Here is a 57,671-nt window from a genome sequence, read left to right as displayed (position 1 = left end):
CCTCGCCGGCCCCAACCCGGCCGCCGAGGCCGCCGAGGCCGCCTACCGCACAGCCGTGGGAGCCCTCACCCGCCAGGAGGCCGCGCTCGACGCCGAGCACGCTGCCACCCGGCACCAACTCGCCTCGGTGGACGAGGAGATCGCCCGCCTAGAGTCCGGCGGTCACGACACCCCGCCACCGCCGCACACCCGCGATCCGCATGCCCGCTCCGACCGCGCCGGAGCGCCGCTGTGGCGGGCGGTCGACTTCGGCGAGACCGTACCGGCCGAGCAGCGGGCCGGGATCGAGGCCGCGCTGGAGGCCGCCGGACTGCTCGACGCCTGGCTCACCCCGGACGGCACCCTGCTCGACGCGGACGACGCCGTCCTGCTGTCCTCCGGCCCGTCCGCCCCCGGTGCCGGCCTCTCCTCAGTACTGCGCCCGGCCGTCGACCGGGCCGATCCACTGGCCGCCGCCCTGGCCGACACCGCCGTCCACGCCGCCCTGGGTGCGATCGGCCTCGGCGCGACCGGCCTTGACGCGGAGGGCGATCACCACACCTGGGTGGCCACCGACGGCCGCTACCGGATCGGCGCGCTGACCGGCCGCTGGACCAAGCCCGCCGCCCACTACATCGGCGAGGGTGCCCGGGAGGCCGCCCGCCGCGCCAGGCTTGCCGAACTCGCCGTCCGGAGCGGCGAGTTCACCGACCAGATCGCCGAGTTGGACCGGCAGCGCGGCACCGTCCGGGCGCGCGCCACAACGCTGGCCGCCGAGCAGCAGAGCGCGCCCGCCGATCACGCGCTGCGGGAGGCGCATGCCCGCCACGGCCACGAGGCCGAGGCGGTACGCCGCCTGGCCGACCGGCTCGACGAGGCAGCACAGGAGGCCGCAGCCCGGCAGGAGGACGCGGAACGCGCCGATCAGGAGGCCGCCGACTACGCCCGGGACACCGACCTGCCCGCCGACCGCGAGCAACTCGACCGGGTACGCGACGCCGTGTCCGGCTACACCGCCGCCCTCGCCGCGCTACTCCCGGCCGCCACCGCCCGGGCACGGTCCGCCGCCCTCGCCGCCGAGGCGGAAGCGGAGACCGAGACCGCCGCCGGCGCGCTCGCCGAAGCCGAGGACGCCGAGACCGCCGCCCGCCGAACGGCCGATGCGGCCACCGAGCGCCACCGCGTGCTGGCCGAGACCGTCGGCGCGAGCGTCGAGGAACTGTTCCGCCGGCTGGCCGATACCGATGCCGCCATCGCCGCACGGGACTCCGAGGAGAAGACCACCCGGCGCGCCCGCGACGCCGCCATGACCGCCCGCGCCCGGGCCGAGGGCCGGCGCAGCGAGATCCGCGCCCGGATCGAGGAGGCTGCCGCCGAACGCGACCGCGCCGTGACCGCCCTGCGCTCCTTCGCCGCCACCGGCCTGCTCGCCGCCGCGCTGCCCGGGATCGCCGTCCCGGCGCCCGACGAGACCTGGGCGCCGACTCCGGCCGTGGCACTGGCCCGCACCATCAACCAGGAACTCGACGGCACGGACGACTCGGACCGCCGCTGGGAGCTGATCCAGCAGCGGATCTCCACCGAGCACAAGGTGCTCACCGACGCCCTCGGCCGCCACGGCCACTCGGTGGGCATGACCCTGCACGACGGCATCATGATCGTCGACGTGGTGTTCCAAGGCCGCCCCCACGACGTGCCCGCCCTCGCCGACTCGCTGCGCGAGGAGGTCGAGCAGCGCGGCCTGCTGCTCTCCGCCAAGGAACGCGAACTGCTGGAGAACCACCTGGTCGGCGAGGTCGCCGGAGCACTCCAGGAGCTGATCACCAGCGCCGAGGAGCAGATGGCGGCGATGAACGAGGACCTGGCGGCCCGCCCCACCTCGACCGGCATGGCCCTGCGCCTGCAGTGGCAGCCCGCCAAGGACGCGCCGGCCGGCCTCGAAGCCGTCCGCACCCGCCTGCTGCGCCAGTCCTCGGACGCCTGGACGCCTGCCGACCGCGCGCAGGTCGGCGAGTTCCTCCAGGCCCGGATCGCCCAGGACCGCGAGGACCACCCTGCCGACTCCTGGGCCGACCAGCTCACCCGCGCCCTGGACTACCGCGGCTGGCACTCCTTCACCATCCAGCGCCGCCAGGACGGCCAGTGGAAGCCCGCCACCGGTCCCGCGTCCGGCGGCGAACGGGTGCTCGCCGCCTCCGTACCGCTGTTCGCAGCCGCCTCCTCGCACTACTCCTCCGGCCATCCGCACGCCCCGCGCCTGATCGCGCTCGACGAGGCGTTCGCGGGAGTGGACGACGACTCCCGGGCCAAGTGCCTCGGACTGCTGGCCTCTTTCGACCTCGATGTCGTCATGACCAGCGAACGTGAGTGGGCCTGCTATCCCACCGTGCCCGGAATCGGCATCGCCCAGCTGAGCCGCCGCGAGGGGATCGACGCCGTCCTCGTCACCCCCTGGCGGTGGGACGGCACCGCACGCACCCGCGAGGAACGGCCGGTCCCGCACATCCCCGGCCCTCCCGCGCCGAAGGCCGCCGAAGACCGCGCGCAGCCGTCCCTCCTCGACGACTCGACGGTGTAGCCGGTGACCGATCTGCCGAGACTGCGCCGCCTGCTCGGCGGCCCCGAGACCGCCTGGCTGGTGGACCGGGTGCGCGAGCGGCTGTCGACCGGGCGTGCCCTGGACACCCCGGTCGCGCTCAGAACCGCAACCGTGGAGCAGCGCCGCGCGATCGAGCTTCTGCTGGGCCGCCGTCTGCGCTCCGGCACCTCACTGACCGTTCCCCTGGCCGAGGTCGACCGGGTGCTGCGCGAGTCCCTGGCCTGCCCGGACGGCCTCGCGGCGGCGGTAGTGGCACTGGCCGGCCCGGTCACGGACCGACGGGCCCAGGACGCCCGCCTCTCGGCGGCGTGGCAGCAGGCATGGGCCGTACTCGACCACCCGACCGTCACCGAGCGGCCCGAACTCGCTTCCTGGCGAGCCAAGGTGGAGGCGACCGGCCTGCTCAAACGGCTCTCCGGAGGCGATCCGGCGGCAGCCCGCCGCCTGGCCGCCGACGCGGTCCCCGTGCTCTCCCAACTCCCGGCAGACGGCCTCACCCTCCCCGCCTTCTCCGCCCGAACCCTCGGCGACGCCCACGCGCTGGACGAAGGCCGCCCGCTCGCCACCCTCGTCCACTCCGCCGTCCGGGCACTCGCCGGGCCGCCCGCCGACGCGATGTCCGGCGCCGCGGGCCGCCGCGCCGCCTGGGCCGCCGTCGGCGTGGCACTGGACGAACTCTCCTCCCGTGCCCTGACCCTCGGCCTGCCCGGCTCGACCGTCGGCACCACCGGCCGTATCCTCGCCGCCGCCCACGAAGGCGGCGAACCCTGCTTGCTGACCCTCCGCCAGCTGACCGGGCAACCACCTCGCCTCGGCCTCGCGGGTCGCCTCGTCCACGTCTGCGAGAACCCCGCAGTCCTCGCCGCCGCCGCCGACGAACTGGGACCGGACTGCCCACCACTGATCTGCGTCGAGGGCAACCTCTCCGTCGCCGCCCGCACCCTGCTCACCCGAATCGCCGACCAGGGCTGCCCGATCGCCTACCACGGAGACTTCGACTGGGGCGGCATCCGCATCGCCACCGGCGTCCTACGCCTCCCCGGCGCGACACCCTGGCGCTACGACGCCCCCTCCTACCTCGCCGCCGTCGACCGCGGCCTCGGCACCCCGCTCACCACCGGCACCCCGACCCCCACCCCCTGGGACCCGGCGCTCGCCGCAGCCGTCACCGGGCACGCCATCCGCATCGAGGAGGAGCACCTGCTCGACCAGCTGCTCGCCGACCTCCGCCGACAGACGGTGCAGCATTGACACCACACCTCCCGGCCCCGGCCGGCCCACAGGTCAGTTCGCGCCAAAGACTTCGATCTCACCCTTCGCGGCACCACTGCGCTTGATCCTCGCGTACTGGTGATCAGCGTCGCGCCCAGCACCTCGGCCCGGGCGACGTACTGCGCGTCGTAGGCGCTCGGGTTTCCGTGGAGCACCTGGACGCGATCCCAGAGGAAGAGCGTCTCGTACCGGACGAGCAGGAGCTGCCGGTAGGCCTCGACGGCTTCCGACTTCCCGTTCCGTGAGCTTGCTCGCCCTCGTCATGCCGAACAGGGCGGACTGGATCCAGTAGTCGATCAGCACGGGCACAGCGAGGGCATCAGCTGCGCCCACTCGCGTGCGGACAGCGACAATCCATCGTGCGAGCGGTCACTCCCCCGCGGCCGACTCCGCCCGTCCGACGTCGACTGCCTGCTCATTCGGCCGGCAGCTCGGCAGTGACGCCGAAGTCCCTGCCGACTTCGGCCGGGTGTGCACATGGCCGCCGACGGACCGGGCCGTGGATGCCGCAGCCGAGTGCGGTCGACCAGGTTTGCACGGGTCGGGCCGTCATTGCCCACAGTGATCCGCAGGCGGTTGCCCGCGTCGGCAAGTCACACCACGGCCTGCCCGGTGGCGGCACGCCTGGTGACGCTCGTCAGGGCCTCCTGGATGATCCGGCAGGTCGTGAGATCTGCGCCGGAGGGCAGCGGCCGAAGCCTCGCCCCCGATCTCGCCGCGGCCGCGACACGCAGACCTCCTGCGGCGAAGGCGTCCAGCAGCGGCGGAGCCGAGCCAGGCCGGGTGCTGGCTCCATCGGTGCGACAACGCGATCCCCGAGCTTCCACCACCGCAGCTGGCAGGCTCTCCGCCTTGTCGGAAATGGACAATCCCGGCCGCACTCCTGATGTCGCCCGGCGCCACCATCTGCACTACCAATGCACGCTTGTCCACCGGCCGTCCACCGAGGCGGTCCGACACTGAGTGGACCAACTCGCCATCATCGGCAAAACGGCAGGTCAAAGGGGCCACCCAGAAAATCAGTGACGCCAACGAACCGACGACCTACGCATTGCGATGCATAGAGTCCAAGTGCCCGATTTGCCCGACTCCCATGGTCATCCGAACAAGAAAACCCCAGGTCAGAGGCCCGACCTGGGGTTTGCTTTGGAGCCGCCTGCGGGATTCGAACCCGCGACCTACGCATTACGAGTGCGTTGCTCTGGCCAACTGAGCTAAGGCGGCGCTGCTGCCGCGTGTCGCGGCAACGCGGGCCAGTCTACACAGGTTCGCGGGTGATCCGTACCGGGATATCCGGCGGGGGTCAGGCCGAGGAGACGGCGAGCTTGGCGGCGAAGCCGGCGAAGAGGACGGCGACGCCGCTGGTGAGGGTGGCGGACAGGCGCTTGCGGCGGCGGAAGGCGGCGGCGAGGGTCGTGCCGGCGAAGATCAGCAGGGTCAGGTAGAGGACGCTGAAGGTCTGCAGGATGCCGCCGAGCAGCGCGAAGGACAGCGCGGGCTGCCCGTAGCTCGGGTCGACGAACTGGGTGAAGAACGACAGAAGGAACAAAATGGCCTTCGGGTTCAGGAGGCTGATCACGAGGGCGCGGCGGAACGGGTGCTCGACGGGCTCGGGGGCCTGCTCGGCGGCGGGGTCGGCCGCGGCACGGCGTTCGCGCCAGAGCTGGCGGGCGGCGCGGAGCATGCCGAAGCCGATCCAGAGCAGGTAGGCGGCGCCGCCCAGCTTGACCACGGCGAAGACGGCGGGGTTGGCCTTCAGGAGGGAGGCGGCGCCCAGTGAGGTGAGGCTGATGAGGGTGAAGTCGCCGACGAAGACCCCGGCGGCGGCCCGGTAGCCGGTCCGGATGCCCTTGCGGGCGGCGACGGACAGGACGTACAGGGAGTTGGGGCCGGGCAGCAGGACGATGACGAGGGCGCCGAGGACGTACGTCGCCAGGTCGTTGACTCCGAGCACGGTGCGCTCCGGGGAGAGGAAGGCGGCAGGGAGCGCTCATCCTAACGTCGTATCGATGATCGATTGAAGCTGAAACTATCCAGCTGCCTCCAGCTCCCCCGACCTACGGCCCGCAGCGCTTGCCCTGCTCGGGAGCCTCGCCCGTCAGCAGGAAGCGGTTGACCGCGCCGTCCACACACACGTTGTGCCGTCCGTACGCGGTGTGTCCGTCCCCGTCGTAGGTGAGCAGCCGGCCGGACTCCAGCTGCGCGGCGAGCGACCGCGCCCACGCGTACGGGGTGGCCGGGTCGCGGGTGGTGCCGATGACGACGATCGGGGCGGCCCCCGCGGCCCGGACGGTGTGCGCCGCGCCGGTGGCCCTGACCGGCCAGTAGGCGCAGGTCAGCGCCATCCAGGCCATGTCGCGGCCGAAGTGCGGCGAGGTCCGCTCGAAGTCCGGCACCGCCCGCTGGACGTCCTCCGGGCCGGCGAACGGGGCGGGCAGGTCGAGGCAGTTCACCGCGGTGTTCGCGAACATCAGGCTGGGGTACGAGCCGTCCGCCTCGCGCCCGTAGTAGGAGTCGGAGAGCTTCAGCAGGCCGGTGCCGTCCCCGGCCTTGGCGTCCGTGAACGCGGTGCGCAGCTTGGGCCACAGGAAGTCGGCGTACATGGCCTCGATGACGCCGGTGGTGGCCTGGGCCTCGGTGAGCCGGCGGCCGTTGCCGGTGGTCGGCAGTGGGTTAGCGCGGACGGCCTCGAACAGGGCGGTGAGCTGGTCGCCGACGGCCTGCTCGGTGCGGCCGAGCGGGCAGTCGTCGCGCCGGGCGCAGTCCTTGGCGAAGGCCGCCCAGGCGGTCTCGAAGCCGCCGGCCTGGGTGCGGTTCCCGGTGACCGAGTCGAGGGACGGGTCCATCGCGCCGTCGAGGACGAGCCGCCCGGCACGGGTGGGGAAGAGCCCGGCGTAGGTGGCGCCGAGGAAGGTGCCGTAGGACTTGCCGACGTAGGTGAGCTTCTCGTCGCCGAGCAGGGCGCGCAGCACGTCCATGTCGCGGGCGGCCTCGACGGTGCTGACATGCCCGAGCGCCGTGCCGGCCCGCTGGCGGCAGCCCTCGGCGAACTCCTTGTCGGCGGCGACCAGGGCGTCGATCTCGCGCTGGTCCGCGGGGGTGAGGCCGACGGACGTGAAGGCGTCCATCCGGGCGCCGCTCAGGCAAGTGACGGGGCTGCTGCGACCGACTCCGCGCGGGTCGAGGCCGACCAGGTCGTACCGGGCGCGCACGCCGAGGTCGTACGTTCGGGCGGCGGCCTCCACGTACTCGATCGCCGAGCCGCCGGGGCCGCCCGGGTTGAGCAGCAGCGAGCCGAGCCGGCCGGCCGCCGACGCGCCACCGGGGACGGCGGGGGCGCGGACGGCCGACAGGGTGAGGTCGCCGTCGGCGGGGTGGTCGTAGTCGAGCGGCACCCGGAAGGTGGTGCACTCGAACCCGCCGTCGCACGGCTGCCAGGCCGGCTTCTGCCCGTAGTACGGGCCGAGCGCGGCCGGCACGGCGGTGGGGAGCGGCTCCAGCGGCGTGACGCCGGGCGCCGCGGATCCACCGGGCCCGATCGCGTCGGACGAGGCCGCCCCCGGACCGCCGCCCGCAGCCGGGCCCGCAGAGCCGCCCGCACCGGACGTCCCGGAGCTGCACCCGCCCGCCAGCAACCCGGCGACGCCGAACGCCGCCGCCAGGATCCGCCCGGTGGCCTTCATCCAGATCCCTTCGATCGCCCGGCCAAGCGCCTGGTCAAATAAGAGCTGCCCGGTACCCGGGCCGGGTACCGGGCAGCGTAGTGCCCGCCGAGAGCGGTGCTGGGACGCCCCAGAAGTGGTACTAGGACGCCTTGGACAGGGTGTCGGCCAGATACTGCGCCGCCTGCCGGACCAGCCGCAGCCGCTCCCGGTCGGGCGTGTAGTCCTGCACGTTGTCCGAGATCTTCACGTCGGCCTTGGCCGCCGGTCCGGAGCCCGCGTGCAGCGCGGCCTGAAGCTTGCGGGCCGCGTCGAGCCCGGCGGCGTCGCCCTTGGCGGCGGCCAGCAGCAGCTTCGCCGCGGTACCTGCGGGGGCCTCCGCGCCGGCCTGGGTGAGCGCGGCGGCGTCGTACCGGCCGGAGACCGCGGCCGCCGCGCCGTACAGGTCGGGGCGGGTCAGCCCGGCCGCGGCGGCGCACGGCGCGCCGCCCTCGACGCCGAGCGTGCCCCAGGACGCCGGGCCGGGCGGCAGGGTGCGGAAGGAGGCCGCGATGGTGGTGCGCAGCGTCGCATCGTCGGCGACCGCCTGCGGGGCGGCGGCGACCAGGTCGCAGGGGTGCGCGGTGCCGTCCGGCGCCTCGGGGGCAACCAGGACGAACGGGCGGGCCTTGCCGCTCTGCAGGGCGGCACCGATGCCCTCGAAGACGTCCGGGACCTCGGCGTCGGCCGTCTGGCGCGGGGTGGCGGCCTGCATGACGACGACCGGGAAGCGGGCGTTCGGCTCCTTGGCGTACTGCGGCGGCAGCCAGACCCGAACGTTGCGTGGGCGGCCGTCGGGCCCGACCACGGCGGACTGCAGCAGTTCTCCGCCGCCGGGGTGACCGACACTGTCGAACCGGCTGGCCACGGCGGCGGGCGTCGCGGCCGGCGACTGGGCGGCTGCCGGTGCGACGGCGGCCGCGCCGGCAGTGGGCGGCGCCGCCTGCTGCCGGATGCTCGCCCCCTCCGCCCCAACCGCGCTCGCCGCGTCCACGGCAGGCTCGGCCTTCTCCACCGCCTCCTGGTCGGTCCGGCTGAGGCCACCGAAGGCGCCCAAGGCCGTCAGCAGCGTCAGCGCCGTGACGCACACCCCGCACACCATCGCCCCGGCCGCCCGCACCAGCATCGGCCACCGGTCTCCGGCCAGCTCGTAGGCCTCGGCGGAGCGCAGGTCGCGCCAGCGTTGGTGGGCGCCGCGCGCGAGCCAGAGGCCGCCCAGCGCAGCGGCCAGCAGGGGAATGACGAGGAGCGAACGGACCACGGGACGCACCACCTCGGGAGGAGGGCCGGACGACCGGGGCGGACCCGGCGCCGTACGGGACGCGACGGCCCCGGCGTCGGGGCGCAGTCGGCCACCAGCGTGCAAGACGACCCGACGGTCACACGCGGGTGTGCCCGGCGCGTATCGCCCGTTCACTCGAAGGTGGGACAGTCCGCTAGCGCGGGGAGACGTACGCCCCGGTGCGTCAGCCGGCCCGCAGCGCCACCGTCATCGCCTCGACCGCGAGCAGCGGGTCGACGTTGCGGTCCAGCGCCTGGCGGCAGGCGAGCACCGCCTCGATCCGGCGCAGCGTGCCCTCCGGCGGACCGGCCTGGGCGACCCGGTTCAGCACCTGCCGCTGGTCCTCGTTGGCCAGCACGCCGGTCGAGCCGAGCTGGAGCGCGAGCACGTCCCGGTAGAAGGCGAGCAGGTCGAGCAGGGCGACGCCGAGGGTCTCCCGCCGGGTGCGGGTGGCCCGGCTCTTCTGCCGCTTCTCCAGCTCCTTGACCGCCCCGGCCATGCCGCGCGGCGCCTTGCTGCCCTCGGCGGCGCCGTAGGCCGCCTTCAGGTCGTCGGTCTCCTTGGTGTCCTGGGTCTCGGCGAGCGCCTCGGCGTCGGCCTTGGCGGTGTCCACCAGGCGCTGGGCGGCGGCCAGACAACCGCCGATGTCGGCGACCTCCAGCGGGATCCGCAGCACCTCGGTGCGCCGGGTGCGGGCCTGCTCGTCGACGGCGAGACGACGCGAACGCTCGATGTCACCCTGCCCGGCCAGCGCGGCCAGCCGGGCCGTCTCCGGCTCGACGCCGTCGCGGCGGACCAGCATGTCGGCGACCGCCTCGGCGGCGGGCGTGCGCAGGACCAGCAGACGGCAGCGCGAACGGATGGTCGGCAGCACGTCCTGAACGGACGGGGCGCAGAGCAGCCAGACGGTACGCGGGGAGGGCTCCTCGACGCCCTTGAGCAGGGCGTTCGCGGCGGCCTCGGTGAGCCGGTGGGCGGCGTCCACGAGGATCACCGACCAGCGTCCGCCGGTCGGGTAGCTGGAGGCGCGCAGCACGAGGTCGCGCATGTCGCCGACGCCGATGGACAGGCCGTCGCTCCGGACGTACTTCACGTCGGCGTGGCTGCCGGCCAGCACGGTGTGGCAGCCGTCGCAGAACCCGCAGCCGGGCGTGCCGCCCAGCGCGAGATCCGGACTGGTGCACTGGAGCGCCGCCGCGAACGCCCGCGCGGCCGTCACCTGCCCGGCCCCGGGCGGACCGGTGAACAGCCAGGCATGCGTCATCAGGGAGGCATTCGCCCCCTCCGCCGGCCCGCTCCCCCGCCCGGCCGCCACCGTCGCCCCGGCCGCCCGGGCCGCGGCGGTCAGCTGCTCGACCACCCGCTCCTGGCCCACCAGGTCGTCCCAGACGGCCACTGCTGCTCCCAAGCTCCGTACGGCTGCGCTCCAGTGGCGCCTCTTCCCCGCCGTCGAGCATACGTGGCCCCTCCGACACCCACTGCGCCATCCGACCGACGCCCGCCCGGGCACACCCCGGCCGCCCGACGCCACGCGGGCGCCGTGCACCGGACAGCCGTCCTGCGCCACACGACCGACCACATCACACGGCCGCCCCGCGCCCCGCCGCCGGCCCGCGCCACCGCAGGCCCGCGCCACACCGCCACCCACAGTCGGCGCGCACCACCCGGCAGCACATGCGGGCGGCGCCGCCGGGACTTCTCAGCCCGGCAACACCGCCCGTCGTCCGTCGTGCGTTCCGCCCACCGGCGCGGGGCTCAGCCCCGCCGGCCCCAGCGGCGGCCCTTGCCCTTGCCGCCGTCGCCCGCGTCACCGCCACCGCCGCCACCGGCGCCCTGGCCGCCGTCGGCACCGCCGCGCGGGGCCTGCGGGGCCTGCGGGGCCTGGCCGGTGGGGCCGCCGTGCTCCCAGCGGGCCCACTCGTCGCGCGAGCCGAGCAGCGTGTCGGTGAGGCTCGGCAGGTCGTCCATCGGCGTCTCCTCGGCCCACTCGGGCCGCGGTCGCGGCTCAGCGCCGGCCGGCGCCGGAGCCGGGGCCGGAGCCGGGGCCGGGGCCGGAGCCGGGGCCGGGGCCTGGCCCTCCCCCACCACCGGCAGCTCCCGCGTGCTGTCCGCAGGCTCCTCGCGCCACAGACCCGGGGGCACCCGGCCCTCGGTACGGCCCGGCTCGACCCGCGGCAGCACCTCGGTCCGGGGGGCCTCGGCCGGCACCTTGGGCAGCACGGCCGTCTCGTCCGCAGCCACCGGGACGGGCGGCAGCACCGCCGTCTCGTCCACGGCCGAGGCCGGAACCACCGGAAGCTTCGCGGTCTCGTCCACGGCCCCCGCCGCCCGGGCAGCAGCCTGCCGGTCGCGCAGCGACAGCTCGCGCGTCGCCTCGTCCCCGACCTCACCCGGAGCGTCCTTGACCGCCCGCAGCTCGGTGGTCACCGCATCCCCCGGAGCCGGCCGCCCACGACCCGCGCCCGCATCCGCAGCACCCACGCCCGCATCCGCACCCTTGGCACGGCCAGCCGCCGTCTCGGCCGCCGCCGCAGCCGCGGCGAGCGCGGCGGCCTGCGCCAGCCGGGCCTCCTCCGCCCGCTGCAGCGCCTCCTCGGCCCTGCGGCGCTGCTCCTCGCGCTGGAGTTCCCGCTGCCGCTGGAGTTCGGCCTGAGCCGCCGCCTCGTCGGCGAGCCGCTTGCGCTCGGCCGCCTCCGCGGCCAGCCTCGCCTCCTCCTCGGCCCTGCGCCGGGCCTCTTCCTCAGCCCTGCGCCGCGCTGCTTCCTCGGCCTTCCGCCGGGCCTCTTCCTCAGCCTTGCGCCGGGCCTCGGCGGCGACCCGCTCGGCCTCCTCCTTGGCCAGCCGCTCCCTCTCGGCCTGCTCGGCCCGCAGCTGCTCCAGCAGTTCCTGCCGCTTGCGCTCGGCGGCCTCCGCCTCGGCCTTCTTCCGGGCCTCCTCGGCGGCGCGCCGCTCGGCCTCCTCACGGGCGAGCCGTTCCTGCTCGGCGCGGGCGGCCTTCTCCTGCTCGGAGAGCGGCAGCTCGCGGTCGAGCCGGTGCCGGATCGCGGTGGTGACGAAGCCGGGCGCCTGGCTGCCGTCGACGACCAGGTAGCGCGCCGGGTCGGCGGCCGCGAGGGCGAGGAAGCCGGCTCGTACGCGCTGGTGGAACTCGGTCGGCTCGGACTCCAGCCGGTCCAGCGCCTCGGTGAAGCGCTCGCGGGCCTTGCCCGGGTCGACGTCGAGGACGACGGTCAGGTCGGGCACCAGCCCGCCGGTCGCCCAGCGGGAGATCCGGGCGACCTCGGTCGCGGCGAGGTCGCGGCCGGCGCCCTGGTACGCGATGGAGGAGTCCATGTACCGGTCGGTGATGACGACGGCGCCGCGGGCGAGGGCCGGCCGAATGACGTTCTCGACGTGCTCGGCCCGGTCGGCCGCGTAGATCAGCGCCTCGGCGCGGTGCGACAGGCCGGTGTTGCCGACGTCCAGGACGAGACCGCGCAGCCGCTGTCCGACCGGGCTGCCGCCGGGCTCGCGGGTGAGCACGACCTCATGGCCCTTGCCGCGGATCCATTCGGCGAGCGCTTGGGCCTGGGTGGACTTGCCGGCGCCGTCGCCGCCCTCCAGGGCGATGAAGAAGCCAGTGCCGGTGGTGCGGTGCGCCGCCGGGCCGCTGTCGCCGCGCAGCGCGTCGATCAGGTCGCGGCCGAACGGGGCGGTGCCACGCCGGTCGTCCGTCTTGAGCAGGACGACGGCGGCGAGCGCCAGCGTGAGCAGGCCCGCGGTGGCGACGGCGAGGGCCGCGCCGCCGTGGATGAAGGTGAACGAGCCGGGCCTGACCGTGCCGTACTCGACGTCGCCGTAGGCGCCGGCGATCAGCGGGACGACGACCAGCGCACTGCCGACCACGGCCCGCAGCACCGCATACAGGTGCTCGGTGACCTTGGGCAGCCGGGCCTCCTCGACCTCCTGGGCGAGCAGGGTGCGTCCGGCCGAGACGACGATCCCGGCGGCGAGGCCGGCCAGCACGGTGAGCACCAGGACGAGCACGAAGTCGAGGACCAGCCCGGCCAGGATCAGCGTCACGCCCTCGGCGAGCAGCGCGAGCGCGAGCAGGCGGCGGCGGGAGAGCGAGGGCAGGGTGGCCCGGGTGAGCCGGGCGCCGGCCGCGGGCGCCCCGGCGGCGGCGAGCACGAGCAGGCCGTAGCCGATCGGCCCGGCCCGGTGCTCGGCGGCGGTGAGCAGCGCGAGCGCGGCGACGCCGGCCATCGACGCGTAGCCGGCCGCGACCGCGAAGGTGAAGTAGGGGGCGCTGCCGGTGCGGCCCTTGCTGAGCGCGGGCCCGGGGGTGGCGTCGGTGGGGGCGCGCAGGCCCTGCAGCGGCGAGTGCGGGGCGACGGCGACCGGGCCGCCGGGCAACTGCTGGAGGTAGCCGCGGACGGCGGCGGCGGTGAACAGGCCGGCCGCGCCGAGCGCGGCGAAGGTGACCTGGTGGGTCCGGAACCAGTCCGAGCCGAGCGCCGCGACGATGTTGTTGAGCAGCGTGAACGCGATCAGGCCGACGGCCGCGAGCGGCACGGTGGCCCAGCCGGTGAACCGGTCGATGCTCCGGACGGTGTCCAGGTTGGCGGCGGACGGCCGCTGCTCGGCGGCGGGCGCGTACGGGTCGGCGGGCGGCAGCAGGCCCGGGACGGCGGCGGCCTTGGCGATCCCCCAGACCCGTTCGGCGGCGCCGGTCACGAAGACCGTGGCCAGCAGGACATACGTGGCGCCGCCGGACGGCTTCGGGCCGGAGCCCAGCCAGATCGTCCACCAGGGCGCGATGCCGATCAGCACGGCGCGCAGCGCGTCGGCGCCGAACAGCGTCCAGCGCCGGTCGAGCTTTCCTGCGACCAACTGGTGCACCGGCCCGAGCAGCAGGACGCCGACCAGCACAGTGGCCGCCAGCCGGGCGGCGAGGACCGCGGCGACGGCGAAGGCCAGGCTGCGCGGCAGGTCGCCGAACTGGCCGCCGAGGGCGGCGGCGATCACGGTGAGCGCGAGCAGCACCAGCAGACCGAGCCGGTCCGCGGTGCCACCGATCAGCTGGGTGGTCCAGAGGCGCCGGTAGGGGCGCGTGCGCAGCAGGGCGCGCGCCCGCTCCACCGGGGTTCCGGCGGGCGCGACCTCGACCAGGTCGGGCATGGCGGCTCTGGCGGCCGGGGCGGCGCTGGGGGTGGGCTGCTCCTCGCTCGTCATACGGTCAGCGTAGCGGGCGGGGGTCGGCCGGAAAGAGACGAACGGGGTTCCGGATCCGGCTCATCACCGGGTTGTGACGATCCCCGCACAGACCTCGGGCCCGCGCCCCGGGGTGGGAGACGCGGGCCCGAGGCCACTGTCGGAGGATCAGCCCTCATCGGTGGCCGTGGTCTTGCTCGCGGCGGTCTTCTTGGCCGCCGTCTTCTTGGCGGTCGTCTTCTTCGCGGTCGTCGCCTTTGCCGCCGTCTTCTTGGCTGCCGTCTTCTTGGCTGCCGCCGTCTTGGTGGCGGTCGCCTTCTTCGCCGGCGCCTTCTTCGCCACCTTCTTCACCGGCCCGCGCGCCCGCTTCTCGGCGAGCAGCTCGTAGCCGCGCTCCGGCGTGATGGTCTCGACCTCGTCGTCCTTGCGCAGCGTGGCGTTGGTCTCGCCGTCGGTCACGTACGGCCCGAAGCGGCCGTCCTTGACCACCACCGGCCGCTCGCTGACCGGGTCGGTGCCCAGCTCCTTGAGCGGCGGGGCGGCGGCGGCCCGGCCGCGCTGCTTGGGCTGGGCGTAGATCACCAGCGCCTCGTCGAGGGTGATCGTGAAGAGCTGGTCCTCGCTGGTGAGCGAGCGCGAGTCGGTGCCGCGCTTGAGGTACGGGCCGTAGCGGCCGTTCTGCGCGGTGATCTCCACGCCCTCGGCGTCGGCGCCGACGACGCGCGGCAGCGAGAGCAGCCGCAGCGCGTCCTCCAGGGTGACGGTCTCCAGCGACATCGTCTTGAACAGCGAGGCCGTGCGCGGCTTGATCGCGTTCTTGCCGGTCTTGGGCGTGCCCTCGGGCAGGATCTCGGTCACGTACGGGCCGTAGCGGCCGTCCTTGGCGACCAGCATGTTGCCGCTGACCGGGTCCGGGCCGAGCTCGAAGTCGCCGCTGGGCCTGGCCAGCAGCTCCTCGGCCAGCTCGACGGTGAGCTCGTCCGGCGGCAGGTCGTCCGGGATGTCCGCGCGCTGACCGGGCTCGCCCTCGACGGCGGAGGGTCGCTCGACGTACGGGCCGTAGCGGCCGACCCGCAGGGTGATGTCGTCGCTGATCCGGAACGAGCTGATCTCCCGGGCGTCGATCGCGCCGAGGTCGGTGACCAGTTCCTTCAGGCCGCCCAGGTGGTCGCCGTCGCCGTTGCCGGCCTCGGCCGCACCGCCGACGGCGTGGCCGTCGCCCTCGCCGAAGTAGAAACGCTTCAGCCACGGCACGGACTGCGCCTCGCCGGCCGCGATCCGGTCGAGGTCGTCCTCCATCTTGGCGGTGAAGTCGTAGTCGACCAGCCGGCCGAAGTGCTTCTCCAGGAGGTTGACCACGGCGAAGGAGAGGAAGGACGGGACGAGCGCCGTCCCCTTCTTGAACACGTACCGGCGCTGGATGATCGTGTCGATGATCGAGGCGTACGTGGAGGGGCGGCCGATCTCCCGGTCCTCCAGCTCCTTGACCAGCGAGGCCTCGGTGTAGCGGGCCGGCGGCTTGGTGGCGTGGCCCTCGGGGGTGAGCTGCTCGGCGGCGAGCGGGTCACCCTCGGCGACCTGCGGCAGCCGGCGCTCGCGGTCGTCGAGCTCGGCGTTCGGGTCGTCGGCGCCCTCGACGTAGGCCTTGAGGAAGCCGTGGAAGGTGATGATCTTGCCGGAGGCGGAGAACTCGACGTCCCGGCCGTCCGCGGAGGCGCCGCCGACCCGGACGGTGACGGACTGGCCGACCGCGTCCTTCATCTGGGAGGCGACGGTGCGCATCCAGATCAGCTCGTACAGCCGGAACTCGTCGCCGCTCAGGCTCGTCTCGGCGGGGGTGCGGAAGCGGTCACCGGAGGGGCGGACGGCCTCGTGCGCCTCCTGCGCGTTCTTGACCTTGCTGGCGTAGGTGCGCGGTGCGTCCGGCAGGTAGTCGGCGCCGTAGAGCTGGGTGACCTGCGCACGGGCGGCGGCGACCGCGGTGTCCGACAAGGTGGTGGAGTCGGTACGCATATAGGTGATGAAGCCGTTCTCGTACAGCTTCTGGGCCACCTGCATGGTCCGCTTGGCGCCGAAGCCCAGCTTGCGGCTGGCCTCCTGCTGGAGCGTGGTGGTGCGGAACGGCGCGTACGGCGAGCGGCGGTAGGGCTTGGACTCGACGCTGCGGACGCTGAACGCGGTCTGCGTCAGGGCGGCGGCCAGCTGCCGGGCGGCCTGCTCGTCCAGGTGCAGGGTGTTGGAACTGGCGGCCTTGAGCCGCCCGTCCGAGCCGAAGTCGCGGCCGCTGGCGATCCGCTTGCCGTCGACCGCGGCGAGCCGGGCGCCGAAGGTCTCCGGGTTGGCGGCGTCGGCCGGAGTACGGCCGGTGCCGAAGGTGCCGACCAGGTCCCAGTAGGACGCGCTGCGGAACGCCATGCGCTCGCGCTCGCGCTCGACCACCAGGCGGGTCGCGACGGACTGCACGCGGCCGGCCGACAGCTTCGGCATGACCTTCTTCCACAGCACCGGCGAGACCTCGAAGCCGTAGAGGCGGTCGAGGATGCGGCGGGTCTCCTGGGCGTCGACCAGGCGCTGGTTCAGCTCGCGCGGGTTGGCCACGGCCTCCTGGATGGCGGTCTTGGTGATCTCGTGGAACACCATCCGGTGCACCGGCACCTTGGGCTTCAGGACCTGCTGGAGGTGCCACGCGATGGCCTCGCCCTCGCGGTCCTCATCGGTGGCGAGGAAGAGCTCGTCGGACTCCGCGAGCAGCGACTTCAACTTGCTGACCTGGGACTTCTTGTCCGCGTTGACCACGTAGATGGGAGCGAAGTCATGGTCGACGTCCACCCCGAGGCGGCGCACCTCGCCGGTGTACTTGTCCGGCACCTCGGCCGCGGTGCTGGGCAGGTCGCGGATGTGCCCGACGCTCGCCTCGACGATGTAGCCGGGGCCCAGGTAGCCCTTGATCGTCTTCGCCTTGGCCGGCGACTCGACAATGACGAGTCGCTGTCCGTGCGCGGTCTCGCTGCTCGGGGACACCTTCGCTCTTCTCTCCCGGTCGTTATGTGAGCTGGTCGGCGCTGGCAGCACGGGCTGCGCTCCGCCCGACCCCTCCACCGTCCCGGGGCTGCCGCTGAACGACTACCCCACCAGCGGAGTGTGACCGTACCCCGGCCACCCTTGTCAAACGGACGGATCCCGCTTTTTCACTTGCCAGGCCCACCGACGCCACTCGAACGGTAACCCGATGATGGAGGATCGCGCCCCGTGGAGGGGGGCTTCGGCGGGTTCCGGAGGATGGAATGACGGATTTCAAGATCTGTCAACGGATATTCGCCCGGGCCGATCGGGCCCGAACGGTGCGAATGGTGCGAACGGTGCGTACGGCCTTTCGGCCCCACCGGCTCTTTCAACCGACGACGGCCGCCAGCAGGCCGACGCCCGCCGCCAGGCAGCCCGTGCCGAGCGCGCTCCACAGCAGGTCGGCCACCGCGGGCCGGCTGATCTCGCCCGCCGCCAGCACGACCCGGCTCGGGCGGCGCGGGTCGTAACAGATCCGGACGGAGGCGCCGGGCGCGAAGCGGTCCGGACGGCGCAGCGGGGTGTGGCCGCGCGGACGGGTGAGCACCCGCTCGGCGACCCGCCCGGCTCCGGGGCCGCCGACCGACGGGAGGGCGGAGAAGGCGAGCAGCGGCGCGCTGTCGAGTTCGCCGTGCGCGTCGTCCTCGGCGACGACGACGGCCACGGCCGGCACGCCCCGGCGGCGTACCCGGCGGCGAAGGCGCAGTTCGGCGGCGCACCAGAGCAGCAGTGCGCCACCGAAGAGGGCGAGCACCAGCCCGCCCACGGCCGCCGTCGTCGTGTCCACCCCTCGCCCCCCGGCTCCCCAGCTCTGTCCACAGCCTGTGGACAGAGCTTCACAGTCGGGAGCCAACGGGGGAGAGCCGTCCGGCGACCGATGGGCGAACCGGGGGCCACGGGGAGATGAACCGGTGCTCCCTGCGGCCCGGTGAGCGTGCCAGCGAGGCTTGGTGAGCGCGCGTCGGTACGACCCGGCGAGCGCGTCAGGACAGCCCGGCGAGCGCGCCAGAACGGCCCGGCGAGCGCGTCAGCCGACCGGACGGATGAAGCCCTGCTCGGTCAGCAGCCGCAGCGACTCCGGCACCCGGTCCCGCAGCACCACCCGGTCCTCGCCGAGCAACTGCGCGATGGCGTCCACGATCTCGCCCGCCGACAGCGTCCCGTCGCAGACCCCGACGAAGCCGGCGCCCACCGTGTCCACCTTGGTGGCGCGCCGCATGCCGCGGTTGTGACGCAGGATCACGTGCTCCGGGTCCTCCGCCCCCGGCGCGCCGACCTGCTCCTGGACCACCTCGTCGGCCAGCACGTACCGGGCCGCGAGCAGGCCCGCGTCGTCGTGCGAGCGCAGGAAGTCCTGACGGTCGAACCACTCCTCGATGTGCGGGCCGAGCGGCTGCTCCACCGGGTGCGGCCACTCCTCCACCCGGACCGTCGGGCGCTCGGCGCCGCTCGCCCGCAGGGTGATCCAGCCCATGCCGATGCCCTCGACCCGGCCCGCCTCGAAGGCGTCCAGCCACTCGCCGTACCGGGCCTGGTAATCGCCGCCCGGGCCGCGGTGGTCGCCGCCGTCGCGCAGCCACAACTCGGCGTACTGGGCGACGTCCTGGACCTCGCGCTGGACGATCCAGGCGTCCAGCCCGGTGCCGGCGACCCAGCCGGTCAGCCGCTCGTGCCAGTCCTCGCCCTTGACGTGCTGCCAGTTGGCCAGCAACTGGCAGTAGCCGCCCGGCTCCAGGTGGGCAGCGGCCGAGCGGACCAAGCTGCGGCACAGGTCGTCGCCCGCCATGCCGCCGTCGCGGTAGGTGAACCGGCCGGCCGGCGAGATGACGAACGGCGGGTTGGAGACGATCAGGTCGAACTTCCGCTCCCCGACCGGCTCGAAGAGGCTGCCGGTGAGGGCCTCGGTGTTGTCGAAGCCGGACAGCGCCAGGGTCAGCTCGGAGAAGCGCAGCGCGCGGGGATTGAGGTCGGTGGCGGTGACCCGCTGGGCGTGCCGGGCCGCGTGCAGTGCCTGCACGCCGGAGCCCGAGCCGAGGTCCAGCGCGGCCCGGACCGGGCGGCGCACGGTGATGTTGGCCAGCGTCGTGGACGCGCCGCCGACGCCGAGCACCAGGTCCTTGCGGGCCACGCCGTGGGCGGTCTCGCCGGAGCCGATGCCGCCCGCGCCGCCCACCGCGCAGCCCAGGTCAGAGACCACCCAGGCGTCCGAACTGGGCATTCCGGAGACCTCGTTGGCGTACGGGCGGACGTCCACGGTGGCGCGCACCAGATCGCCGTCCGGGCGCAGCCAGCCGTCGGCCAGGCAGTCCTCGACCGGCAGCGCGGCGGCCGCTGCCTTGTACGGCACCGGCTGCTGGAGCAGGAACAGCCTGACCAGCGTCTCCAGCGGGCTGCCGCCGCGGGTCGCGCGCAGCGCCGGGACCGCCTCGCTGCGGGCCAGTGCCGCGTAGCCGGTGGGCCCGAGCAGGTCGAGACAGCCGTCGGCGGTGAACGAGGCGGCGAGCAGCGCCTCGCGCAGCTTGGCGAGGCGGGTGGGGTCGAGAACGGGGCTACTGATCACCCCGCCATTGTCCCCCGGGGCGGGGTGCGGACCCGCCGCGTCCGGGCCGGGCGCGGCGGGTCTGACGGGTGTGAGGGGTGTGACGGGTGGGTGAGTGCGACGAGTGCGGCGAGTGCCGCGAGGCGTGCGCCCGCTCAGCTCGCGCTGGGCGCGGGCGTGGACGGCGCGGCGGACGGGGTGGCCGCCGGGCTGCCGCTGCCCGTCACGGACGGGGCGGGGGTGCCGCCGGGGGTGCCAGTCGCACCGGCGGACGGGGTGCCACTCGGAGCACCGGTCGGGGTGCCGGTCGCGCCGGGCGCCGGGGTGCCGGTCGCGCTGCCACTCGTCCCGGCGCTCGCTCCGCCGCTCGGGGCGGTGGACGCGCCGGGCTTGCAGCCGTCCTGCTTGGCCATGGCCGCGCCGAGTTCACCGCGCTGGAGCTTGGCCTGCGCCTGGGTGGACAGCGACGCCAGCTGCTGCACCTGGTCGGCGACGCTGCGCAGCCCGTCGGCGAACTTCGCCTGGTCGGTGTTGGGCAGCGCGTCCAGCTTCTTCTGGACGTCCAGGTAGCCGTCGGCCGCCTTGTTCAGCTCGGCGACGGTGTCCTTCTGCAGGTTGGCGCCGTCGGTCACCTTGGGTGCCCCGGCCGCGTCGATGGCCTGTGCGATGTCCTGGTTGGTCTTGGCCAGCCGCCCGATGTCGGTGGAGAGCCGCTTCTGCAGGTCGGCCGGGGCCTCGCCGGTCTTCACCTGGCCGGTGTCGGCGAGCGCCGTCTGTGCCTGGGCGATCGGGTCCTTGGCCGAGCCGCAGACGTTCGACGCCCAGGACTCCAGCTGCTTGCTGTTGTCGTCGCCGCAGCCGACGGCGCCGAACGCGAGCAGCACGCCGAGAGCGGGTACGGCCAGCAGTCGCTTGTTCACCGGGAGAAGCCTTTCGGTTCGGTCGTCTTCGGTCGTCGAACCTACACGGCCGGGTCCCCGGCCCCGGTTCCCGCCCGCTCGGACCGGCTCAGGCCCGTTCGACCCGGATCGGATCGCCCGACCGGACCGTCCGCAGCACCTGGGCGTCGCCGTCCAGCGCGCCGAGGATGTTGCAGGGGCTGGCCAGCCGGCATTCGTCACCGCGCGAGATCGGCGTCGGCCCGTACGGCAGCGCGAGGCTGTCGCCGTCCGTCCAGAACGCGACCGTGCCCGGCTCGACGACCTGCTCGGCGTCGACCTCGCGTGGCACGCTGACCGGCGTCCCGAAGTAGACCTCCTCGCCCCAGGTGCTGGCCGACGAACTGATCGGCAGCTCGGCCCAGAGCGCCTCGGCAGTGGGCGTGGTCCGCAGGGTGGCGGTCGCCTGCCCGGCCGGCCAAAGAATGCGTATCCGCATGGTTGTCCTCTTCCGCGACAGGTCCGATCAGCGATCGGACCCGGTCGTGCCGGAAGCAGCGAACCGCCAGCCTCAACAATTTGTCAACGGGATCCCGGGGAATGGACGCCGGACGAGCGGACGCCGGGCACTGTTGCGCGCGGGACTTCAGACCGCGACGGCGTCGGCCGAAACCGGCCAGCTCATCCGGATCAGCCCGCCGCCCGCGCCGTTGGTGACCTCCAGGTCCTCGACCAGACCGGTGATCACGGCGAGGCCCAGGGTGTCCTCGTCCGGGTCGGCGCCCGCGGCCGCTCCGGAGGCCGGGACGGCGGCCGGACCGGCCTCGTCCTCGACCTCGATGAGGAAACGCTTCTCCTGGTCGGTCAGCGCGACCCGGACCGCACCGCCGATGCCACCGCGCTGGTGCAGGCCGACCGCGCGGGAACACGCCTCGCCCACCGCGAGTCGCACCTCGTCGAGCACCGACTCGTCGACCCCGGCTCGTCTGGCGACTGCCGCGGCGACCAGCCGGGCCGTCCGCACGTGCTCGGGAAGCGCGCTGAATCGAAGTTCGACGGTTGCCATCTCTCCCCCTAGGGGTGCTCCGACCGGGGCCGAAGGTGCGGCCCCTGCGGGCCGGCTGCGCCGGCCCCGGTGCGGCCGGGCAGCACCGGGGCGATCGGCCCCGGCACCCCCGGACGCGTGATTCGGGCGGGCCGGCCACGGGGACCGGCCCGGCCGCGTCAGTCGGTCGCGCTGACCGCGTCGTCCACCGACGTGTGGATCGGGAAGACCTTGGTCAGGCCGGTGATGCGGAAGATCTTCAGGATGCGCTCCTGGTTGCAGACGAGGCGCAGCGAGCCCTCGTGAGCGCGCACTCGCTTCAGACCGCCCACCAGCACACCCAGGCCGGTCGAGTCGAGGAAGTCCACACCCTCCATGTCGACGACGAGGTGGTACTTGCCGTCGTTGACGAGCTCGACCAGCTGCTCCCGCAGCTTCGGGGCGGTGTACACATCGATCTCGCCGCCAACCTCGACGACCGTACGATCGCCGACTGAACGGGTCGACAGGGACAGGTCCACGGAACCTCCAGCACCTTGCCTTGCTACGTCATGTGCGTTCCTCGGCCGGACGGCCGCCACCGCATGGTCGCGAGCCCTGGGCGCGCCCAGCCAACGCGTGGCAAGCCTCGGCGCTGCGACCCACGGCCATACGGCCGTCACGGCCACATTCAACCACCTGCGACCATGCCCGCACGATGGCTTACGACGATTCTCCGTCACGCCGGTGACACACTGGGTCCCCATGCCGCCCCGACACAGCCTGCCCGAGGCACTGCTTGCGACCCTGTCCACCACCCGGGGGCGGTCCGACCGGCTCACCCATACGGAGCACCTTCCCGCCCGACCTGCGCGTTATGCGCCATGGCCGGACTCGATCCGGCCGGAGATCGTGGCCGCCGCGCTGACCGTCGGCGTGGAACAGCCCTGGGCGCACCAGGCGGAAGCCATGAACCTGGCCAAAACCGGCCAGACTGTGGTGATCGCCACAGGCACCGCCTCGGGCAAGTCGCTCGGCTACCTGGCCCCGGTCCTGAGCGATCTGCTGGACGGCACCGAGGCCCGCAACGGCCGCGGCGCCACCGCGCTCTACCTCGCCCCGACCAAGGCCCTCGCCGCCGACCAGCGCCGCCGGGCCGCCGAACTCGCCCCGCCCCGGGTCCGGGCCGCCCTCTACGACGGCGACACCCCGCCCGAGGAGCGCGAGTGGGTCCGCCAGTACGCCTCGTACGTGCTCACCAACCCGGACATGCTGCACCGCGGCATCCTGCCCGCGCACGCCCGCTGGGCCTCCTTCCTGAAGGTGCTGCGCTATGTGGTCGTCGACGAGTGCCACAGCTACCGGGGCGTGTTCGGCTCGCACGTCGCCCAGGTGCTGCGCCGACTGCGCCGCGTCTGCGCCCGCTACGGTTCGTCACCCACCTTCCTGCTCGCCTCCGCCACCACCGCCGACCCGGCCGCCACCGCCCGCCGTCTGACCGGTCTGCCCGCCGTGGCCGTCACCGACGACGCCTCGCCGCGCGGGCCGATGGTCTTCGGCCTCTGGGAACCGCCGCTGACCGAGAACGTCGGCGAGCACGGCGCGCCCGTCCGGCGGACCGCCACCGCCGAGGCGGCGCACCTGCTGACCGACCTGGTCGAGCAGCAGACCCGCACCGTCGTCTTCGTCCGCTCCCGCCGCGCCGCCGAACTCGTCGCCCTCCAGGCTCAGGACCAACTCGGCCGACCGCTCGCCGACCGGGTGGCCGCCTATCGCGGCGGCTACCTCGCCGACGAACGCCGGGCCCTGGAAAGCGCCCTGCAAAGCGGCCGACTGCTCGGACTCGCCTCCACCTCCGCTCTCGAACTCGGCGTCGACGTCTCCGGACTCGACGCCGTCCTGATGGCCGGCTACCCCGGCACCCGGGCCTCGCTCTGGCAGCAGGCGGGCCGGGCCGGGCGCGAGGCCCAGGGCGCGCTGGCCGTCCTGATCGCCCGGGACGACCCGCTGGACACCTACCTGGTGCACCACCCGGAGGCGCTGTTCGCGGCGCCCGTCGAGGCCACCGTGCTCGACCCCGACAACCCGCATGTGCTCGCCCCGCACCTGTGCGCCGCTGCCGCCGAACTCCCGCTCACCGACACCGACCTGGAGCTGTTCGGACCCTCCGCCGAACCGCTGCTGCCCGTCCTGGAACGCCGCGGCCTGCTGCGCCGCCGCAGCGACGGCTCCTGGTACTGGACCCGTCGCGAACGCGCGGCCGACGCCGTCGACCTGCGCGGCAGTGGCGGCAGCCCGGTACAGATCGTCGAGGCAGACACCGGCCGCCTGCTCGGCACGGTGGACGCCTCCGCCGCCCACACCACCGTCCACACCGGAGCCGTCCACATCCACCAGGGACGCAGCTTCCTGGTCCGGGAGCTCGACCTGGAGAACTCGGTCGCCCTGGTCGAACCGGCCGACCCGCCGTACACCACGGCCGCCCGCGACATCACCTCCATCTCCGTGCTCGACACCGACATCACCGTCCGCTGGGGCGAGGGCCGGCTCAGTTTCGGTTCGGTGGAGGTGGTCAACCAGGTGGTCGGCTACCTCCGGAAGCGGATCTCGACCGGCGAGATCATGGGCGAGACCAAACTCGACCTGCCGCCCCGTACGCTGCGCACCCGCGCGGTCTGGTGGTCCGTCACCGAGGACCAGCTCCTCGACGCGGACCTCCCGCTCGACCAGCTGCCCGGTGCCGCCCACGCCGCCGAGCACGCCTCGATCGGCCTGCTGCCGCTGTTCGCCACCTGCGACCGCTGGGACATCGGCGGCGTCTCCGTCCCGCTGCACCCCGACACCGAGCTGCCCACCGTGTTCGTCTACGACGGCCACCCGGGCGGGGCCGGCTTCGCCGAACGCGGCTTCCAGCGGGCCATCCAGTGGCTGACGGCCACCCGCGAGGCGATCGCCGCCTGCGAATGCGAGCGCGGCTGCCCGTCCTGCGTGCAGTCGCCCAAGTGCGGCAACGGGAACGAGCCGCTGGACAAGGACGCCGCCGTCCGGCTCCTGGACGTCCTGCTGGCCGGTGCTCCGGAGGCGGCGGACGGGACCGCCGAATCCGCTGACGGGGACTCATGAGCCCTCCTCCGTTGCCGTGACCGGCGCCCGGACCGGTCCGGCGCGGGCCCGGGCGCGCGCCGGACCGACCGGAAGGCGTACGGGCAGTCCGCCGACCGGCACTTCGGCCACGACCTCCACGGCGTCCTCGTCCGGGTCCACCGCGCAGAACGCCAGACCCGCGCCCTGCGCCCCGGCGATCCCCGCCGCCCACCCGCACCCGCCGTCCGGGTCCAGCAACAGCCGGTCCGCCGCCGCGAGAGCCGCGAGGTCGGCCGCCGCCTCGGCCCGGTGCCGGGCGGCGACCACCGCGCCGACCGCCATCGTCGACGCGAACACCGAACAACCGAGCATCGCGAAGGCCAGCAGCCAGACGGTCGCCGAGCCGGCGTCCGGCCCACGCCCCCTGACCGCCACAGCCCGCGCCCGAGCCGCTACCGGCCGCCGGATCAGGTCGGCCATGATCCCGTTCCTCCTCCCACGAGGGTGTCCTCCCGTGCCGCCACCGCGACGGCGCTCAGCCGCACCGAGAGCAGGCCGGCGAGCCTGCCCGGCCCCGTGCACGGCGCCTCCACCGTGACCCGCACCGTGTCGGACGCCAGGGCGATCCGGACCTGGGCCCCGGGCGGGGCCGCAGCGCCGGCGATCGCGGCGGCGTCCACCTCACCGCGGGCGGCGGCCCGGGCACCGACCCGGGCCGCGTCCACACAGCGGATCTGGGCCGCCGCCGCGAGCACGCCCCAGATCAGCAGCGTCGCGAGCAGCACCAGCGCCGGCAGGGCCACCGCCGTCTCCGCCGTGACGAACCCCGCGTCACCGCGCCGACGGCCACGTCTACGTCGCATGGAGCGCCCGCTCCAGCAGATCGGTCAGCGCCCCCGTGACGGTCGCACTGGTCACGATCTTGTAGAGCCCAGCCGCGAGGGCGCAGGCGCCCAAGGTTATCTTGGGTGACCAGAAGCCGTAAGGCACATGAGGCAAGTAGGGTAGATCTCAACTTGCCTGCATGATATCTGGGGGGTGTTAAGGCACGTTGGTTACAGCAGATGTGCTGCCTCGTCACTACCGGGCCGAGCGTGCTGTGTCCGCCGACGGGAGCGTCCGGTGGGTGGTAGTCGATGAGTTCTTCGAGCTGCACGAGCAGTCGTGCTTGTTCCTGGCGGGCCGGGAGTTCAACACCGGCAAGACGTACGCTCCCCGGGTCGCCCTGTACCTGTCGTGGTGCAAGGAGTTCGGCGTCGAGTGGACCGAGCCGACGCTGGCTCAGCTGCTGGCTTTCCAACGGTGGTTGGTGGAAGAGCCGTTGCCGCCGCGCAGTAGCCGGCCGGGGGCCGAGCGGCGCTACCGGGAGAAGAGCACGGCGAACCAGATCACGGGCACGATGACCGACTTCCTGCGGTGGTGCTCGCTGGCCGGGCTCGGCGTCCCGGCCACGGTGGTGACGATGCTGGTCGAGCCGCGGTTCCTGCGTTTCGCCCCGGCCGGGTTCGACCCGGGCGAGGACGGCCAGAACCTCCAGATCGAGGGCCGGCGCTTGAAGTTCAAGGTCGCGGTGCCCGGCTACGAGTGGCTGACCGACGAGGAGGTCGACCAGGTCATCGCGGCGACCACGCACGCCAGGGACCGGTTCCTGGTGGGCCTGCTGGCCGTGACGGGGATGCGGATCGGCGAGGCGCTGGGTCTGCGGCGTGAGGACATGCACTTCCTGCCGGACTCGCGGCTGCTGGGCTGCAAGGTCAAAGGCCCGCACGTGCACGTCAAACGCCGAGTGAACAGCAACAACGCCTTCGCCAAGTCGGTGGACCCGCGCTGGATCCCGGTGGACGAGGACACGGTCAGCCTGTACACCGACTACCGCTACGAGCGGGACGCGGTGCCGCAGGCCGAGTACTGCGACATGGTGTTCGTCAACCTGTTCCGTGCTCCGCTGGGCTCGCCGATGAAGTACGACAACACGTACGAACTGTTTGTGCGGCTGGCGACGCGGGCCGGGTTCAGGGCCAGGCCGCACATGCTGCGGCACACGGCGATCACCCGGTGGCGGCGCAAGAAGGTGCCGCGGGACGTGCGTCAGAACCTGGCCGGGCACCGGTCCCCGGCATCCCAGGACCGCTACTCGCACGCCAGTGACCAGGAGAAACGCGACGCCGTGGAGCTGGTGGCAGCCCGGCGCCGTCAGGGGAGGATGGAACAGGGTGGGTAACGTCGTGCCGCTGCACCGGCCGCAGACCGGTGGCGAACGATCGGCAGGCTGGGCGCCGTTGGAGGCCGAGCAGTGGTCGTCGTGGCTGCGCGAGCAGGTCACGGACGGCTGGCGCGAGGGCGAGTGGGATCCGCAGACGCTGGTGTTCACCGGCGATGTCGAGCATCCGCGCACGGTGGTGTACCGGTGCGGGACGGCGGCCTGCGACGCGCTGGCGCGCGCCAAGAGCCTGTGCACGACCTGCGCGAAGGCCCAGCGGGTCAGCGGGCTGTCGATGAAGGAGTTCAAGGCGGTCTTCGTGCCGGTGCGGGACCGGACGATGACCGGCGTGCAGGCCCGGTGCCGCGTCGAGAAGTGCCCGCGCGAGTCACACCTGTGGAACCTGTGCAGTTCCCACGCCTCGCTGCGGCAGAAGGACCTGGACCGCAACCCCACCTCCGCGCTGGACGCCTGGGTCGCCCGGCAGCAGCCGTACCCGGCGGTGGCCAGCTGCCGCGTGCGGGGCTGCCGCTATGACGGCCGCGGCCCGCACGCCCTGTGCTTCCAGCACATCCGCCGCTTCAAGCGGCACCCCGCGTCCCGGCTGGCGGGTGCGACGGTGCCGGCCGCCTGGCTGGACCGGCAGGCCCCCCACCTGGTGGTCCATCAGTTCTCACTCGCCCCCTTGCACCCGGTCGCACGCCTGGAGGTGTTGTACGCGCTCCAGCAGCGGGACGCTCGCGGGCAGAAGATCGACCCGCTCGCCACGCGCCAGATGATCGCCCACCTGGCCGAGGTCACCGACAGCGTGGCCGCTCTGCCCGAAGGCGGCCTGCCCCCTCGCTCGACGTCGAACGTCGACGCGCTGATGCGCGAGACCCACCGGGTGGTGGCCGCTGCCCTCGCCCGCTTCCGCGGGGCGGATCCGGCCGATCAGCCGACGCTGGACCTCACCGAGCTGGGAGTCCGGGGCAAGCGCGGAGGGCGGACCAGCCGGCCCGGCGACCTGGACCTGACCGAGGTGACCCAGCCGTGGCTCCGCCGGGTGCTGGTCGTCTGGATCGATGAGACGAAGCCGACGACCGGCGAGGTCCGCCGGGCCCACCGCGCCTGCCTCACCGCGGCGAGGGCACTCGCGCTGCGGCCCGGTGGCGGCACGGACGCGGCGGTCCTGACGTTCGCCGACATGAACGCCGTGGTCGAGGCGTTCAGGCACCTGCCGCGCCTGGACGGCGAGCCGATGAAGAACAAGGCCCGCAACGCGCTGCTGGGCTTCTTCTTCAAGGTCCTGGACTACGGGCGCGCGGCCGGGCACCTGGGCGGGATGTCCGCCTACTTCGCCCGGCACCCCAGCCACGCGATCGCCCCGGACGAGGTGAGCGAGGAGGACGAGGCCGGGCGGGCCCTGCCCGAGGACGTCATCTACCAGCTGGACGACCAGATCCACCTGATCGGCAAGGGCGTCACGCACGGCCGCCTCACGCCCGAGGAGGTCCACGAGATGTGCCGGGCCGTCTACGAGCTGCTGCGGGACACCGGCCGACGCCCGTATGAGATCGGCGAGTTGCGCCTCAACTGCCTCAAGCGCGAGGGCAAGGAGTCGATCCTGATCTGGGACAACCGCAAGGCTGGCCGCACCCGGCGGCACCTGCCGGTCACCTCGGAGACGGTCGAGACCATCGAGCGGTGGCTGGCCGTGCGGGAAGGGCTGGACCTGCCCACCGGCAGCGAGGGCTACCTTTTCCCGCCGGCCGGGGAGAACGGCCAGCTGCGGCACCTGCTGCCCGAGCAGGTCGCCAACATCATCCGCGCCTGGGCCGACCTTGAGGAAGTAGCCCTGTTCGCCGAGGAGTTCGGGCCGGACGGGACGAGGGTTCCGTTCGACAAGTCCTTGGTCTTCCCCTACGCGTTCCGGCACTCGTTCTGCCAGCGGCACGCGGACGCGGGCATCGACCCGGATGTGCTGCGCGAGCTGATGGACCATCGTTCGGAGGCCACCACGCGCGGCTACTACAAGATCACCGCGAAGCGGAAGCGGGAGGCGGTGAACGTGATGCGGCTGCACACCACCGACCGCAAGGGGCGCCTGACCCCGCTGTCGGAGACAGCCTACTTCCGGGGCTCGGTGCAGGTGCCGTTCGGCAACTGCACGGAACCGTCGAACGTGAGGGCCGGCGGGCACGCGTGCCCGATCCGATTCCAGTGCGTGGGCTGCCCGTCGTATCACCCGGACCCGTCCTACCTGCCCGCGATGGAGGACCACGTCCGCCAGCTGCGGGCCCAGCGCGAGCGGGCGGTCATGATGGACGTCGACGACTTCGTGGTGCGGAACATGGACGACGAGATCGCGGCGTACAAGAAGCGGGTGGAACAGATGCGGGACCAGGTCGAGGCCATGGACCCGGACGAGCGCGAGCGGGTGGAGGAGGCGTCGGCGGTGCTGCGGAAGGTCCGCGCGGCCCAGGCCGGACGCGGGGCGGTCGCCTTGCCGATGCCGGTGTTCAGGCCCGCGCGGCGGGACGGGGCCGGGGCGTGAGCGGGACCGGGCGGAAGCCCGCCGACGCCCTGCGGGATGCGAGACGGCGCGACAGCCAGGCCAAGCGCGGAAAGGTGCTGGCGACGATCGACGCGATGAAGGACAGCGGCACGGCGATCACCTTCCTCGGGGTGGCCCGCGCAGCCGGGGTGTCCAACTGGCTGGTCTACGCGGACGGCGTGCGCGAGCACATCGAGGCCGCGATGAAGGGACAGGACAGGGCTGCCCGACGCCGACGCGAGAGCGGAACGGGCGCCTCGCCGGCGAGCCTTGCAACGGATCTCGAACTGGCCCGCACGCAGATCAGAGCACTGAGCGAGGAACGGGACAGCCTCAAACGGGCCGTCCAGCGGGGCCTGGGCGCCCGGTTGGACCAGGAAGGCGCCCGAAGCGCCACACAGCAGATCGGAGACCTGCAGGCCGAGGTGCAGAAGGTCAAGGACGAGCTCGCCGCCGCCCGCGCGGAGAACGCCGAGCTGAAACGCCGGCTCGCGGACGCCCAGGAAGAGGTGATCGCCGTCCGGGAGGCCGGACGGCAGCTGTTCAAGAGCGTCAACCGGTCCGGCTGACCCATGTGGGTGCCCGGAACCGTCCGGGCACCCACGCCTACGTCAGGCGCTCGCCGCCGGCGGGTGGGCGCTCAACTGGACGACCTGGGCCTCCAGATCGGCGATCCGCTCCGCCATCCTGGTCATGGTCCGCTGGTTCTTCATGACCTTGCTGCCGAGTCCTTCGACGCCGCTGACCATCCGCATCGCCCCGTCCGCGGTCTCGGCCATCTTCGAGAAAGCGTCGGCGTCCGGGCTGCTCGGGTTGGTCGCCTCGAACGCGCACGCCCGCTGCATCTCGGCCATCGAAGCCACGCTCTTGCGGCAGGCCAGCAGCGCGTCCCGGAAGCCCAGGTCGTCGCCCTGACCGGCGCGGTGGAAGCGCGCGGTCATCGCCCCGCGCCGCAGCGGGTCCTTGGAGCGCATGAACTGCTCCAGCCGGTGGCCGTCGTGGGCAGCGGCCACGCGCACCCGGCGGACCGCCGTCCGCAGCCGGCTGCCGTCCGGCAGGCCGACCCCGGCGGAGATGTCCGCGTAGGAGACTTCGTGCCCGGCCCGCGCATACAGCCACATCAGGACGTCGACGGCGTCCTGTTCGGCGCGGGTCGGCGGCTTGTCCTCGCCCCGGCTCACCCCAGCCTCTCGCTCTCTTCGAGGAACGCCTGCAGCGCGGCATCGTCCAGGACCGCGTACGGGCTGGCCACCAGGTCCGTCACGAAGTCGAGGGCGGCCTTCGTCGCCTCGCACAGCTCGGTGATGGTCCTGCCCCGGTCGCCGGTGAGCTGGACGGGGTGCCGCTGCAGCAGCGACAGCACCCGCAGCGTCCCCAGCCGCACCTGGGCCAACTCGTTGAAGACCTGCAGGGCGGCATCGGCCTCGCCCGGCTCGGCTGCGGCCCGCACGGCGGCCGCAGCAACGGCGGGGTCCATCGCCTCGCCGTCGCACTCCGGCGACCACGTGCCGGCCCGGCCGTCGAGCTCCCTGGCGTGGCTCTCGGCGACCGCCCGCGCGGCCTGCCGGTCCGCCCGGTCCTGGGCTTCCGCCTCCCGCCTTCGGTACTCGGCGACACCTTCGATGGCGGCAGTCCGAGTCACCTCGTCGGCGATGACGGCGGCCTTGACCGCCGTCGGGTGCTGGGCGACGTAGACCGGACTTCCCGGACTGACGCCAGCCCGCTCGGCCTCCGCCTCAAGGGCGTCCCGGCGGTCGCCCTTGGACATCCGTGCCTCGTAGCCCTTGTAGAAGCCGTCCTTGCCGTAGAACGGCACCTCGTCCTCATCCGGGAGATCCACGTGCTCACCCGCCGCGACCCGTTCCAGGGTGGGGACCTTGCCGGCCTCCGCCGCCCTGATCCACGCCTCGTGCAGGGCCATGACCCGCTTGGTCGCGGTCTTGGACCGGCTGGCGAACTCCCTTGCGCTGATCTGTCGGAAAGCGTTTCGGTCGAAACGCTTCGCTCGCTGTTCGAATGTCACGCCGTTCCCGACGTGCGGCTCGACGCGGCGTGCGACCAGCAGGGCCAGGGCCCAGCCGCCGCTGCGGCTGTGCCGGGCGAACTCCTCGATGTCGGCGTCCAGACCCTCGTCCGTCTCCTCCACGGTCGGCGGCGTCACACCGCCACCGCGACCTTCGCCGGACGGCGCCCGCGCGCGGGCCTCGCCGTGCTGTCGAGCCGCATCGTGATCCAGGCGGTGGCCAGTTCCAGCTTGACCAGCGCCTCCCGGGCGGCGGGCAGCTGCTGTTCGACAAGCTGGGCGGAGGGGTGACGGTTCACGAAGCCGCTGGCCTGGTCACCGAGGGCCACCAGAGCCCGGGCGAGGGGCATCCACTGCGCGGTGGGCTCGGCGCCGTCCAGGTCCTCGCGGTCGCGCTCCCGGCGGGTCTGAGCGTCGATCGTCCGGCGGACCGACTTTCGCAGGCCGGCGTCGTCGGCCAGCAGCGAGCACACGATCTTCTCCCGTTCGCCGCCGCTCAGCCCGCCCAGGTAGGCCATGAGCTTGGTGGAGTCCCCGGTGCCCGGGTCCACCAGCTCCTTGAGAGCGGGCGCGGTGCCCAGAACCTGCTGGTAGGACGCCAGGGTGACACGGTCGCGGCCGGCCTCACGGGCCTCCTTCAACAAGGCACGGAGCTTGGTCCAGCCCTCGTCCGCCGGAATACCGCCTGGCCTGGGCCGGGCACCCTCACGCAAAGTGCTGTAGCTGACGTGAACGCCGCCTTCGGCGATCAGCTGCCGGATCGTCGGGGTGGCCATGCGGGCGGTGTGGCGGTACTCCCGCCCGGTGAAGGGCGCGAGCCCGATCCGGCCGCAGAACTCCTCGAAGACGCTGTCGCTGTTCAGCCCGGCGACCGCCAGCAGCTTGTCGCCGAGCGCCAACCTGTTCTCGCGGCCCTCGTCCATCAGCCGGCGGCCCTCGCGGACGTCCTCATCGGTGTAAGTCATGCCATGGTCCCATCAGAGATCAACTCGGACGGGCACGCATCGTAATCATATGAACGCGCCACCTGGATCTCGCCAAAAGCTCACTCGGATCGGCTAGTTGACTGATCATCAGCTCTGACCGGCCGCGTCAAGCTGAGGGGCCCGCCACAGATCCACCCTTTCGGGCGAACCCGTGGCGGGCCCCTCTGCAGCAGGGGTCACCCGCCGGACTCAGCGGGCGATGGCGTCGATCAGTTCGCGGGCACCGTCGCGGATCAGCGCTTCGGCGACGGCTTCGCCGAGAGCCTGGGGGGTGAGCTGGTCGCTGGTGCGGCTGGCGGTCAGCACCCTCGCGCCGTCGGGGGTGAAGACCATGGCCCGCAGGGCGAGGCGGCCGTCTTCGAAGGCGCGGGCGTGTCCGGCGATCGGGCTGTTGCAGTGTCCGCGCAGGAGGTTCAGCACGGTCCGCTCGGCGGTGATCTCGCGGGTGGTGAGGCGGTCGCCGAGCGGGGCGAGCAGGGCGATCATCTCCGGGTCGTCGGCCCGGCACTGGAGTCCGAGGACGGCGGCGCCGAGCGGCGGGCACATCTGCTCGACGGACAGCACCTCGCTGATGTGCTGCTGTTCGCCGATGCGCTCCAGGCCGGAGGCGGCCAGGACCAGGGCGTCGACCTTGCCGGCCTTGAGGGCTGCCAGCCGCAGGTTCGCGGTGCCCCGGCTCGGGACGAGTTCGAGGTGGGAGTGGCTGGCGGTGAGCTGGGCGATCCGGCGGACGGCGGCGGTGCCCACGCGGGTGCCGGGCGGCAGCTGGTCGAGGGTCAGGCCGCCGGGGTGGATCAGAGCGTCGCGGATGTCGGCGCGGGCGGGGTGGGCGGCGAAGACGGTGCCCGGGGCGTTCAGCGGGTAGCCGGCGACGTCCTTCATGCAGTGCACGGCCATGTCGCAGACACCGGCCAGTAGGGCTTCCTCGATCTCTCCGGTGAAGGCGCCCTTGTCGTGCAGTTCGGCCTGCTGGCCGGGTTCGAGGTCGCCGGCCGCGGTGAACGGCACGAGCTCGACCTGGGCGTCCGGGTAGCGGTCGCGCAGGTCCTCGGTGACCCGGGCGACCTGGGCCAGCGACATCGGTGAGGTGCGGGCGCCGATGCGGATGGTCCGGGTGGTGTCCAGCACGAAAGGCTCCTTCCAAGGTCCCGACAAACCGTCGGAAACCGGGCGTGTTCGATACGGGTAGCATGCGGTCAACATCTCGTCAGATGCTGGGAGTTGGCGTATGAGCACACTGGTGGTGGGGTCGCGGGCCAGCCATCTGGCGAAGGCCCAGGTCAGGGAGTTCCTGGCGCCGCTGCGGGAGCGCTTCCCCGACGTGGTCTTCCGACAGCGGGTGATCACGGAAGCCGGCGACCAGGACCGCAGGTCGGCCCTGCGGGAGGTGTCGGAGCGCGGCGGCGGCTCGGCGTTCTCCGTGAACCAGGTAGACGCGCTGGTGTCCAGCGAGGTCGACGTGATCGTGCACTCGCTCAAGGACCTGCCGACCGCGAACCCGCCCGGCCTGATCCTGTTGCCCCCGCCCACCCGCGCCGACGTGCACGACGCGCTGTGCGGCAGCACCCTGGCCGGCCTCCCGCGCGGCGGCCGGATCGGCACCTCGGCGTCGCGCCGGATCGCCCAGCTGCTGCACGTCCGCCCCGACCTGGTGCCGGTGGAGATCCGAGGCAACGTCCCGACCAGGCTCGGCAAGCTCAGGACACAGCGGCTGGACGCCGTGGTCCTGGCAGCTGCCGGGATCAAGCGGCTCGGCCGCGGCGAGGAGATCAGCGAGATCCTGCCGATCGAGCTGTTCCCCCCGTCGCCCGGCCAGGGCGCCCTCGGCATCCAGATCCGGGAGGACAACGAGCTGGCCCGCCAGATCCTGGCCGGGTCCGGCGACCCGGTGACCGACGCGGAGGTGCGGGCCGAGCGGGCGATGCTCGCCGAGCTCCACGGCGGGTGCTCGGTGCCGGTCGGCGCGTTCGGCAAGGCCGACGGCGACGTGCTGACCCTGCACGGGCAGGTCACCTCCGTGGACGGCAGGCGGCAGGTGGAGGCCAGCTTCTCCGGCCCGCTGAGCGAGCCGGAGAAGCTGGGCGTGCAGGTGGCAGGCCTCCTGCTGGACCAGGGCGCGGAGGGCATCCTGGCGGAGGTCCGGCCCACCGCCGGCGTTTAGGCGCGCAGGCGGGCCAGGTCCAGCGCGGCGTAGGTGATGATCCGCTCGGCCCCGGCCCGCTTGAGCATGGTGAACACCTCCAGCAGCGGGCGGAAGTCCCGCCGCCCGGTGGCCGGGTCCAGCGGTGCGAGGCGCGTGTACTCGCCGGAGACGGAGAACGGCATCAGCGGCGCCGGGGTGCGGCGCTTGAGGGCCGTGAGGATGTCCACCGACAGCATCCCGGGCTCCAGCAGCAGCATGTCCGCCCCCTCGCCGAGGAACGCCAGGCCGGTGTCCACGGCGCTCTCCGGGCTGCGGGGGCTGATCTGGAACGGGCGGCGAGCGCCCGAGGCCGGGGTGGCCCGCATGGTGGTGCGGTAGCCCTCGTAGAGGGCGGAGTCGAAGATCAGGTGCGGCATGGTCGCCACGTCGCGGTGACCGGCCTCGTCCAGAGCCTGGCGCACGGCCTGGGTGGTGCCCCGGGTCATCGCGGCCGGGCCCACGATGTCGGCGCCGGCCCCGGCCTGGATCACGGCCTGGGCGGCGATCAGCTCGGCAGTCGCCGTGAGGTCGATCCGGCCGCCGACGGTCAGGTGGCACTCGCCGGTGTCGGTGTGCCCGCACAGGCAGTTCTCCGTCATCACCGCGATGCCGGGCTCGGCGTCCTTGGCGGCGCGGATCGCCCGCACCATCAGGGAGTCCGGCGCGACCGCTCCGGTGGCGTGCGCGTCGCGGCCCAGGCTGTTGGCGAACACCTTCACCGACCGGATGCCGACGGCGGCCAGGTCCCGCACGGTCTGTGGGATCTCGGCGACGGTGACGGTCGGCATCGGCCGGTCGGCGTCCTCGCTGTCCTCGCGGACCAGCAGGACCATGCTCAGGTCGGCCGCCGTGAGCTCGGGGCCCTCCAGGAAGCTGCGGACGGCCGCTCGGCCGTGCAGCCGGTCGGCGGCGGCGTGTGCGGCGGTGTGCTGGGTGATGGTCATCTCGTCCTCTCGGTCCGTGGTGTGTGGTGCCGAGGTGCGTGGAAGGGGGCGCCGGCCGGTGTCGTCGTCGGCCGGCGCCCCGGGGCCCGCCTGCCCGCAGCCGGGGGAACTGCGGGTGGGCGGGGGCTCAGGTGGTGCTCGGCGGGTCGCTGTCCGGGGTGGTCGCCGCCGTGGTGCTGTGGGAGGTCTCCTGGTGCACGGTGACGCCGAGCAGGCCGATCACCGCCAGGTGCCCGAGCACGACCAGGGTCTTGAGGGCGTCGTGGACGGGGTCCCGATGCTGTCCTCGGTGCTGGCCGGTCACGACGCACCCCGCATCCGCAGATCCGCATGAACCGTCTTGCCGAGCGTCTCCAAGGTGACGCCCCACTGGCCCTTGGTGAGCCGGTGCACGAGGGCGAGCCCCCGCCCGCCCTCGGCGGCCAGGCCGGCGTCCATCAGCACCGGCAGGACCCGGCTGCCGTCGGTGACCGAGATCCGCACCGCTCCAGCGGTGATCCGGGTGATCTCGACCGTCATCCGCAGGAAGCAGCCGGTCTTGGCGGCGTTGGCCACCAGCTCGGAGATGATCAGCTCGGCGTCGTCGATCAGCTCGTCCAAGCCCCACTCGGCGAGCTTGCCGCGGACCAGGCGGCGGGCCGCCGAGGCCGACTCGGGCCGGTAGGGCAGGTGAGCGACGGACGGCTTCTCGACGGTGGGCGCCGGGGCGGTCGCCGTGCTCATGAGGCCGGGCGCATCCGGGGGTCGGCGGCCGGGGAGAAGTCGGCCCAGCCGGCCGCCGCGGTGGCCAGGGCACTGCGCCGCAGGCGGTCCCCGGCGGATCTGCGCGGCCCGGACGGCGTCGGGGCGGGGTGCGGCGGGCGGCGGGTAGCGGCCATCACGGGCTCCAGGGAGATCAGTGGTGTGGTGGTGGCGCCGGTCCGGACCGCGTGCGGTCCGGACCGATCTCATGCCCCGGGGCTTCGCCTCTCGGGGGCCTGAACACCACGATGCCGCTGATGTAAGGCCGTGAATTTCACCAGAAGTGAAAGATCGTCAGATGCCCGTTCGTGTGATCCAGGTTGACAGCCGTACACTCCGGCGGCTAGCGGAGCGTGACAGCGCGGTCACAGTCTCGCGGGCGAGCGGGTGCCGGGAGACCTGCTCGGGCGCGACCGCGTACGCGGCGTCGAGCTGGTCGAGCGCGGCTTCGGGCTTGGCCATCCACCGGTAGGCGCGGGCCAGGTCGATGTGGTGGTGCCCGATCCTGGTCGGCGCCCAGCCGGCCGGGAACCGCAGGCCCTTCGCGGCGGCCACCGCCTCGTCGTGCTCGCCGGCCTCCACCAGCGTCATCACCCGGTGGACCTGCACGTTGGTGGGCCCGAAGTGCAGCGACAGGTCAGGCCGTTCGCCCGTCTTCGCGGCGACCTTCTCGGCCTCGTTCAAGTGGTGCTTCATCACGTCCGTCTGCCGGGCGCGGGCAGCGACCACGGCGGAGCCGAGGTGGAGCTGGCCGGTCGTGACCAGCGCGCTCGGCGTCTTGGCGTCGGTGCCGTCCAGGTGGCCGCGGCCGGACTCCTGGAGACGTCGGCATGCCGCCAGGTCGCCGACGCGAAGGTAGGCGGTGACCCGCAGGTACTCGCGGGCCGCCCGCAGCGCGGGCGCCCGGTCACCGGCCCGCTGGGCGGCCCAGTCCATCCGGGCCAGGGCCGTTGCGGACAGGTCGTTCAGGCCGATCGCGATCCCGACCGAGTGCCCGCACCGGTAGGCCTCCGCCAGCAGGCCCCACGCTTGCCGCTGCTGTTCGCCGGTGAACTCGTGCGCGGCCGTGTGCAACTCGACCAGCAGCCCCGGCAGCATCGCCACCATCGGCTTGTACTTCGCGGCCTGGGCCAGCGCGTTCACCTGCCGCACCGCCGCTCGAAGCGCCGGCAGGGCCCGCGGGCGCACGGCTTCCTGCGGCGGCAGGTCGTACAGGTCGAGCGTGGTGCGGATCGGCCCCATCAGCGGGACCAGCGGGTCATCGGCCATGCCGTCACTGTACGAGGGCGGCTGCAGGTCGCCCGGCTCAACTCCCAAGGCCCTGGCGACCGCTGCCACGAACTCCGGCGTCGCCGGCTTGTGCCCCGACACCACCTTCGTGAGCAGGCTGTACGAGACGTGAGCGCGGTCGGCGAGCTGCCGATGGCTCAAACCCCTCACATCCTCGTAGGCCGCGATCCGCTGGCCGATGCTGATTCCATCCGGAGGTGCCATGCTGGTCCCCATCCCGTGCACGCCTTGAACCCGTGTGCACGGGACCGTACCCCCGAAGTCGCCCGCCCACAGATCCTTTCGGCAACCGGCGTTGACGCCGGAATCGGATCCGGCGGGGGCGGGGTCCGGAGGAGCCCCCGCCGGGGCTTCCGCGCGGCTGGAAGCCCAACACACCCGGCGGAAGGGCACTCTCGCCGCCGTCCGGCCAGACGCAGCGAAGCGGGCGCGGCACTGCCGGATCGACCGAAGGTCGATGACACGCAGCGGAGGCGTGAGAGCGGCACAAGTCAGCTCTCGAAGAAGGTCGTCGCCTCCCCCGGCGGTGTGGTGAAGTACGGCACCGTCTCGACCTTCGAGCCGCACTCCTCGCAGACCCGGGTCTCAACCGTCTGGTCCTCGTTCAGCGTTCCGGACGGCAAGTCGATGTAGCCGCAGCGCGGGCAATCCGCGAACTCCCGGAACTTCTTGTGTTTGCCGTACTGATCATCCGAGATCGCTGTCATGGGATCAGAGTCTCACGGCCGCAACCGCAGCCGAGTGAGATCACGCCCCTCCAACGTGCCTCATGTAACTGAAAGCTCTAGATCCTGTTGACCAGCCAAGTTTCTTGACAACCCCAGATAACAACGCTGCCGACCGCGTACTCCGCCGTGGTCATCCCGGCGTCCGACCGGCCCCTGGTCCGGGCCGCCCGACGAACCGTGAGCACCGTCCAGCGGCTCCTGCGCCGCCACACCCCGAGCAGGTGCCGGAGCGGACGCCCGGCGGCGGGCCTGGGTGTGATCACTACAGCCATGGTTTTCTCCTCTGATCCGATGTCGACTTGATCGATTGCCCGATTCGCTGTTGATGCTTCATCACATCGCCAGCGCGAACCGGGTGGTCAGCCCCATGACGACCGGCACCACGCCGATCAGCACGAAGGCCGGAAGAAAGCAGAGCCCGAGCGGTGCGGTCGCGAGCACCCCCGCACGGCGGACCCGGGCCTGGGCAGCCCGGCCGGCCGCCGTCCGACGGGCGTGGGCGAGCCCGATCAGCGGCCCGGCTGCCGGAGCGCCGCCGAGGCTCGTCCGGACCATGCAGCCGGCCAGCGGCGCCAGCGAGGGGTGCTGCTCGCTCAGCCGGCTCCAACACAGCTCCGGCGGTGCGCCCAGCGCCAGTTCGGCACCGATCGCCACCAGCCGGGGCCCCATCGGGGCACCCACGCTCCGGCCGACCGCGACGACCGCCACGGAGGGCGATGCTGCCGACCCGAGGCAGGCCGCCAGCAGCTCGGCGCTGAGCGGGAGTTGCCGGGTGAGCAGCTCCTCCTCCAGGTCCGCTCGCCGGTCCGCCGGCGACCGTGCCCGCGCCAGTGCTCGGTACACCCCCACCGCCAGGCCCACCCCGACGACGAGGCCGACGCCACCGCCGAGCAGCACAGCCGACCCGGTCCCGGCCACGAGCGCCATCGCCGTTCGCCGCACCGGCGGAGCCACTTGCGGCCCCGGCCCGGCACGCGTCCGAGCCTGTGCCCGGAACCAGGCAGACGCTCTCCGCCGCCTCGCCCACCTGAGCGCCGAAGCAACTCCCGCTACCGCCACCGCGGCAGCCACACCCCACATCACCCCGACACCACCTCTCGCCACAACACCCCGCCAGGCCCTCCCGTCGAACTCCCGCCGCCCGGACGCCCAGAAGGCCGGGCGGACAGCGGACGCGACGCCCAGGCCCGTCTGCTTTGCACGGCATCACCGCCACCCGGCCGGGCCGAGACGGGACGCCATACCCCAGGCCACCCACGCCACATCCCTCGGCGAGGCACAGCACCACGCCCGGCGGACCGCCGAGGAGCCTCCACGTCGCCCCGAGCCGCCATCCGAACCACCCGCGCCCGCAGACCGCCCCCGCCCGACCGCCCAGCGGGCCGCCAAGGGGCCTCCAGAGCCCCCTGGGCCGCCGCCCGGACGATCCGGGCCGTCCAGGCCACGCCCAGGCCCTCCAGTGCCGCTCCCGCCGCGAGGCAGCCGAGCCCGGCGGGCGTGTGCAGCAGGACGTTCACCGGGCGTGCCCCGAGAGCCGCGCCGAGCAGGAGCCCGGCGGCGGGCAGGGCCGCCAGGACGGCGATCGTCGTCCGCGGACCGGCCAGCTCGCCGGCGATTTCCTCGGCCAGCGCCCGCTCGGCGCGCAGCGCCTCCGCGACCCGGTCCAGCGCGGCGGCCAGCCCGGCCCCGCCGTCGGAGGCAACCCGCCAGCAGGCCGCGATCGCCGCCGCCCCGCTCCCGCCCGGGAGTTCGGCGAGCAGGTGGAGCGCCGCGGGCACGTCCCCGCCGTACCGGCCGGCCGCCAGCCGCGCCACCGGCTCCTCGCCCAGCCGGCGAAGCGCCTCCGGGTCGGCGGCGATGCGTGTCGTCACCAGGTGCAACGCCTGTTCCGGTGTCGACCCGCTGCGCAACTCACCGGCCAGCCCGGTGCAGAGCTCGACCACACCGGCCGCCCGCCGCCCGGCCTCCGCCGCGACCCGCCGCCGTTCCCGCCACCGCCGAAGCGGCAGGAAGGCCAGGACGGCAGCAAGCACCGGCACGGGCGAGGCCACGGCATGCCCGGCCGCCAAGCCCGTCGGCAGGAGCAGCAGTTCGGGCACCAGCCACCTCGGCGGACGACGCACAATCGCCGAACTCCCGCTCACCGCCGGCCCCATGGGCGGCACCGGCGGGCCGGCCCCCGCCAGCACCAGCCTGGACCGCCGACCGCCCGGCACCTGCTGCTGCAACGCGCGCCACCCGGCAATCGCCATCACACACAGCGCCATGGCCCACCACAGCGAGGCCTGACGATCCGTCATTTCACAAACCTCCTTGCCGATCGACTCATCTGCCTTTCCTGCCCCACGCCCCCAACAGCGCCAGGGCGCCCGCCGAGCAGACGGCCAGCAGCAGGACGAACCCGAGCTCCGCCGCACGCACACTCGGCGCCGCCAGCCCCGTCACGGCGGCCCGGCGCCGAGTGACACCCCGCGCGCCGCCAGCAGCCCGACCAGCCGCTCCCACCCCGCTCCCGGGACCATCCCGCCCTCCGCCGTGAACTCCACCGCCGGAGTGGTCACGGCCAGGCCGTCGCGGTCCCCGGCCAGCGTGTGGATCTCGGCCACCCGGCGCCGCCCCGACCCCGGCTCCCGGACCAGGTGCACCACCAGGTCGAGCGCGGCCCGGAGTTGGCTGTGCAGCGCCGGCCGGTCGAGCCCGGCGAGCGAGCCCAGCGCCTCCAGCCGCACCGGCACGTCCGCCGCCGTGTTGGCGTGGACGGTGCCGCAGCCGCCCTCGTGCCCGGTGTTCAGCGCGGCCAGCAGGTCCGACACCTCGGCCCCGCGCACCTCGCCGATGACCAGCCGGTCGGGGCGCATCCGCAGTGCCTGCCGGACGAGGTCCCGAAGCGTGAGCTCCCCCAGGCCCTCCTGGTTGGGCGGTCTGCTCTGCAGCCGGACCACGTGCGGATGGGCCGGTTGCAGCTCGGCGGAGTCCTCGGCGACCACGATCCGTTCGTCCGGCCCGGCGAGGCCGAGCAGGGCCGCGAGGAGCGTGGTCTTGCCCGTCCCCGTGCCGCCCGAGATGAGCAGCGACAGCCGGGCCCGCAGGATGCCGGCCAGCAGGTCGGCGCCCTCGGGTGGCAGCGCCCCGCCCGCCACCAACTCGGCGAGCGTGAACGGCCGGGGCCGGCAGACCCGCAGCGAGATGTGGGTGCAGCCGGCCGCGATCGGCGGCAGCACGGCGTGCAGCCTGGTGCCGTCCGGCAGCCGGGCGTCCACCCAGGGCCGGGCGTCGTCCAGCCGCCGCCCGGCCGCGGTGGCCAGCCGGTGGGCCAGCCGCCGGACCGCCTCGGCGTCGGCGAACCGGACCCCGGTGGCCCGGTGCAGGCCGCCGCCACGGTCGACCCACACCTCGTCCGGACCGTTCACCAGGACGTCCGTGACGTCCGGCGCCGCCAGCAGCCGGTCCAGCGGGCCCGCACCCACCAGTTCGGCGCGCAGCGAGCGCACGGTGTCCAGCACCTCGTCCCCGCCGAGCGGCGGCCGGGTGGCCCGCAGGGCGGCGGCGACGGACCCGTCCGTCGGAGCCGCACCCGACTCGGCCAGCCGCAGCCGGACCGCGTCCACCAGCGCCGCCGTCCGCTCCTCCCGGGCCGTCCGCCCGTAGGGGCACGGCCGGGGTGCCTCGGGCGGCCCGCCGGGCGGCGGCACGCTCCGGAGCGGCCGGTGTTCCCGCGCACCGTCGCCCCGGCCCTGTGAGCCGCCCCGGAATGCTGCCTTGCGCAGACGGACCATCAGTACACACCTCCTTCGACCGCCGGCACCGGCGGCATCACCTCGTCCAGGAAGGTGGCGCAGAAGCGCGCCAGGGGACCGCTCTCCCGGATCCCGGGCGGCACGCCCTTCTCGACGTCCTCGGCCAGCCCGGGCTCCGGCTCCAGCTCCCCCGCGAGCTCCAACCGCAGTCCACGGGCGATCCGCGGAGCCGGGAGTCCGAAGGCCCGCAGCGGACGGACCACCGCCCGGACGTCCCCGAGCCGCATCCGGGCCGCCGCCGCGACCCGGTCGGCGGCGGCCACCGCGCGCAGTTCGGCCGGCACCACCAGCAGGGCCAGGTCGGACTGCTCCAGCGCCTGCCCGGCCGCCGCGTCGAGATGGCGCGGCACGTCGACCACGACCAGCCCGCCGCGCCGTCTGGAGGCGGCGAGGACGCTGCGCATGGCCTCGGGCGGCACGGCGAGGGTGTCGCCGCGGTCCCAGGAGAGGCAGGACAGCGCGGACAGCCGTTTGAATGCCGGCAGCGCCCTGGCCAGCTCGGCCCCGCTGACCCGCCCGCGCGAGCCGGCCAGATCGGGCCAGCGCAGCCCGCGGGCCGTCTCGCCGCCGAGCAGGATGTCCAGGCCTCCGCCCAGCGGATCGCCGTCGATCAGTATCGTCCGACGGCCGACCCGCGCCGCCGTGACCGCGAGGGCGCAGGCCAGGGTGGAGGCCCCGGCGCCGCCCCGGCCGCCGAGCACGGCGACGGTGAGCGCCGGCGGCCCGACGCCCTCGGCCGCATCGGCGATCCGGTCGAGCAGCCAGGCCTCGGCGTCGGGCAGGAACAGCACGTGCTCGGCGCCGAGTTGGACGGCTCTGACCCACACCTCCGGGTCGTCCAGGTCCATCCCCAGCAGCAACACCCCACTGCGCCGGGGCAGCCCGGCGCAGAGGGCCACCTGGTCGTCCCCGACCAGGACGAGCGAGGAACTCTCCCAGAGGCCGCGCGGCGGCGGGGCACCCCGGATCAGCCGGGGATCGGTGCCGGCGGCGGCGCAGAGCCGCAGCAGGTGCTCGGCGAGGTGCTCGTCCTCGGTCAGCACGAGCGGGCCGGTGACCTCGGGCACCTCGGCGGTGGCGTGGCCGGTGATCGGCGTCGACATGGCGGTCTCCCCTCAGCACCGCCGACCGCTTGGGACGGCCGACGGCGCACGTCGGACGGTTCCGGCGAACGGTCGCCCGGGAGAGCCCCGAGAGCCCTGAAGAACCCTGAAGGAGGTGCCTGGCGACCGCCGCCGACCATCACGGTGGGGGGTGATCCGGATTCCGTCATCAGGCTTCCGAATCCCTGGGGACAACTCGAAGCCTGTGGATAAAAACGTTCACCCGGGCGGGGGGCTAATGAGCCAAGAATTGACGAACGGGGATCACGGAGATGAACCGTCGGCACCGCGCACACCTGCCGCCCGGTCTCGCTGAACACCTCGCCCGAAGCAGTTCGGGCGTACCGCGCCGCTGGAACGGGACAGCGTGGGGCCACCGGCAGAGATGAGCAAACGGCAACACAGAGTGACGAAAGATGGTCGACGGACCCCCGCGCCGACACCGCCTGTACACCTCGGGCAGCCGGTCGGCGGTACCCGCCGCGAAGGGCCTTCAAGCCCTGAAAATGGCCCCGGACGTGCGACGACCCCCGCCGGGGGGGAGAGCGGGGGTCGTCTATCCACAGCCCGACTCGGGGGGGAGGAGCCGGACCGGGTTAGCACGGTCGCGAACGATCCGTGACTTCCATGGTGTACCCGAGCGGCCAGAAACACAAACCCGCACGCCCGCGAGTACGCCGAATGGCGGGGTGTTTTGTGGCTCCCTCTATCCTCGGTTCCCGTGGACACCACCGAGAACGCCGCCGACCACGCCGACGAGTCCCCGGGCGACGCCACCGGGACCGCCGAGGCCCCCGCGCCCGCCCGCCCCCGACCGGGCGGCCTGCGGACGGCGGCCTTCTTCGACCTGGACAAGACCATCATCGCCAAGTCGAGCGCGCTGGCCTTCAGCCGCCCGTTCTACCAGGGCGGTCTGATCAACCGTCGGGCCGTACTCCGCAGCGCGTACGCCCAGTTCGTGTTCCTGGTCGGCGGCGCGGACCACGACCAGATGGAGAAGATGCGCGAGTACCTCTCGTCGCTCACCCGGGGCTGGAACGTCCAGCAGGTCCGCGAGATCGTCGCCGAGACCCTGCACAACCTGATCGACCCGATCATCTACGACGAGGCCGCCTCGCTGATCGAGCAGCACCACGCGGCCGGCCGCGACGTGGTGATCGTCAGCAGCTCGGGCTCCGAGGTGGTCGAGCCGATCGGCGCGCTGCTCGGCGCGGACCATGTGATCGCCACCCGGCTGAAGATCGAGGACGGCTGCTACACCGGCGAGATCGAGTACTACGCCTACGCCGAGAACAAGGCCGCCGCCATCCGGGAGTTGGCCGAGACCGAGGGCTACGACCTCGCCGCGTCCTACGCGTACAGCGACTCCTCCACCGACCTGCCGCTGCTGGAGGCCGTCGGCCACCCGTCGGCCGTCAACCCCGACCGGGCGCTGCGGAAGGAGGCGGCGGCCCGGGAGTGGCCGGTGCTGGTCTTCGACAAGCCGGTGGAACTGCGGCGGCGGCTCCCGGAGTTCTCCGCTCCGAGCGGGTCGGTCCTGACGGCCGTGGCGGTCGGGACGGCCGTGCTCACCGCCGGGGTCGTCTGGTACCTGGCCCGGCGCCGCCGCCCGACCGTCTGAGCCCGCGCACCCGCCGGGCTCGGCCCCCGTCCGAAGCCGGCCGACCCGAAGCCCCACAACCCTCTACAACTGGGACAAAACGGGCAATTGCCGCAGACTTCCTGTTTCGGGTTCCCCTTTCGCCCGAAACGCGATACAAATGAAGCACGGCCCGCGAGACCCGGTCAGGACCGAAGAGGTCAAACCGACAACGCATTTCAGGCCCACGGACCGCACGTACAGATAACCGAGCACCCACATGCAGCCGACCCGCTGTCGGGCCGCCGGACCAGACGAACGGGCAGGATCCCCGTCTGATCGGCACTTCCGGTGCATGCATGGTCACCCGGTACCTGTACCAGCGGCGGCACCCAGCAGGATCAGGTGCCGCCGCATCTCCATGTCTGCAAGCGCAGTGTCCGTAAGCGCGACCGGTCAGACCATCCCGCGCTGCATGGCCTCGCAGACCGCCGTGCTCTCGCGTACGCCGAGGCGCAACGCCTTGCTGCAGTGCGCGATCCAGGCCGCCATCCCCTCCCCGGTCCCGGCCAGGTAGCCGGCCAGCGCACGCCGGTAGGCGTCCGTGCCGAGCTCCGCGAGGCCTACCTCGGCCGGGCAGATCGACTTCGGGTCGAGCCCCTCGGCGATCAGCACGATCCGCTGGGCGGCCCGCGCGATCACGCCGTTGTACGAGCCGAACGGCCGCAGCGCGAGCAGTTCGCCGTGCACCACCGAGGCGACCACGAGAGCCGGCGTCCCCACGCCCTGCCCCTCCGCGCGCGCGACCAGCAGCCGGGAGAGCTGGTCGAGGCGGGCGGCGACCTCCTCGGCGCCCGGGGCGGGCGGCAGCGCGGGCAGCGGGGCGTCCACCACGGCTGCCTCGACGCTCTCCACCGGCTTGAGCTCCAGCGGGAACACCTCCTCGGCCGTCTCCCCCGCCCGCCGCGGCCGGCCCGCGGACGGGTCGGTGTCGCCGACGGCGAGCAGATGCAGCCGGGCCAGCACCTGGAGCGGCGAGTGCCGCCAGATGCTGAGCAGCTGGCCGGCCTCGGCGGAGATCCGCAGGGCGGCGCCGATGGTCCTGGCCTCGTCGTCCGCGCTGAAGTCACTACGGCGCCGGACCTCCTCCAGCGGCCAGTCCGCCCCGGCCAGCGCCGCCGACGCGCGGGCGCCCCGGAGCGCGGACTCGGAGGTGACCTCGGCCGCGCGGCGGCGCATCACCCGGTGGCCGTAGAGGCGGTCGACGGCCTTGCGCACCTCGGCCACCGCGTCGGGCACCCCGGGGAGCTGGACCAGCGGGGCGAGGGGATCAGTTCCAGTGCTCACCTACCCGAGAGTAGTGAATCGGCGGCCCCTCCCGGAACAGCAACCCCGCATCACCCGTTAGAGGCAATCCTCATTTCCCTTCCGCGAGGAGCCCCAAACCCCGGCTAGCATGACCACTATCGGAGACGATAACGATTTCCAGTTAGCCCCCACAGTCGGCTCCACAGTCGTCCCGCCCATCCCCACAGGCAGCCCTCCAGAGCGAGAGCCCCAGAGCAAGAGCCGGAGTCCCAGATGAAGATCGCCTTCGTCGGCAAGGGTGGCAGCGGCAAGACCACGCTGTCCGCACTGTTCATCCGCCACCTGGCCGCCGCTGGCCGGCCCGTCATCGCCGTCGACGCCGACATCAACCAGCACCTGGGCCCCGCACTCGGACTGACGGACGATCAGGCCGCCCGGCTGCCCTCGCTCGGCGCGCACCTGCCGGAGATCAAGGAGTACCTGCGCGGCAGCAATCCGCTGATCGGCTCGGCCGACGAGATGATCAAAACCACGCCGCCCGGCCGGGGTTCGCGCCTGCTGCGGATCGTCGAGGAGAACCCGGTCTACGCCGCCTGCGCCCGGCCGATCGCGCTGGACGAGGGCTCGGTACGGCTGCTGGCGACCGGCGCGTTCACCGAGGAGGACCTCGGGGTGGCCTGCTACCACTCCAAGGTCGGCGCGGTCGAACTGCTGCTCAACCACCTGCTGGACGGCCGCGACGAGTACCTGGTCACCGACATGACGGCGGGCTCCGACTCCTTCGCCTCCGGCCTGTTCACCCGCTTCGACCTGACCTTCCTGGTCGCCGAGCCGACCCGCAAGGGCGTCTCGGTCTACCGCCAGTACAAGGACTACGCCCGCGACTTCGGCGTGCACCTGCGGGTGATCGGCAACAAGGTGCAGGGCCCGGACGACCTCGACTTCCTGCGCCGCGAGGTCGGTGACGACCTGCTCGCCACCTTCGGACACTCGGACTGGGTGCGCCGCATGGAGCAGGGCGCCGAGCCGCCGCTGAAGTCGCTGGAGCCGGCCAACCGGGCCGTGCTGGAGCAGCTGCGGTCCGAGGTCGACGCCTCCTTCGACCGGCGGGACGCGCACCGCTACACCGAGCAGGCCGTGCTCTTCCACCTGCGCAACGCGGAGAGTTGGGCCAGCGCCAAGGTGGGCGTCGACCTCGCGAACCAGGTGGACCACTCCTTCGTGCTGGGCGAGTTCACGCCCGACGGCGAGCAGCCCGCCCCGGCCGGCGCACACGTCTGACCGACTCCTCGCCGGCCACTCGCCCCCCTCGCCAACGCCTGCCGGACCGGCATCCGGCGCCCGAACGGGCCGTGGCCTCCCCCGCCTCCGGGGAGGCCACGGCCCGTTCGGCGTGTTCGGCGCGCCCACCAGCAGATTCCCCGCGGTTCGAACACCACCCAATGGGGTGAATCAGGGGCTTTTCCCCTTCCGCCCCGAATGACGCTGTGCAAAGCTTTCATTACCCTCGGTTTACCGAGTCTTGATGGTCCGTCCCGACGGCCCTCTGTGAGGCCCCCGCTCCTCGCCGAGGCCCCTGGCGGGCCCTGATGGTCAAGGTCCGGCCGGTGACACCCGCACTCCCCGCCGCGCCCACGCCATCCCGCCACACCGTCGCGACCCACGACAGCCGATCCGCCCCAGAGCCCCACCACCGGACTCACCACCGGACCTGACTGCGTTCGTTCCCCCGGACAGACGGGAAGACAATGACCCTCGACATCTCCAGCGCCCCCATCGCCTCCGACACCACCGACCACGCACCGCCGGGCTCCGACTCCGGCCCGCGCGCCCGGTGGATGCAGGACCTCTCCGCCTCCCTGGTGGTCTTCCTGATCGCCGTGCCGTTCTCCCTCGGCATCGCGCTCGCCACCGGCGCCCCGCTCACCGCCGGCCTCGCCGCAGCGGCCGTCGGCGGCATCGTCGTCGGCCTGCTCGGCGGCACGCCCCTCCAGGTCAGCGGCCCCTCGGCCGCGCTGACCGTGATCACCGCCGGGCTGATCGCCCAGTACGGCTGGCAGGCCACCTGCGCCATCACACTCGCCGCCGGCCTGCTCCAACTCCTGCTCGGTGCACGCCAGGTGGCCCGAACGGCGCTCGCCGTGTCGCCCGCGATCGTGCACGGCATGCTGGCCGGGGTCGGGCTCACCATCGCCGTCGCGCAGCTGCACGTCGTCCTCGGCGGCTCCCCACAGAGCTCCACGATCGCCAACCTCCTCGCGCTGCCCGGGCAGTTGGCGGGCCCGCACCCGCCCGCGCTACTGGTCGGCACGGTGACCGTGGCCGTCCTGCTCGGCTGGCCGCGGCTCGGCCGACTCCCGGGTCGCGCAGGCGAGTTGGGCAGCAAGCTGGCCAGGCTGCCCGGCCCGCTGGCCGCCGTCGCCGCTGCCACAGCGCTCGCCCTGACCATGAACCTGCGGCTCGCGCACATCGAACTCCCCGCCTGGCAAGCGCACGCGTTCGTCCCTGCCCTGCCGCACGGCCCGCTCGGCGGCGTGCTCGCCGCCGTCCTCACCGTCACCGCCGTCGCCAGCGTCGAGTCGCTGCTCTCCGCCGTCGCGGTCGACCGGATGTCCCGCCGCCGCGGAGACCTCGACCGCGAACTCCGCGGCCAGGGCGTCGCCAACATGGTCAGCGGGCTGATCGGCGGACTCCCCATCGCCGGCGGCGCGGTGCGCAGCACCGCCAACGTCCGCGCGGGCGGGCAGACCAAGTGGTCCTCGGTGCTGCACGGTGTCTGGGTCCTCGCCGCGGCGCTGGCGCTGACCGGCGGGCTGCGCCGGATCCCGCTCGCCGCGCTGGCCGCACTGGTGCTGGTCGTCGGGCTGCAGATGATGAGCTTCGCGCACATCCGCAACGTGCACCGACACCGCGAGTTCCCGGTCTACCTGACCACCGTGCCGGGCGTGGTGGGGTTCGGCGTGCTGTGGGGCGTGACGCTCGGCGCCGCCACCGCCGTCCTGCTCGCGCTCTACCGGCTGACCCGCGCTCATGTGGACGTGCTGGCGGGCCCCGACGGCTCGGTGACGGTCCAGACGCACGGCCCGCTCACCTTCACCGCCGTACCCCGGCTGAGCCGGGCGCTGGCCGGCGTCCCCGCCGACGCCGAGGTGACGGTGGTCCACGACGGCTCCTTCCTGGACCACGCCGCGTACGAGACCCTGCACAGCTGGCGCACCGGGCACCAGGCCGCGGGCGGCCGGGTCTCGATGGTGACGAGACATCAGGACGACGAGGTGCTCGACCCCGACGGGACGGTCCGCGCGGGCAGCTCCCCCGGCCCCCACCGGTGCCGGGCGTGGACACCCTGGGTCGGCCACCACTGCATCGAGCAGCAGGAGGACCCGCACGGCCGGCTGCTCGACGGCGTCCGGGTGTTCCAGCAGCACACCGCCCCGCTGATCAGGCCCGAACTCGCCCGGCTGGCCCGGGAGGGGCAGACCCCCTCCGAGCTCTTCCTGACCTGCGCGGACTCGCGGATGGTCACCAGCATGATCACCAACAGCGGCCCGGGCGACCTGTTCACCGTCCGCAACGTCGGGAACCTGGTGCCGGCCCCGTTCGAGCCCGGCGCGGCCGACGACTCGGTGGCCGCCGCGGTGCAGTACGCCGTCGAGGCCCTGGAGGTGCGCTCGATCACGATCTGCGGCCACTCGGGCTGCGGTGCGATGAAGGCCCTGCTGGACGGTGTGCACGAGTGCCCCGGTCCGCCGACCCCGCTGGCCCGCTGGCTGCGCAACGGGCGCGGCTCGCTGGACCGGCTCCGACGGGTCCCTGCCGAGTTCGCCGCCCGGCCGGTGGTGGACCTCGTGGAACAGCTCTGCATCACCAACGTCGTCCAGCAGCTGGACCAGCTGATGGCGAACCCGGCCGTGGAGCGCCGGGTCGAGGAGGGCACCCTGCGCCTGGTCGGGATGTACTTCGACTTCGCGACCGCCCAGGCGTACGTCCTCGACCGAGCCAGCGGCACCTTCAGCCCAGTCGAGGCGCACCCAGCCGAAGCAGACTCTGCCGAAGCGCACCCGGGGGCGGTACAGGCCGCGCCGGCGGGGTGCCCGCCCGAAGGAGTGAATGGAAGGCCCGACCGGGCGCACGCCGACGGCAGCGAGGAGGATCCTCGGCTGGCCGCCTGAGAGCCGGGTCCGTGTCCCCGCCGGGCGGGCCGGGGCGCGGACCCACCCCCGCCGCGACGACGTCCGTTCGACTCTCGGTCAAAGGTCTACACCAATTACCCGGTGCCTCTTGTCAACTGGGCCGTTCGCCTGGTGAGCTGTGCGCTGGGACACACGGGACAATCCCCACGCACGGGATCGCCCCAGATCATGACTCGATGAGGAGTGCGCGTTGAGCAACGAGAGCCTGGCCAACCTGCTCAAGGAGGAGCGGCGCTTCGCCCCGCCGGCAGAGCTCGCCGCAGCCGCCAACGTCACCGCGGCCGCGTACGCGCAGGCCTCCGAGGACCGCCTGGGCTTCTGGGCCGAGCAGGCCCGCCGCCTCAGCTGGGCCGTCGAGCCCACCGAGACGCTCGACTGGTCCAACCCGCCGTTCGCCAAGTGGTTCGCCGACGGCAAGCTCAACGTGGCCTACAACTGCGTCGACCGGCACGTCGAGGCCGGCCTGGGCGACCGGGTCGCCATCCACTTCGAGGGCGAGCCCGGCGACAGCCGCTCGATCACCTACGCCCAGCTCAAGGACGAGGTCTCGCAGGCCGCCAACGCGCTGCTGGAGCTCGGCGTCGTCAAGGGCGACCGGGTGGCGATCTACCTGCCGATGATCGCCGAGGCGGTCGTCGCGATCCTCGCCTGCGCCCGGATCGGCGCCACCCACTCGGTGGTCTTCGGCGGCTTCTCCGCCGACGCCGTCGCCTCCCGCATCCAGGACGCCCAGGCCAAGCTCGTCATCACCGCCGACGGCGGCTACCGCCGCGGCAAGCCGTCCGCGCTCAAGCCCGCCATCGACGAGGCGCTCACCAAGGCCGACGGCGTCGACCACGTCCTGGTGGTCCGCCGCACCGGGCAGGAGATCGCCTGGACCGAGGGCCGCGACGTCTGGTGGCACGAGATCACCGCGCGCCAGTCCACCGAGCACACCCCCGAGGCGCACGAGGCCGAGCACCCGCTGTTCATCCTGTACACCTCGGGCACCACCGGAAAGCCCAAGGGCATCCTGCACACCTCGGGCGGCTACCTCACCCAGGCCAGCTACACCCACCACGCGGTCTTCGACCTCAAGCCGGACACCGACGTCTACTGGTGCACCGCCGACATCGGCTGGGTCACCGGCCACTCGTACATCGTCTACGGCCCGCTCTCCAACGGCGCCACCCAGGTCATCTACGAGGGCACCCCGGACACCCCGCACCAGGGCCGGTTCTGGGAGATCGTCCAGAAGTACGGCGTGACGATCCTCTACACCGCCCCCACCGCGATCCGCACCTTCATGAAGTGGGGCGACGACATCCCCGCGAAGTTCGACCTGTCCTCGCTGCGGGTGCTGGGCAGCGTCGGCGAGCCGATCAACCCCGAGGCCTGGATCTGGTACCGCGAGCACATCGGCGCCGGCAAGACCCCGATCGTGGACACCTGGTGGCAGACCGAGACCGGCGCCATCATGATCAGCCCGCTGCCGGGCGTCACCGAGACCAAGCCGGGCTCCGCCCAGCGCGCCCTGCCGGGCATCGCGGCCACCGTCGTCGACGACGAGGCCAACGAGGTCCCGAACGGCTCCGGCGGCTACCTCGTCCTCACCGAACCGTGGCCCTCGATGCTCCGCACCATCTGGGGCGACGACCAGCGCTACATCGACACCTACTGGTCGCGCTTCCAGGGCCGCTACTTCGCCGGCGACGGCGCCAAGAAGGACGAGGACGGCGACATCTGGCTGCTCGGCCGGGTCGACGACGTCATGCTCGTCTCCGGCCACAACATCTCCACCACCGAGGTCGAGTCGGCCCTGGTCGGCCACTCCTCGGTGGCCGAGTCCGCCGTCGTCGGCGCCACCGACGCCACCACCGGCCAGGCGATCGTCGCCTTCGTGATCCTGCGTGGCGGAGCCACCGAGACCCCGGAGCTGGTCGAGGAGCTGCGGGCGCACGTCGGCCGCACGCTCGGCCCGATCGCCAAGCCGAAGCAGATCAAGGTGGTCGGCGAACTGCCGAAGACCCGCTCCGGCAAGATCATGCGCCGCCTGCTGCGCGACATCGCCGAGGGCCGCGAGGTCGGCGACACCACCACCCTCGCCGACAGCACGGTGATGAGCCAGATCCAGGCCCAGCTGCCGCCGGCCGGCAGCAACGGCTGAGTGCCCTGAGACAAATGCGCTGAGACGAGTGCGCTGAGACAGCGGGCTGTGCCCCGGGCGGTTCACCGCCCGGGGCACAGTTGTTGTTCGGGCGCAGCATCCGGCGTGCGCCGGTTCGCGGCCAGGGTGTGCAGGGCCTCGTACGCGCTCTGGACGAAGCCGCGGCTGCGCAGCGACCGCGCTCCGGCCATCACCGCCAGCCCCACCTGCACCCGACGATAGAAACGCGGTCACTCTCTGCATGCGGCCGAGGTCATTCGGGTGCAGGTGGGGTGCCACGCGAGGGTGCAAAAAGCGCTCGCGGGGCTTAAGTCCTTGAATAGGACAATCCGGATGTCACACGAACGCTCCCGTTAGACTGTCAAAGACGCATCAAGATCCTCGAACAGGAGTCCGGGCGTCACAGGGCGCGCCGGGAAGTCTGGTCGGCAACTGCACCACACGTGCAGTCGTTTGCCGTTCCCAGTCCTCAGGAGGTCCGCGCGTGACCGATCAGCCGCCCGTCAACCAGCCGACGACCCGCCGCCGGCAGCTTCTCGGCCGGCTGTCACTGCCCGAGCGGACGTACATCACCGACGCGCTGCGCACCGAGACGGTCGGCGGCGTGCTGCTGCTGATCGCCGCCGTGATCGCGTTGATCTGGGCCAACGTCTGGCCGCACGCGTACGAGAGCGTCCTCGACCACACCATCGGCCCGTCCGCCCCGCTCCACCTCGACCTCACGCTGGGCGACTGGGCCAAGGACGGCCTGCTGACGATCTTCTTCTTCGTGGCCGGCATCGAGCTCAAGCGGGAGTTCGTCGCGGGCGAGCTGCGCAGCCCGAGCGCTGCGCTGCTGCCCGTCATAGCCGCAGTCTGTGGCGTCGCGCTGCCCGCGATCCTGTTCGCCCTGACCAACTCCGGCAGCGGCGGCCACCCCGGCGGCTGGGCGATCCCGACCGCCACCGACATCGCCTTCGCACTCGGCGTGCTGGCCGTGGTCGGCAGTCACCTGCCCTCGGCGCTGCGTGCCTTCCTGCTCACCCTGGCCGTCGTCGACGACCTGATCGCGATCCTGATCATCGCGATCTTCTACAGCTCCGGCATCAAGTTCTGGGCGCTCGGCCTGGCCTTCGCCGGTCTGGTGCTGTTCTGGTTCCTGCACCGGCGCGGGGTGCACGGCTGGTACCTGTTCGTGCCTCTGGCCTTCGTGATCTGGGCGCTGATGCACGAGAGCGGCGTGCACGCCACCGTGGCGGGCGTCGCCATGGGCCTGATGCTGCGCTGCCACCGCGAGGGCGACGAGCAGCACTCCCCCGGCGAGCACATCGAGCACCTGGTCCGCCCGCTCTCGGCCGGCCTGGCCGTCCCGGTGTTCGCGCTGTTCGCGGCCGGGGTGACGATCTCCGGCTCGGCGCTGCGCGAGGTGTTCACCCAGGCCGCGCCGCTGGGCATCGTCATCGGCCTGCTGGTCGGCAAGACGGTGGGCATATTCGGCGGCACCTGGCTGACCGCCCGGTTCACCCGGGCGGAGCTGAACCCGCAGCTCAAATGGGCCGACATGTTCGCGGTCTCGGTGCTCGCGGGGATCGGCTTCACCGTCTCGCTGCTGATCAGCGAGCTGGCCTTCCCCGGGGACCTCGCGCTGGCCGACCGCGCCAAGACCGCCGTCCTGGTGGGCTCGCTGCTGTGCGCTCTGGTCGCCACCGTGCTGCTCAAGCTGCGCAACCGGCACTACCGGGAGCTGTGCGAGGAGGAGGACCGGGACCTGGACGGCGACGGCATCCCGGACGTCTACCAGCAGGACGATCCGGCCTGGCGGTCCCGGGTGGCCGAGTTCGCACCACACCCCGGCGACGACCGGACGGACGGCGGAGCGGAGTCGTCCCGCTGAGGACCACCAAGGCCCGCTGAGGACCGCTCAGCGGGCCCGCCCGGGCTCTCCCGACGCCCCTCCCCCGGCTCCGTGACACCGGGACACGTCGCTCCGCCGGGGCCCCCGGAGTGGTGTCCGACTGACCGGTAGGGGCATGATTCTGAGCTGTCGACAGTCCACTGACGCCACCGGGCCCCCTCCGGCCCCCGGAACCGCACCGCGCGGCGGCGTCACGCCGCACAGCCGCAGAGGAGAACCGCTGATGCCCGCAGGAGCCGCAGACCCGTCCAGCAACGGCCGGGCGCCCTACGAGGGCGAGCGTTCGGTGGGGCAGCTGTTCGCGGCGGCCACCGCCGACCTGTCCGCGCTGGTCCACGACGAGATCGCGCTCGCCAAGGCCGAGCTGCGGGCGGACGTCAAGCGCGGCGTCTCCGGCGGGGTCTCGCTGACGGTCGCCGGCGTGGTCGCGCTGGCCGCCGTCCCGATGCTGAGCGCCGCGGCGGCCTTCGGCATCCACGCACTGGGCCTGTCGCTCGGCTGGTCGTTCTTCATCGTGGCCGGCGCCTACCTGCTGCTCGCGGTGCTGCTCGGCCTGCTGGCGTGGCGTTCGTTCAAGAGGATCGAGAAGCCGGTCCGCACCATCGAGGGCGCCCAGAAGACCGCCGACGTCCTGAAGAACGCCCGGCCGCGGCCGGCCACCAAGGAGGAGATCGACCGGGCGCTGGGCCGCATTCCGTAACGGATTCCGTCGCTGGTTCCGGCGCAGATTCCGCTACGGGTTTCGCAAAGCGTTTCACCACGGGTTTCGCAGCGGATTCCGCCCCGGCCGCCCCCGTTGGGCGGACCGACAACGAGTGCCGGGCACGTGTCCGGCACACGGATGTGACACGCTCTCGGTATGCCGCTTGACCAGAAGCCCGTGCCCTCGCAGCAGTCCGCCGACTCCGGCCCCGATCTGGAGCCCGGCCGGAAGGCCGTCGACGGGGTCGCCGACGGGGCCGCCGGGGCGGCCGAGGCCGAGGCCTGGAGCATCCGGCAGAGCGGCCCGTGGACGCACCGCGACCTCGCGGCCAACGGCGCCCGGTTCCACATCGCCGAGCTGGGCGCGGGCCCGCTGGTGCTGCTGGTGCACGGCTGGCCCGAGTACTGGTGGGCCTGGCGCCACCAGCTGACCGCGCTCGCCGCGGCCGGCTACCGCGCGGTCGCGCTCGACCTGCGGGGCATCGGCGGCAGCGACCGCACCCCGCGCGGATACGACCCGGGCAACCTCGCCCTGGACATCACCGGGGTGATCCGCTCGCTCGGCGAACGCCGGGCCCACCTGGTCGGCCACGCCTCCGGCGGCACGCTGGCCTGGGTGGCGGCGGTGATGCGCCCGTCGGTCATCCAGAGCCTCACCGTGGTCTCCGCCGCGCACCCCCGGGACCTGCGCCGGGCGCTGCTCACCGACCGCCGTCAGATGGCCGCCTTCGAGCACGTGCTGGGCTTCCAGCGGCCGTGGATACCGGAACGCCGCCTGGTGGCCGACGACGCCGCGCTGGTCGGCCGGTACCTGGACGAGTGGACCGGGCCGGACAAGCTGGACGAGGCGGCGGTGCACGCGTACCGGCAGGCGATCCAGATCCCCAGCACGGCGCACTGTTCGATCGAGCCGTACCGCTGGCTGCTGCGGTCGATGGCCCGTCCGGACGGCATCCAGTTCGCCCGGCGGATGAAGAAGCCCATCACCGCGCCCACCCTGCACGTCCAGGGCGCGGCGGACCCGGTGCTGCTGTCGCACACCGCGCTCGGCGGCGGCGAGTACGTGGCGGCGCCGTACCGCTGGCGGCTGATGCCGGGCGTCGGGCACTTCCCGCACGAGGAGGCGCCGGAGCAGTTCACGGCGGAGCTGCTGGACTGGGTCGGTCGGCACAAGGAGTGAGGGCCGGACCGGGACCTGGCTCCCAACTTCCTTAATGTTGTGCTCATATGACAAACGCATAGGCCACTTCCGATGCCCCTCGGACGGTTACCCCGACCGGCCCAGGGGCATCCATTCCGGTATGACCTGGATGCCCGATCGCGGCGGCGCATCGCGCGGCCGACGCCACAACAGCTCGCACCGGTCCGCCCACCGTTCCGACTGGGCGGACGACCTCGGCTACGACGGCCCGGACGGCCGTCAGCGCTCGGCGCAGCGGCAGCTCGGCATCCCACGCATCCTCGGCCGGCGCGCCCGCTGGGTGGGCGTACGACTGCGGCGCGAGACCTGAGGCCTCGCGCCGCATCCCGTCAAAAAGCGCCGCTCGGTTCACGACGCGCCACAGTTCGGCTCAGTTCACGATCGTCGGTGACAGCGCGGTGAACCAGAGCAGGACGAAGGTCGCCACCGACATGATCGGCACCAGTACCTTGGTCTCGACGTTGTTGCCGCTGCGCTTGATCAGCACCACCTCGTAGCGCTCCTTGTGCGGCCAGAGCAGCGGCGCGCCCTTCTTCGTCAGGCAGTCGCCCAGCAGGTGCGCCAGCGTGCCCAGCGCCACCGCGTACGGCAGCCAGCCGGGGGCGTTCGGCATCCAGGTGTTCATCCCGAAGGTGCCGAGCGCGGCCAGGCCGATGACGGTGATCCACGCCTCCGGGCCGTCGCCGGGCGGGCAGAGCCGCAGCGCCCGGATCGCGAGGGCGAGCAGGAAGAACGTCACCCCGAGGGTGAAGTAGCGGCCCAGGAAGGTGACGCCCGCCCAGGTGCCGGCGCCCATGAACGCGACGAACAGCAGCGAGTGGGTGGCGTGCCGGTGACCGCCGGAGGCCCAGGCCACGAAGCGGCAGAGCGCCTTGGAGACCGGGCCGAGGAAGTTGGCGATCGAGCCGTCGTGGTGGTCGAGGTCCGGCAGCAGGGCCGCGCCCGCGCACAGCACCGTGCCCATGAGTATGTCCGCCGGCTGCAGTGTGGTGTGCAGCAGCAACGGGGGAAGGAAAGGCGCCGATGCCGCATACAGCATCGCTCCGCTGACCGCGTGCGAGTGACCCATCATCGGACTACCACGACCTCCCGTTGCGCTCACTCCGGGCCGGCGCCGGATTGAGCCGAACGGGTGAGCGCGGCAGAGGCTACCAGGGCGGACTGACGATGCGACGGATATCCGGCCCGACCCCGTCCCGGCGCGCCGACCTGCGTCAGAGCGCGCAGCCCTGGGTGTCCACCCGCGCCGTCGCGGTGCTGCCCTTCTCGGCGTCGTCCTTCACCTCGGCCGAGGTGAGCACGTACCCGGTGTCGGCGCTGTCCAGCGACTTGGCGAACACCACGCCGTACACCTGGCCGTCCGGGGTGAGCAGCGGGCCACCACTGTTGCCCTGGCGGACCAGCGAGCGGACCGAGTAGACGTCGCGCACCACCTGGCCGCGGTGGTAGATGTCCGGGCCGTTGGCCTGGATCCGGCCGCGGATCCGGGCCGGCTGGACGTTGA

48 protein-coding genes and 1 tRNA gene (2 of these 49 running past the window's edge) are annotated in these 57,671 nt (G+C 73.2%); 15 read left to right on the top strand and 34 right to left on the bottom strand.

Features of this window, described 5'->3' with window-relative positions; translation table 11 throughout:
- Positions 1–2,557: the 3' portion of a TIGR02680 family protein gene (locus KV557_RS07620; RefSeq protein ID WP_218198983.1), read on the top strand. Its footprint begins 1,577 nt before the window's first position; the window shows 2,557 of its 4,134 coding nt (coding positions 1,578–4,134); its start codon lies off the left edge, out of view; it ends in the stop codon at positions 2,555–2,557.
- Positions 2,558–2,560: 3 nt separating this feature from the next.
- Positions 2,561–3,829: a TIGR02679 family protein gene (locus tag KV557_RS07615; protein ID WP_218198982.1), complete on the top strand. Its 1,269-nt coding sequence runs from the start codon at positions 2,561–2,563 to the stop codon at positions 3,827–3,829.
- Positions 3,830–4,997: 1,168 nt separating this feature from the next.
- Here the strand turns inward: KV557_RS07615 and KV557_RS07610 are convergent.
- From KV557_RS07610 to bldG, 13 genes are all read right to left on the bottom strand, one after another.
- A tRNA-Thr gene (locus KV557_RS07610) sits at positions 4,998–5,074 on the bottom strand.
- 79 nt (positions 5,075–5,153) lie between these two features.
- Positions 5,154–5,804, bottom strand: a complete 651-nt coding sequence (gene leuE, locus KV557_RS07605) for a leucine efflux protein LeuE (RefSeq protein WP_218198981.1) — start codon at positions 5,802–5,804, stop codon at positions 5,154–5,156.
- A 103-nt stretch (positions 5,805–5,907) separates the two neighbouring features.
- Positions 5,908–7,533, bottom strand: a complete 1,626-nt coding sequence (locus KV557_RS07600; RefSeq protein WP_218198980.1) for an alpha/beta hydrolase — start codon at positions 7,531–7,533, stop codon at positions 5,908–5,910.
- A 121-nt stretch (positions 7,534–7,654) separates the two neighbouring features.
- Complete coding sequence (locus tag KV557_RS07595; protein ID WP_218198979.1) at positions 7,655–8,812, bottom strand: hypothetical protein; 1,158 nt, start codon at positions 8,810–8,812, stop codon at positions 7,655–7,657.
- A 205-nt stretch (positions 8,813–9,017) separates the two neighbouring features.
- A complete protein-coding gene (locus KV557_RS07590; protein ID WP_218198978.1) occupies positions 9,018–10,229 on the bottom strand; it encodes a DNA polymerase III subunit delta' in 1,212 nt (403 codons plus the stop codon).
- Between the two features lie 359 nt (positions 10,230–10,588).
- Positions 10,589–14,047 (bottom strand): dTMP kinase, encoded by a 3,459-nt coding sequence (tmk, locus tag KV557_RS07585; protein WP_256177071.1) that lies wholly within the window; start codon positions 14,045–14,047, stop codon positions 10,589–10,591.
- Positions 14,048–14,194: 147 nt separating this feature from the next.
- Positions 14,195–17,047 (bottom strand): type I DNA topoisomerase, encoded by a 2,853-nt coding sequence (topA, locus tag KV557_RS07580; RefSeq protein ID WP_218198977.1) that lies wholly within the window; start codon positions 17,045–17,047, stop codon positions 14,195–14,197.
- A gap of 370 nt (positions 17,048–17,417) precedes the next feature.
- Complete coding sequence (locus tag KV557_RS07575) at positions 17,418–17,876, bottom strand: DUF3592 domain-containing protein (RefSeq protein ID WP_218198976.1); 459 nt, start codon at positions 17,874–17,876, stop codon at positions 17,418–17,420.
- Positions 17,877–18,116: 240 nt separating this feature from the next.
- Positions 18,117–19,649 carry a DUF7059 domain-containing protein gene (locus KV557_RS07570; protein WP_218198975.1) on the bottom strand — a complete coding sequence of 511 codons (1,533 nt, stop codon included), beginning with the start codon at positions 19,647–19,649 and terminating at the stop codon, positions 18,117–18,119.
- Between the two features lie 134 nt (positions 19,650–19,783).
- Positions 19,784–20,548 carry a small secreted protein gene (locus KV557_RS07565; RefSeq protein WP_218198974.1) on the bottom strand — a complete coding sequence of 255 codons (765 nt, stop codon included), beginning with the start codon at positions 20,546–20,548 and terminating at the stop codon, positions 19,784–19,786.
- Between the two features lie 88 nt (positions 20,549–20,636).
- On the bottom strand, positions 20,637–21,005 hold the full coding sequence (locus KV557_RS07560) for a cyclophilin-like fold protein (protein WP_218198973.1): 369 nt from the start codon (positions 21,003–21,005) through the stop codon (positions 20,637–20,639).
- 147 nt (positions 21,006–21,152) lie between these two features.
- Positions 21,153–21,572, bottom strand: a complete 420-nt coding sequence (locus tag KV557_RS07555) for an ATP-binding protein (RefSeq protein WP_218198972.1) — start codon at positions 21,570–21,572, stop codon at positions 21,153–21,155.
- 158 nt (positions 21,573–21,730) lie between these two features.
- Positions 21,731–22,072, bottom strand: a complete 342-nt coding sequence (gene bldG, locus KV557_RS07550) for an anti-sigma factor antagonist BldG (RefSeq protein ID WP_030240921.1) — start codon at positions 22,070–22,072, stop codon at positions 21,731–21,733.
- A gap of 223 nt (positions 22,073–22,295) precedes the next feature.
- Between bldG and KV557_RS07545 the strand changes: the two genes are divergently transcribed.
- Positions 22,296–24,653: a DEAD/DEAH box helicase gene (locus tag KV557_RS07545; protein WP_218198971.1), complete on the top strand. Its 2,358-nt coding sequence runs from the start codon at positions 22,296–22,298 to the stop codon at positions 24,651–24,653.
- On the opposite strand, the gene KV557_RS07540 is transcribed toward KV557_RS07545, so the two are convergent.
- Genes KV557_RS07540 through KV557_RS44410 form a run of 3 tightly spaced genes read right to left on the bottom strand, consistent with a single transcriptional unit; the run spans position 24,648 to position 25,532 of the window.
- A complete protein-coding gene (locus tag KV557_RS07540; protein ID WP_218198970.1) occupies positions 24,648–25,094 on the bottom strand; it encodes an Rv3654c family TadE-like protein in 447 nt (148 codons plus the stop codon). The genes KV557_RS07545 and KV557_RS07540 overlap by 6 nt on opposite strands.
- The gene (locus tag KV557_RS07535; protein WP_218198969.1) at positions 25,082–25,477 is read right to left on the bottom strand and encodes a TadE family type IV pilus minor pilin; all 396 of its coding nucleotides are present in this window, start codon (positions 25,475–25,477) and stop codon (positions 25,082–25,084) included. Before KV557_RS07535 ends, KV557_RS07540 begins: the two co-directional genes overlap by 13 nt.
- Entirely contained in the window at positions 25,467–25,532 is a 66-nt protein-coding gene (locus tag KV557_RS44410; RefSeq protein WP_308129809.1) for a hypothetical protein, read from the bottom strand. Before KV557_RS44410 ends, KV557_RS07535 begins: the two co-directional genes overlap by 11 nt.
- Positions 25,533–25,740: 208 nt before the next feature.
- Between KV557_RS44410 and KV557_RS07525 the strand changes: the two genes are divergently transcribed.
- The 3 genes from KV557_RS07525 to KV557_RS07515 are packed head-to-tail and all read left to right on the top strand — an operon-like array spanning position 25,741 to position 29,919.
- Positions 25,741–26,835, top strand: a complete 1,095-nt coding sequence (locus tag KV557_RS07525) for a tyrosine-type recombinase/integrase (protein WP_308129801.1) — start codon at positions 25,741–25,743, stop codon at positions 26,833–26,835.
- A complete protein-coding gene (locus tag KV557_RS07520) occupies positions 26,828–29,350 on the top strand; it encodes a tyrosine-type recombinase/integrase (RefSeq protein WP_218198967.1) in 2,523 nt (840 codons plus the stop codon). The genes KV557_RS07525 and KV557_RS07520 overlap by 8 nt, the downstream gene beginning before the upstream one ends.
- Positions 29,347–29,919 carry a DUF6262 family protein gene (locus KV557_RS07515; protein WP_218198966.1) on the top strand — a complete coding sequence of 191 codons (573 nt, stop codon included), beginning with the start codon at positions 29,347–29,349 and terminating at the stop codon, positions 29,917–29,919. Before KV557_RS07520 ends, KV557_RS07515 begins: the two co-directional genes overlap by 4 nt.
- 42 nt (positions 29,920–29,961) lie before the next feature.
- Here KV557_RS07515 and KV557_RS07510 read toward each other — a convergent pair whose 3' ends face one another.
- The 4 genes from KV557_RS07510 to hemC (KV557_RS07495) all read right to left on the bottom strand — a co-directional run bounded on the left by KV557_RS07510 (position 29,962) and on the right by hemC (KV557_RS07495) (position 33,484).
- Positions 29,962–30,531: a hypothetical protein gene (locus KV557_RS07510; protein WP_218198965.1), complete on the bottom strand. Its 570-nt coding sequence runs from the start codon at positions 30,529–30,531 to the stop codon at positions 29,962–29,964.
- Positions 30,528–31,511, bottom strand: a complete 984-nt coding sequence (locus KV557_RS07505; protein ID WP_308129800.1) for a hypothetical protein — start codon at positions 31,509–31,511, stop codon at positions 30,528–30,530. The genes KV557_RS07510 and KV557_RS07505 overlap by 4 nt, the downstream gene beginning before the upstream one ends.
- The gene (locus tag KV557_RS07500) at positions 31,508–32,338 is read right to left on the bottom strand and encodes a hypothetical protein (protein ID WP_218198964.1); all 831 of its coding nucleotides are present in this window, start codon (positions 32,336–32,338) and stop codon (positions 31,508–31,510) included. The genes KV557_RS07505 and KV557_RS07500 overlap by 4 nt, the downstream gene beginning before the upstream one ends.
- A 210-nt stretch (positions 32,339–32,548) precedes the next feature.
- Complete coding sequence (gene hemC / locus KV557_RS07495) at positions 32,549–33,484, bottom strand: hydroxymethylbilane synthase (RefSeq protein ID WP_305148974.1); 936 nt, start codon at positions 33,482–33,484, stop codon at positions 32,549–32,551.
- Between the two features lie 103 nt (positions 33,485–33,587).
- Between hemC (KV557_RS07495) and hemC (KV557_RS07490) the strand changes: the two genes are divergently transcribed.
- A complete protein-coding gene (gene hemC, locus KV557_RS07490; RefSeq protein WP_218198962.1) occupies positions 33,588–34,520 on the top strand; it encodes a hydroxymethylbilane synthase in 933 nt (310 codons plus the stop codon).
- On the opposite strand, the gene KV557_RS07485 is transcribed toward hemC (KV557_RS07490), so the two are convergent.
- The 10 genes from KV557_RS07485 to ssd form a co-directional block, all read right to left on the bottom strand.
- Positions 34,517–35,485, bottom strand: a complete 969-nt coding sequence (locus KV557_RS07485) for a hypothetical protein (RefSeq protein WP_218198961.1) — start codon at positions 35,483–35,485, stop codon at positions 34,517–34,519. The two genes, hemC (KV557_RS07490) and KV557_RS07485, sit on opposite strands and share 4 nt — an antisense overlap.
- Before the next feature lie 127 nt (positions 35,486–35,612).
- Positions 35,613–35,789 carry a hypothetical protein gene (locus KV557_RS07480; protein WP_218198960.1) on the bottom strand — a complete coding sequence of 59 codons (177 nt, stop codon included), beginning with the start codon at positions 35,787–35,789 and terminating at the stop codon, positions 35,613–35,615.
- On the bottom strand, positions 35,786–36,208 hold the full coding sequence (locus KV557_RS07475; RefSeq protein ID WP_218198959.1) for an ATP-binding protein: 423 nt from the start codon (positions 36,206–36,208) through the stop codon (positions 35,786–35,788). Before KV557_RS07475 ends, KV557_RS07480 begins: the two co-directional genes overlap by 4 nt.
- The gene (locus tag KV557_RS07470) at positions 36,205–36,363 is read right to left on the bottom strand and encodes a hypothetical protein (protein ID WP_218198958.1); all 159 of its coding nucleotides are present in this window, start codon (positions 36,361–36,363) and stop codon (positions 36,205–36,207) included. The genes KV557_RS07475 and KV557_RS07470 overlap by 4 nt, the downstream gene beginning before the upstream one ends.
- Positions 36,364–36,520: 157 nt before the next feature.
- A complete protein-coding gene (locus KV557_RS07465; protein WP_256177069.1) occupies positions 36,521–37,720 on the bottom strand; it encodes a helix-turn-helix domain-containing protein in 1,200 nt (399 codons plus the stop codon).
- 287 nt (positions 37,721–38,007) lie between these two features.
- Entirely contained in the window at positions 38,008–38,223 is a 216-nt protein-coding gene (locus KV557_RS07460) for a hypothetical protein (RefSeq protein ID WP_218198956.1), read from the bottom strand.
- Between the two features lie 354 nt (positions 38,224–38,577).
- Complete coding sequence (locus tag KV557_RS07455) at positions 38,578–39,171, bottom strand: type II secretion system F family protein (protein WP_218198955.1); 594 nt, start codon at positions 39,169–39,171, stop codon at positions 38,578–38,580.
- Positions 39,172–39,323: 152 nt separating this feature from the next.
- The gene (locus tag KV557_RS07450; protein WP_218198954.1) at positions 39,324–40,544 is read right to left on the bottom strand and encodes a type II secretion system F family protein; all 1,221 of its coding nucleotides are present in this window, start codon (positions 40,542–40,544) and stop codon (positions 39,324–39,326) included.
- A 141-nt stretch (positions 40,545–40,685) separates the two neighbouring features.
- Positions 40,686–42,020 (bottom strand): TadA family conjugal transfer-associated ATPase, encoded by a 1,335-nt coding sequence (locus tag KV557_RS07445; RefSeq protein ID WP_218198953.1) that lies wholly within the window; start codon positions 42,018–42,020, stop codon positions 40,686–40,688.
- A complete protein-coding gene (ssd, locus tag KV557_RS07440; protein ID WP_218198952.1) occupies positions 42,020–43,144 on the bottom strand; it encodes a septum site-determining protein Ssd in 1,125 nt (374 codons plus the stop codon). Before ssd ends, KV557_RS07445 begins: the two co-directional genes overlap by 1 nt.
- 823 nt (positions 43,145–43,967) lie before the next feature.
- On the opposite strand from ssd, the gene KV557_RS07435 reads away from it, so the two are divergent.
- The gene (locus KV557_RS07435; protein WP_218199140.1) at positions 43,968–44,765 is read left to right on the top strand and encodes an HAD family hydrolase; all 798 of its coding nucleotides are present in this window, start codon (positions 43,968–43,970) and stop codon (positions 44,763–44,765) included.
- Positions 44,766–45,179: 414 nt separating this feature from the next.
- On the opposite strand, the gene KV557_RS07430 is transcribed toward KV557_RS07435, so the two are convergent.
- Positions 45,180–46,070, bottom strand: coding sequence for an oxidoreductase (locus KV557_RS07430; protein ID WP_218198951.1), 891 nt, complete (start codon positions 46,068–46,070; stop codon positions 45,180–45,182).
- Positions 46,071–46,304: 234 nt separating this feature from the next.
- Between KV557_RS07430 and KV557_RS07425 the strand changes: the two genes are divergently transcribed.
- From KV557_RS07425 to acs, 3 genes are all read left to right on the top strand, one after another.
- Positions 46,305–47,312 (top strand): ATP-binding protein, encoded by a 1,008-nt coding sequence (locus KV557_RS07425; protein ID WP_218198950.1) that lies wholly within the window; start codon positions 46,305–46,307, stop codon positions 47,310–47,312.
- A gap of 467 nt (positions 47,313–47,779) precedes the next feature.
- Positions 47,780–50,203, top strand: coding sequence for a SulP family inorganic anion transporter (locus tag KV557_RS07420; RefSeq protein WP_218198949.1), 2,424 nt, complete (start codon positions 47,780–47,782; stop codon positions 50,201–50,203).
- A gap of 211 nt (positions 50,204–50,414) precedes the next feature.
- Positions 50,415–52,370 carry an acetate--CoA ligase gene (gene acs, locus KV557_RS07415; protein ID WP_218198948.1) on the top strand — a complete coding sequence of 652 codons (1,956 nt, stop codon included), beginning with the start codon at positions 50,415–50,417 and terminating at the stop codon, positions 52,368–52,370.
- 62 nt (positions 52,371–52,432) lie between these two features.
- Here the strand turns inward: acs and KV557_RS07410 are convergent, their stop codons facing one another.
- Entirely contained in the window at positions 52,433–52,582 is a 150-nt protein-coding gene (locus KV557_RS07410) for a hypothetical protein (RefSeq protein ID WP_218198947.1), read from the bottom strand.
- Between the two features lie 272 nt (positions 52,583–52,854).
- Here KV557_RS07410 and nhaA point away from each other — a divergent pair, with 272 nt between their 5' ends.
- The 4 genes from nhaA to KV557_RS07390 all read left to right on the top strand — a co-directional run bounded on the left by nhaA (position 52,855) and on the right by KV557_RS07390 (position 56,477).
- Positions 52,855–54,243: a Na+/H+ antiporter NhaA gene (nhaA, locus tag KV557_RS07405; protein ID WP_308129798.1), complete on the top strand. Its 1,389-nt coding sequence runs from the start codon at positions 52,855–52,857 to the stop codon at positions 54,241–54,243.
- Between the two features lie 244 nt (positions 54,244–54,487).
- Positions 54,488–54,964, top strand: coding sequence for a phage holin family protein (locus KV557_RS07400; protein WP_218198946.1), 477 nt, complete (start codon positions 54,488–54,490; stop codon positions 54,962–54,964).
- Positions 54,965–55,123: 159 nt separating this feature from the next.
- Positions 55,124–56,146 (top strand): alpha/beta fold hydrolase, encoded by a 1,023-nt coding sequence (locus KV557_RS07395; RefSeq protein WP_218198945.1) that lies wholly within the window; start codon positions 55,124–55,126, stop codon positions 56,144–56,146.
- A 121-nt stretch (positions 56,147–56,267) separates the two neighbouring features.
- A complete protein-coding gene (locus tag KV557_RS07390) occupies positions 56,268–56,477 on the top strand; it encodes a hypothetical protein (protein WP_218198944.1) in 210 nt (69 codons plus the stop codon).
- 60 nt (positions 56,478–56,537) lie between these two features.
- On the opposite strand, the gene KV557_RS07385 is transcribed toward KV557_RS07390, so the two are convergent.
- Both KV557_RS07385 and KV557_RS07380 read right to left on the bottom strand, forming a co-directional pair.
- Positions 56,538–57,236 (bottom strand): metal-dependent hydrolase, encoded by a 699-nt coding sequence (locus KV557_RS07385; protein ID WP_218199138.1) that lies wholly within the window; start codon positions 57,234–57,236, stop codon positions 56,538–56,540.
- 145 nt (positions 57,237–57,381) lie between these two features.
- Positions 57,382–57,671 carry the 3' end of a MarP family serine protease gene (locus KV557_RS07380; RefSeq protein WP_218198943.1) on the bottom strand. 895 nt of this gene lie beyond the right edge of the window, so 290 of the gene's 1,185 nt are visible here — the last part of the coding sequence; its start codon lies beyond the right edge, outside the window; the stop codon is at positions 57,382–57,384.

The sequence above is a fragment of the Kitasatospora aureofaciens genome (assembly GCF_019192735.1).
Taxonomy (GTDB): Bacteria; Actinomycetota; Actinomycetes; order Streptomycetales; family Streptomycetaceae; genus Kitasatospora; species Kitasatospora aureofaciens_A.
This window is presented reverse-complemented; position numbering and strand designations above follow the sequence as displayed.

Bases quoted from the DNA above. Each gene is read 5' to 3' on its own strand.
- hemC (WP_218198962.1), top strand. From the start codon at position 33,588: ATGAGCACACTGGTGGTGGGGTCGCGGGCCAGCCATCTGGCGAAGGCC.
- KV557_RS07465 (WP_256177069.1), bottom strand. From the start codon at position 37,720: ATGGCACCTCCGGATGGAATCAGCATCGGCCAGCGGATCGCGGCCTAC.
- KV557_RS07475 (WP_218198959.1), bottom strand. From the start codon at position 36,208: ATGAGCACGGCGACCGCCCCGGCGCCCACCGTCGAGAAGCCGTCCGTC.
- KV557_RS07445 (WP_218198953.1), bottom strand. From the start codon at position 42,020: ATGGTCCGTCTGCGCAAGGCAGCATTCCGGGGCGGCTCACAGGGCCGG.
- KV557_RS07600 (WP_218198980.1), bottom strand. From the start codon at position 7,533: ATGAAGGCCACCGGGCGGATCCTGGCGGCGGCGTTCGGCGTCGCCGGG.
- KV557_RS07500 (WP_218198964.1), bottom strand. From the start codon at position 32,338: ATGACTTACACCGATGAGGACGTCCGCGAGGGCCGCCGGCTGATGGAC.
- KV557_RS07385 (WP_218199138.1), bottom strand. From the start codon at position 57,236: ATGGGTCACTCGCACGCGGTCAGCGGAGCGATGCTGTATGCGGCATCG.
- KV557_RS07470 (WP_218198958.1), bottom strand. From the start codon at position 36,363: ATGGCCGCTACCCGCCGCCCGCCGCACCCCGCCCCGACGCCGTCCGGG.
- tmk (WP_256177071.1), bottom strand. From the start codon at position 14,047: ATGACGAGCGAGGAGCAGCCCACCCCCAGCGCCGCCCCGGCCGCCAGA.
- KV557_RS07540 (WP_218198970.1), bottom strand. From the start codon at position 25,094: ATGGCCGACCTGATCCGGCGGCCGGTAGCGGCTCGGGCGCGGGCTGTG.
- KV557_RS07560 (WP_218198973.1), bottom strand. From the start codon at position 21,005: ATGCGGATACGCATTCTTTGGCCGGCCGGGCAGGCGACCGCCACCCTG.
- KV557_RS07460 (WP_218198956.1), bottom strand. From the start codon at position 38,223: ATGACAGCGATCTCGGATGATCAGTACGGCAAACACAAGAAGTTCCGG.
- KV557_RS07420 (WP_218198949.1), top strand. From the start codon at position 47,780: ATGACCCTCGACATCTCCAGCGCCCCCATCGCCTCCGACACCACCGAC.
- KV557_RS07400 (WP_218198946.1), top strand. From the start codon at position 54,488: ATGCCCGCAGGAGCCGCAGACCCGTCCAGCAACGGCCGGGCGCCCTAC.
- KV557_RS07455 (WP_218198955.1), bottom strand. From the start codon at position 39,171: ATGGCGCTCGTGGCCGGGACCGGGTCGGCTGTGCTGCTCGGCGGTGGC.
- KV557_RS07450 (WP_218198954.1), bottom strand. From the start codon at position 40,544: ATGACGGATCGTCAGGCCTCGCTGTGGTGGGCCATGGCGCTGTGTGTG.
- KV557_RS07555 (WP_218198972.1), bottom strand. From the start codon at position 21,572: ATGGCAACCGTCGAACTTCGATTCAGCGCGCTTCCCGAGCACGTGCGG.
- KV557_RS07535 (WP_218198969.1), bottom strand. From the start codon at position 25,477: ATGCGACGTAGACGTGGCCGTCGGCGCGGTGACGCGGGGTTCGTCACG.
- KV557_RS07485 (WP_218198961.1), bottom strand. From the start codon at position 35,485: ATGACCATCACCCAGCACACCGCCGCACACGCCGCCGCCGACCGGCTG.
- KV557_RS07395 (WP_218198945.1), top strand. From the start codon at position 55,124: ATGCCGCTTGACCAGAAGCCCGTGCCCTCGCAGCAGTCCGCCGACTCC.
- ssd (WP_218198952.1), bottom strand. From the start codon at position 43,144: ATGTCGACGCCGATCACCGGCCACGCCACCGCCGAGGTGCCCGAGGTC.
- KV557_RS07545 (WP_218198971.1), top strand. From the start codon at position 22,296: ATGCCGCCCCGACACAGCCTGCCCGAGGCACTGCTTGCGACCCTGTCC.
- KV557_RS07390 (WP_218198944.1), top strand. From the start codon at position 56,268: ATGACCTGGATGCCCGATCGCGGCGGCGCATCGCGCGGCCGACGCCAC.
- KV557_RS07425 (WP_218198950.1), top strand. From the start codon at position 46,305: ATGAAGATCGCCTTCGTCGGCAAGGGTGGCAGCGGCAAGACCACGCTG.